Genomic DNA, 57,671 nt, shown 5'->3' on the forward strand with positions numbered 1-57,671 from the left:
CTCAGAGTAATTCTTGATTCATAAGATTATTGATCCACAAGATAGTCACCAACCTGAACATTACCAAGAAACTTACTTCCTACTGTCCGAGCAATTGCGGTGTTTGTGTAGACCTGTTCAATCTCAAATTCTTTATTCGTTGTAATATGTCGTGGCAATTTTTTGCCTTCATGGTCAATAAAGTCGGCATTATGCATCAGGTAGAGTAGCTGACCCTTATTGACGCCATGAATCGATCCTAAATCAATACTGACTCGGTTGTTTGCCAAGACTTTAAGAACGGTTCCGCGAATGGACTGACACATCAAGACATCATCGACACCACGGATCGTGTTTTCGACACTGCGGGTGATCTCGCGGCCATACGCAGAATTCCAAAAAGCACCACTGCGTAAATCGATATTGCTATAGATATCCTGAGTCCAAGGTGCGCGGCCGGAAAATTGTTGATTAAAGATCACTTCTTCGGAATCATGAGGCATCATGGAAACAGTCATCCGGAAAAAACGATCATATTTTTTATCCTGCCATATATACCACTTGTTCGTTTCTTCTTTATCCAGGCTGATGTCATCGATGGTAAACCTCAAGCGATAACTGGCTGCTGGATAATGCTTCGGATTGAGTAGTACGGCATACTTTGCGAATTGGCGAAACTGTTCTGTTATCGCATTGCCTAGATATTTGGGTAGGCTAAACAGGTTGCCTACACGAGCTTGCTCGCGGTTTGCCAGGTGAATGGATTCAATGGAAACCGTTTTTTTAAACTCTTGGGAGCGGCAAAGTCTCTCTTCGGGGAAAATATCCGTCTGGATAGTAATTTGATACAAGTCCTCAGAATAGGTTTCATGTAATACCTGAAAATCCCGCACACTCCCAAAAGAGCGAACTTCCAGCGTATCCTGTGTGAGCAGACCATTCGTCACTTCCTGAAGAGATGTGACAGACGCACCAGCAAGTAATAAAGCTTGCTTAAAGGCATCGCGGATCGCTTTTTCCCGGGCAGTTTCTTTATCACCATCGTAGATGATGGCTTCCCCTGTTGTTTCATACCACTCGGCAGAAGCTGAATAACTCACGAAGCTGAACAACAGAACCAATAGGGCAGGCATAAGCGAACTGCGACAATTCATAATTTTGACTCCTCTCTCATTGGTCTGGTTTATGCATTTCCTATACCAATTTAAAAGTTTTTCATCATTAAACATTTTTCGGCCCGAAATTTGCTTTGAAAATGCCATATGAAGAGTCATTGTTGTGGAGTATACAATGTTAAAAGCGAAGCACCTCAATTTGTGGATAGTATTTTTGTCGATAGTTTTGATGCTGACTCAATTGGTCGGATGTACACAGGTTTTTGATAAGCATGTGGAGTGGGAGCACGAAAAGCCAGATGAATATCCCATCTTACGCGCTGTTGGTTACGCACCAATTCAAGAGCAGCGGGGGAATACGGATACGCAAAAACTGCTTAAAGCTATCCGAGCATCAAAACTGAATGCTTACCGAGAGCTGGCAGAACAGGTTTATGGTCAGAAAATTGACGCAGATACAGAGTTGAGAGAATTGATCGTTCGTGATGAAAAACTCAAGGCTTCTGTTCGAGGTATTGTTCGGGGTGCGAAAGTGGTGAAAAGCTATGCCGTTGAAAATGTGTATACAACGGAGCTGGAACTCGACTTTCAACGTGTTTATGACATTTATGTCTCCACAGCTAGGCCGAAGAAATTTAAGCGTGCGGTTTATTATTAGGGGATCCTGATTCTTTGTGAGGGAAAGCCGCATGATCATTTAGAAATGAGCATGGCAATCTGAGAAAAAGTTCAACGAGAAATCGATCGATTTTAAGCTTTGACACCTTTATTGGAAGGATTGACCCTTGCTTTTCCTGCTTTATCGTAGGTCATGCCGCGTGTTCTGCCTTGTGCTTCGAGGAGCATGCTTTGCAGGCGGTTCATCATTTTTTGGTTTTCTTCTATCATGATGCCATTCACTTCGTTTTCTTCTTGGCAGTGCTGCATCTTGGCTTGTACATCAGAAATTTTGTCTTTGATTTCACCTTCAATGATGATGTCGCTTAAGAGGGGAGCGAGTGCTTGATCTTTGGTTTGAATTTGGTCCAGTAATACGATTTTGTTTTGAATGGCTTCTTCGAGAAGCTCGACTTCACGAGAAATGATTTTTTCCCGTTCTAAAATGAGCAACTCGCCCAATTGTGTCAATTGTGCGAGTTGTTCGTCTAACAATCTGAGAATGGCTGTACTATTCATTGCTTATTCAAAAAGGTCCTTTTCGAACTGAGCGATCTTCGCTGCTAGTCGTTCAGGGTTAATTGAGTAATTACCTTCAGCGATTGCCTTTTTGATATTGGCAACTTTTTCTTGATTCACTGTCGGTGCATCATTTGCTTTTTGCTGTAACTTCGTCAACTGTTGTGCATTTGGCGTCAACGAGACAGAATCCTGGCGCGGAGCGCTTGGCGCCTGCTGTGACTGTTGTTGCACATTTTGTTGTTGAGCCTGTTTTTGCTCAGCCTTATTGTTCGCAACTTGTTGCGAATTTTGGCCTGTATTCAACTGATTGATATTTATAGCCATTGTTACGTACTCCACTACTCAGATCGTATTTACTGTGATTTCTTAACGGCACCAAAACAAAAAACTTTAGTCTTTTTTAAAATTTCTTGTATTAAATTTTCACTTGAACGATCCCAGGGGCTAGAACAATAGCGTTTACTTTACGACCAGAACGTGAGTTCTGGACATAGACGGATTCGCCTTTCGTCCCATCACCAAGAGCTTTACCTGAAACCTTTACACTAAATTTAGCATTTCCAGCAATAATTGTAACGCTTTCTCCCTTACAAACAAGGCAGATATCCTTCATCGTGATTGGCTTGCCATGGGGAAGGCGTCGCTTTGTTTTCGCACCAATGAGTAAATTCGGGTCCGTAATCGGGCTTGCACGCATCGACATTTTATCAATAGGGGTGAGTATTAAATGATTTGAGCTGATTATTTCGCCACGACTCAACATGGTTTTTGTCGTTAATGTGTGAACCATCCAGCGTAGCTTGACGGTAATATACAGATACCATTTTGGTGTTGCTGGGCAAGTTACTTTTAAAGTAATTTTTTGCTGGATTTTCGATGTTTTTCCAGATTGCTGAAACAAAAACTTCTCACAATTGGGGAGTTTTATCCGGCTATCAATTGGGTAAACCTGGGCTTCGACTTTCTGGTCGGGTGAAAGTGTGGATAATAAGTCTTGATAAATAAATTCAGAGGCACTTGAAACAAGGTTTTGTTTTATTTCATTAAAATTTGTAGCTTGGCCAGGAATTGCTATAATGCCACCCCCCAGAATAAGGGTGAGTCGAATCAAAATGAAGAAGTGTTTTTTCAGGTTACCCATTTTTTGCCTGTTTTGACTATGCTTAATCTAATAAACAAGGTTTCATTCACGCGTCAGTTTATCCTTTAAGGACAATACGCGTACTTATTCCATCGTATCAGCCAGTAGGAATTCGGTTGATAAGAAAGACAATAATGTGGCAAGCAAGAAACGTTCCTAAATGACGCCGGAGTGAGAAATGTCGAGTATCTTAGACTCAGTAAATCAGCGAACACAACTGGTTGGGGCCAACCGACTCGAGCTTTTGTTATTTCGCCTGAGTGGAAGACAGCGCTTTGGGATTAACGTCTTTAAGGTGCGTGAGGTTCTACAATGTCCCCAATTGACCATCTTACCGAAGCGTCATCCTTATGTAAGAGGAATTGCCCATATTCGTGGACAAACGATTTCGGTCATTGATTTGAATTTGGCTGTGGGTGGTTCCTGTACTGAAGATTTGACGGATAGCTTTGTCATAATTGCTGAATATAACCGATCAGCCCAAGGCTTCCTTGTTCATTCTGTTGAACGTATTATTAATATGAACTGGGGCGCAATCATGCCGCCACCCCAAGGCTCTGGCCGTTCCAGCTATTTGACAGCTGTCACGGAAGTTGATGAAGAGCTTGTTGAGATCCTGGATGTTGAGAAAATTCTTGAAGAAATTGATCCATCTGATTCCGGCCTTTCTGAAGAAGTCGCCACAGAGCTGAGTGATGAGCCTGTGACCGAAAAACTGATTCTGATTGCGGATGATTCAGCAGTGGCACGTTCGCAAGTGAAAAGAGCTTTAGAACCACTTGGCTTCCATATGGAGCTTGTTAAAAATGGTCGGGAAGCATTGGATTTTCTAAAAGAAATTTCAGGTGACTGTCAAAAATCCGTCACTGAAAAAGTTGGGTTACTGATTTCGGATATTGAAATGCCGGAGATGGATGGTTATACATTAACGGCAGAAGTTAAAGCAGATCCAATTTTGAATCCACTTCATGTCATCCTCCATACTTCTTTAAGTGGTGTTTTTAATCATGCAATGGTAGAAAAAGTAGGAGCGGACGACTTCATCGCGAAGTTCCAGCCTGATGAGTTGGCTGAAGCGGTGAAAAAATGGACGAGTGTCGATGATTAATAATTTTGGAGAATAATCTCTGTGGCAGCAAATAAGCGTCTCGATGAAGCTGAGTATAATCAGTTTCGAGATTTCCTAGAACAACAGTGCGGTATCGTTCTTGGAGATAATAAGTTGTATCTTGTAAAAAGTCGCCTAGCTCCGCTTATGGCACGTTTTGATGTGCCGTCACTCTCTGAGTTAGTCCAAAAAACCTTGAGTCCATCTTCAAGGCAAATACGATCGGCTGTTATTGATGCAATGACAACGAACGAAACCTTATGGTTTCGAGATAACTATCCTTACGACTTACTCAAGAATAAGCTTTTTCCTGAATTGGAAGAAACGAAGCGTGGCAATGTCAAAATTTGGTCGGCAGCAAGCTCTTCGGGACAAGAACCTTATTCTATCTGTATGACGGCGGCAGAATACAAAGCCTCTAAACCAGGTAGTCCACTCAATGTCAGTGTCCTTGGGACAGATATTTCCAATGCGATGCTGGATCATTGTAAAGGGGCTGAATATGATGGGCTAGCACTTGCACGTGGTCTCTCGACAGAACGACGAGATAAATTCTTTGAAGATTCGGAAAATGGAATGATGCGTGTGAAACGCGAAATTCGTACGATGGCAAACTTTCGTCATATGAATCTTCTGGACAGTTACACGTTACTTGGCAAATTTGACATCATCTTTTGCCGAAACGTCCTGATCTACTTTTCTCAGGAAGTGAAAGCGCAAATCCTCAGTCAATTTGCGCAGTCTTTGAATCCCAACGGATACCTTTTCCTTGGTGCCTCAGAATCCATGTCTGGGATCAGCGACGATTACAACATGCTCCGCTGTAATCCAGGGATCGTTTATCAGAAAAAAAGTTAAGCCAGTCGGGGGCATGACGCCCCCATATTCCCTCAATTTTATTATTTTTACTCCGTGATAAAATGAATCGCTTTTGATCCGTATTGAGCTATGGTAGCGTTTCTATGAAAGTCGGTTTATCAGTAAACAGATCAGAATCATGAACTTTTTCTGAAATCAAGTCATTGTGTTTGAATAAGCTTATTTTTCCGTCTTCAATATTGGGCAATTCATTCGTTATGAGGAAATCATATGTCAGGACCATTCCGGGTCGAAATCGTTGAACAAGAAGAAGCAGCGCTGTTAAAGGAAAGTGAAATCGTCAAAATCGATATCGAGAGCATGTCAGCAGAGTTTATAGGCCAAGTCATTAAAGAGAGACTTCAAAAAGCTTCAGACAAACAAATCACTGTTCAACACGTTGAATAGCAATCATTCATTGCATGGACCTATGGATATGAAGCGACTGATGGGACAGCCGCTTCATTCACATATCAATTTAATCTTCCACAATGGCAGAGGGCAGTTCGTACTCTCCTGCTTGCATAATTTTTTCTCCATAATCAAAACCGATTCTGAAGCGGAAAACTGCAACGGGTGAAAGCGTGCTTTTAGCAAGTTTGGACATAGAACGGCTCACTTTAGACTTTAACTGGCTAATTTGCGGGTGCCTTGTGTGGGTCACAAGTCCAGTTGTACTGTCTTCATCAACTGAAATCACAGTATCTGAATCTCTGTGATAAAGAACGCGACCCGATTGGTAACCTGTATGGCCAGGTTGTGAGTTCCCCCATAATTTCTCTCCACTTGTTGCATACTTGTACTCTAAAGAAACTGGCAACGTGACATTACTATCTGCTTCAAAGAGTAAGGTCGGTTTTTTATCCAGTGCTTGAAATGCAGTTTCAACTGCCTCGGCCATCTCAGAAACACCATGGCAGAGTAAAACGGGGTCTTCTTCCGTGACAACACCAATGGCAAAACCCGCAGCACATCCAGCGACATTAGATGTTATATCGGCGGCAAGCCATCCTGCAAAGTCCGCTTTATCACGTGTGGCTATTTCAACAAGGTAACTCCCAGATGCAGGTGTTGCTTTTAAAGCGATTTCTGGTTTATGGATTTTACTTGGGCTTTTCTTGGCAATTGCATGGCTCATTTTCCATAGGTCGAGCTTAGACTCTAGCCCAGCTGTAAACTTCTTGGCATAAATATTAAAATCAGAGTGGTACTTCCATTGTGTACTCTTCACTGATTGGAGTTGGAAAGGTAGCTTTCCTGCATGCTTACGAACAAGACGTGGGGAAAGGTCAAAACCAGTTTTGGAGAATTGGCTATTTTTAACTTGTGGAAGCTTTGCTACTGACATCTTTATCGCATCACGAAAAGCAACCGAAACCCACATGGTTGGCATATTACAGTCTGTTTGTTCATCAGTTTGGCAATAATTATTCTCTGATTGTTTCCATGGATTGCCTTTCATCGCTGGACTAGGCGTTGAGATGGCAATTTCCAGATCGATTTCATCACTAATAAATTGCAATTCTTCGCTGGTAACATCTAAACCAAGGCGCATCAAGAAATTGAATTTTCCGCCTGCGGCAATATGATCATTGATTGTGTAGTAATTGGGCCAACCTTCCAGTTCAGCAAAAGTATTATTTGCGAATTTCACTGCCACACGATCAACAGCTTCATGACTGGGCAGGTGTGTTAAAAGATTTTCAAAAGAAGTCTGATGTAACGACGTTTCAACTAACACGGCATCTCGAAAGCGAGCGCCTGCATCACCTTGGACAGCGCAATGGCTTATATCAACCTCAAAAATTTTACAACGCCACCAATTGACCATATGCCCAAGCTCTTCGTAGTAAAACTTCGCGATATCTTCCTCTTGTGAGTCAACAAGGTCACGATTTAAAACTATCATGGCATGATTGTTATCATACAAAAGCCCAGCAGGTCGTTGGCCGAGGACATCAGAGCTGACCCAGTAAGCAATTCGTTGTGCTTCATAGGCAGGATCTACAATCACTTGATAGATCTCTTGAGTGATCTCAGCCTTTGTCCAATGTTGATAAGTTGGATTTTGCTTTGCTGCATGCGTAAAGTCTTGCCCAAAACTATGCGTAAAAATTGCTTCGAGGGACTGTAAAAAGTGAGAGCTATGGCTTGCTGAGATTAGACTATCCATTGAAGGCAATTCAAAGCTAAGTGGATTGATGGCATCACGAAGATATTGAACATTGGCAGGCTTGAATTTGGACCGGAACCTTTCAGCACTGTCAAAACCTGCGCGCCAAGGATCATAAGGTACAGTATCACTTTGAGCACGGACATCAACGATGCCATCATAAGGGATCTTGAGTACCTCTATTTCTTGATTATTTTCGCGCCATAACCCAGCTTGGCGAATGCTTTCTATCACCTCATCGCCGAGATCATTGATAGCATCGGACACAATATCTTCCAGTGCTTCCCCGACGGTATGGTCTTCATTCAGGTCAGTGAGTACATCGTGCAAAAATTGACGTGTACCGGGGCTAAGGGCTGAATCTTCAGTTGCAAGCTCTATACCACCCTCGACAGCTTCTCCCACAGGGCCTGCAAGCCCAAGTAACATTCTGCGGAGGTTTTTACTATTCGGATGGTTAGCATATTCCGCAATATGTCGAACCTCTGGTCCTATAAGGGGGATGTCTTCAACTGCATGGAGTAGCACATTTTCTGGTGATGTTTCTTCCATATAATCTTGAAGGGCTTTGAGATAGGCTTTGTGGTCTGCTTCAACACTATTCTCGTACCCATTTTTGAGTGATTTAAGCTCAGCAAGTGATTGACTTTCTTCTCTGAGTAAAGCAACAAAATGAGTTTTATCATTGTTGGCCCAAAGTTGATGTAACTGATGCCACTGTGAACCTTTTGCATGGGCAATCATGGCTTTGGTGACTGCAATTCTGTCTTCTCTTTCTTTTTTCAAAGCGTCATAGGTTTCGTATGCTGCATTTTTTTGGCTTTGAAGGATAGGGCAAGCAATTAGACCAGGAAGGTTCCACCAAGGAAGCTCACAAGTGAGATCGGCTTCAGTCTTTTTGATCGTATAAGTTTGGTAAAGCGTATCAATCCGTGAGGGATACTGATTATCTTCATCGACTTTTTGGACTTGCCAGTACTCCATTTGCCTAAACAGACGTTCCATATGCCGCAATTTCGCATCAATCAAGCCTTGTACGATGGCTTGACGATAAGAAAAAGTGTTTTGTGACTCTTCAGTTGGGCGAATGATATTGTAGTCATAGATGTTTGTCTCTAGGTCTGTCACTGACTGACCATCATGAGAGATAAATAGTGGTTTTGTTTCATTTTCCCAGTGATGATTTTCTATTTTGGCTAAACAAACTGGAGAAAAACTAAACCACAAGAGTGTACTGAATATGTAAATCTTATTTCTTATCGACTGAGCTGGCATATCAAATCTCCTTGATAGATTATTGCCAGCTACATTAGTGGAAGTTTATTACAGTTTTTTGAATGAAAAATGACTCAATTAACCCTAAAGTGCTAACTTTTTGGTTTTTTTATACGTTTTATTGATACGTTCCACGAATAGGGTAGTGATTGTCCGGATCTTTGATCCAAGCAAGACCTCTGCATAATGCACTCAACTCAGGTCGAACAAATGGGTTATTCGAAATATCTACGACATGCAATTCTTTCTTTTCATTAATAATAAATACGCCAGGTTCTGCAAAGGGGTGATCTGTTTCCTGAGCTGACCTTGGGTGCGAGATATAAACACCCAAGGCCTGCATTTGAGCTAGGGTTAACCCGTAGGCAATGGGAAAATTAATTTCAAGTTTTTCCAAGTGAGAAGTGAGTTGGGCTTTGGAGTCTGCGGATACCGCAACGACTTTCACTTTTGCTTGTTCAAACTCTGCTATATAGTCGGTGATTTCATTGAGATATTTTGTACATAATGGGCAATGTTGTCCGCGATAGACAAAAATGGCTTGCCAATACCCGTCTTCGGGTTCACCTAACAGGATCGTAGAGCCATCAAGTGTCGACACTTCAATGCTTTCAAATAGACTACCTGCGTGTACTTTATTTGTATTTATCATGACGTGATCCATATTTAAGTTTGAGGGGTAGCATCATTCGTATATAGGATGGGATACCAATGATAATGGTCACCGTCTTGTCTAATTTGTCCAACCCCTGGAAAAGATAAATGTGTTGGTGCAACTTTAAACCCTGTTTTTGCTGCATCAAGAAAAGCCTCTATGCGTTTTGGCGCAGCGGCCTTCGGATTGATATCAAATTTGATGGTGATATCCGGCTTTGAAAACTGTACAGGGGCAACATGCATAATGTCTCCCCAAAACATAAGTTTATCCTGATCGTTTTGTAACTGATAGAAACTGTGGCCTGGTGTATGTCCTCGCATTGGTATCGCAGTTAATCCATCAAACAGCTGCTTTTTACCGTCAAACAATGCGACTTTATTTGCTTCTTTATAAGGCATCAGCACTTGTGTTGCTTTTGTGAAACGTTGTTGAAGTGCTTTTGGTGCTTTTTCTTTTTCGCTCTGAGAAGTCCAAAATTCGAACTCCTGTTTTTCAATATGAATAGTCGCATTGGGGAAGACCCGTTTTTTATCTTTCGTCATTCCACCGATATGATCGAGGTGCATGTGAGTAATACAAATATCTGTAATGTCTTCTGGTTTAAAGCCTGCATTACTTAAGCTGATTGGTAATTTACCCAGTGTCGGCCCGTAATGCGGTCCTGTCCCTGCATCAATGAGTACTCGTTTTTGCCCGAGTAAAATCAAATAGGCATTCACTGATGTATCGATCGGGTTTTTTGCATAAGCATGCTTGAGTAAATGAGCGACTTTATCCTCTGGTGCATTCAATAGGCTCGTATTGAGTTTCATTGTTCCATCGGATAAAGCAATCACAGGTACACTGCCGATTTGAAAGTGATAGTAGCCGGCCTGAAGTTGTTGCTCCGAGTTGTTTTGTGTTGCAAAGACTTGGGTTGGCATCAGCCAAAAACTGAGTAGGGTAATTAATGTTGGAAAGAGGTATCGAGATTTCATTGTTGTTTTGTTCCTTGAGTAGGTTTTCATATTTTGTACGCATCAACCAAGATAGGCAAATCGAGCAGTCTTTCTTTTGTATTCAGCCTGTTAAACTCAAATAAAAAAGGGCGCATTGCGCCCTTTCAAGTCAGTTTATTTTCGTCGCTAATCAAATCGATCCGCATTCATCACCTTGACCCAAGCGGCGATAAAATCATTGACGAATTTATCTTTGGCATCCTCACATGCATAGACCTCAGCAATGGCACGTAATTGCGAATTGGAGCCGAAGATTAAGTCAACCCGGGTTGCAGTCCATTTCACTTGGCCGGATTGACGATCTTTGCCTTCAAAAGTCTCTGCGTCATTGGAAGTTGGAGTCCATTCTGTGCCCATATCAAGCAAATTGGTGAAAAAGTCATTCGTCAATTGCCCTGGGTTTTGGGTAAGAACACCATGCTTTGTTTGAGCATAATTGGCATTGAGAACACGCATTCCACCAATAAGCACAGTCATCTCTTTCGCCGTGAGGGTGAGCAATTGTGCTCGATCGACAAGCAACTCTTCCGTCGTGACACTGTACTTTTGCTTTGCGTAATTCCGAAAACCATCAGCGATCGGTTCTAATACATCGAACGATTCAGCATCTGTTTGCGCTGCGGTTGCATCCATTCGACCTGGACGGAACGGAACCGTGACTGAGCAACCTGCATCTTTTGCTGCTTTTTCAATGCCAGCGCATCCACCAAGGACAATCAGATCTGCAATAGAAATGGTTTTTCCATCAGATTGAGAACCGGCAAACTTTTGCTGAACTCCTTCGTAAGCTGCTAATACCTTTTTCAATTGTGTGGGTTGATTCACTTCCCAATCGATTTGTGGGGATAAACGAATTCTTGACCCATTTGCGCCACCACGATGATCAGAACCACGGTAAGTACCCGCAGATGACCAAGCCGTGTAAACGAGTTCAGAGACAGTCATTCCTGTATTTAGAATCTCTTGTTTGAGATTTGCAATATCACTATCATTGACCAACGGATGATTGACAGCTGGGATTGGATCTTGCCAGATTAAGTCTTCATCCGGGACTTCTGGTCCTAAATAGCGGCATTTTGGCCCCATATCACGATGCGTTAATTTGAACCAAGCTCGCGCAAATGCATCTGCAAACTCACCGGGGTTTTGTCTAAATTGCTCAGAAATTTTCCGATAAGCAGGATCTTCTCGCATCGACATATCCGCAGTTGTCATCATGAGACCAACTTTCTTACTGTCATCACCTGCATCAGGCGCATGATGTTCTGGAGCAAGATTTTTAGGGATCCACTGATTTGCACCTGCCGGACTTTTGCTCAGCTCCCAATCATAACCAAGCAGCATTTCAAAATAGGTGTTATCCCACTGGATTGGTGTGGGTGTCCACGCGCCTTCAATGCCACTTGTGATCGTATCACTGGATTTTCCGCTTTTGTAACTACTTTTCCATCCAAAACCTTGCTCTTCTATCGGTGCTGTTTCTGGGTCGGGACCAACATGTGCAGCATCACCTGCGCCATGCGCTTTGCCAAATGTATGTCCCCCTGCGGTCAAAGCGACGGTCTCGTAGTCATTCATTGCCATGCGGGCGAAAGTCTCTCGAACATCACGGCCAGAAGCAATCGGATCGGGTTGACCATCTGGCCCTTCGGGATTGACATAAATCAGGCCCATTTGCACAGCTGCAAGCGGGGCTTCGAGATCACGGTCACCACTGTAACGTTTGTTGTCGAGCCATTCCTCTTCAGTCCCCCAATAAATATCTTCTTCGGGTTCCCAGATATCTTCTCGACCACCGCCGAATCCAAAGGTTTTGAGGCCCATAGATTCAATAGCGACATTCCCAGCTAGGATGAGTAAGTCTGCCCATGAGAGGCTTTGACCGTATTTCTGTTTGACTGGCCACAGGATACGTCTCGCTTTGTCTAGATTTCCGTTATCTGGCCAACTATTGAGTGGTGGGAAACGTTGGTTACCATTGCAACCACCACCACGACCATCTGCCGTTCTGTATGTGCCAGCAGCATGCCAAGTCATCCTGACCATGAGGGGTCCATAATGACCGTAGTCAGCAGGCCACCAATCTTGTGAGGTTTTGAGAGCGGTTTCAATGTCTCGCTTCAGTGCTTGATAATCGAGTTTATTGAATGCATCCGCATAATTAAAATCCTGTTCGTAAGGGTTTGACTTTGTGTCATTTTGATGCAGGATTTTTAGATTGAGTTGGCTCGGCCACCAATCTTTATTTTGAGTACCACGTCCGCCAACACGTGTGTTTCCACCATGCATTACGGGACATCCAGAGAGTTTTTTATCTTCGCCCATCATATATTGCCTTCATCGGGATATGATGTATGTAGTTTAGTTTTTAGATTGAAACGATCCATCTTGAATTGATGAATATTAGCGATTGAATCGAATGTTGATTTGACTTGATTGATTTTAAATCAATATTTTTCTAATAAAATAGGGCTAATATATAGGGGAAGCTGGCATGGTGATATAAGTCCGATGAAAACAAAAGATTCATTATACGTTTCAAAACAACAAACTTATGAGCATTCAAGTGGTGCGGTGAGTTTGCTATGTGCTGCAAAAGAACTCGGCGTAGAAAAGCTACCACTATTGAAAGGCTCGCAACTGGAAGTGATCGGTGAAGAAGAGCTGACGCTGAATCAGCATTGCGAAAGCATAATTTACCGGATCACGAGTGGCTTGAACTGGGAAGAACAATCTTCGGAAAAGTTGAAATTAGCAGGTTATTCCATGCCCCATCATATTGTCACTGCGGCAACTTTACTGGCACTTGAATCAGAGGTTTACCTTGCATCGGAGTTTTATGACAATTCAATTAGTTATTTTTACCCTGATGCAGCTGGGCGACTTCCTAAGTATGAAAAATCAGTGCATCAATATGGACCAAAAGAACTGGAAAATGACGAGCGGCAAATGAGTGTTTTAGCCGTGAAGTTATTTGGAGCACCTGCTGGGCTACATTGGGTGATGAAACGGCCAGATGGGAGTCTGATGGATCCTGGCACGGGGAAAAACACACCGGATTTTCTGACATTAAATCAAACAATGCAATCTGGCTCAAATCGGTTAGTCTCGTATGAAGAAACTGGGATTTCAATTGTGCTAAAAGTAAAAGAAACGCAACATGAAGACTCGACGCTCAGTGAGGGGATAAGAGCGTAAAGCGTTATCGGACGCGCTTCAGTTAATTTTCCAACATTTGGATTTCTGTTGGTGTCATATTCGAGATAGCAAAGAATACGATTATCGTCCCAACAACGATCATGATAAAGGGCTCTTTTGCGCGATTCCAATTTAATATTCCATAAAGGATCCCAACAATTCCAAAGAATAGAATACCAACTCCCCATAGGATCTGATCATTTTTAAAAGCAATAATCAGCATCCAAACCCAGCCTGCAACAGCGATAAGCAAACCGATATAGTAAAATGCCACCTTGAATACCTCCAATACGATGACGAATATTTAAAGGTTAGTTGATAACATTTATTCAGTAAAAAGTATGGAAAAAGTACTCAATTGTATTACTTGAGAAGAATTGAGATGCTCATTCATTAAAATGATGAGCTTCATCTTCAACATGGACTCAGAGTCTAAATAGGTTGGTTGCATGGATGCACCATAATCTCCATGATACTTTCTATCAAAGCACCTGGATGAAAGGAGTTTAATGGATGGCCTATACTTGACTCTAATGACACTTAATCTTTTCGCAGCAACCCATGCTTTTCAGATCGCTATTACTACTTTTTCTTCTTCATATTTCATCTAGTAATAGCAAAGAAAGAACTGTCGATATCTGGGTGAATGACTCTCACCCTCCGTACACTTATGAAGTGAATGGTGTCGCTCAAGGTGTGTATGTTGAAGTGCTCCGTCGTATTTCAAGTAAGATGCGCGGTTATAAGATGAAGATTATTCCCGCTCCTTGGCAACGTGTGAAAGCGAAAGTAAAGTCAGGAGAAGCATTCGGGTTTGCACCCCCGTATTATCATGGTTATGACTGGGATTATGTTTGGCCATATTCGATTCCGATGATGGAAGAGTTTGTGATCTTGATGTGTCGAAACAAGGTCATGGAAAGTTCACGCAAGATATGGCCGGATGACTTTCATGGGTTAGTGATTGGCAATAACACAGGGTATGATGGATTTGGTGGTCCGAAATTTCGATACCTTGTTGAAAAGGGGAAGATTAAATTACAAGAAGCCAAAACAACAGAGCAAAATATAGTGATGTTGATCTACGGACGTTCCGATTGTTATATGGTGAATCGTTTGTCATTTGCTTGGGAATTACAACGAATGTTGAAGAGCAAAAAAATAAAGCAAGGACAGCAATACACAATTCAAGAGGTTCTCGTTCTTTCATCTGATCCCGTATATTTAGCGCTGACCGATGCCGATAATGGGCAGTATCATTTTAAGCGAGACTTTCTACAAGAATTTAATAATCAACTCTATCGAATGCAGAAAAGTAAGGAGTTGGATGAAATCGTGAAGATGTTCATTGGCTACCTTCCGGTAAAGCATTAGGGCAAGCAGAAATTGCTGCTGAGAAGGCATTCTCTTTTGACTTCTTAGCAGCAACAATGTGGATTTCAAAGGTCAATCAGTACCGGTTGCTTTTGCAAAAGCAGCAAAATCGGAATGCTCAAATATCAGGCTTGGTTTTAGTGTCAGTCCAAACTCAGACTCAATATCCGTAAATAACCTGATCGCGAGCATTGAGTTGCCACCGAGCAAAAAGAAATCACTGTCTGATTGGATAGGCTGCTTGAGAAGGCGTTGCCAGATATTCGCCATTCTTAATTCTTCCGCAGACCAGCTATTTTTCAGAGAACAACTATTGATTGTTGATGAATCAGTTTGCTTTGTGCTTTTACTATGCTTTATCGATAATGCTTTGCGATCGACCTTACCACTACTATTCAGTGGCATTTGATTGAGTCGAACAAAAGCCGCAGGGATCATATACGGTGGTAAATCATTCGCGAATAAAGACCGAAGAGATCCTTCTTGCTCAGTGCAAACATCTTTAGTCGTTGTAAAATAGGCGTGTAGTACTTGCTGGCCATGACTGGGTTTTGCGATGACCACAGCTTGTTTGATCCATGGGACTTGCTCAAGCTGATGTTCGATTTCTCCAAGCTCAATGCGCACACCTCTTATTTTCACTTGTCCATCCTGACGACCGATAAACAGGAAGTTTCCACATGGCAGTTGTTTTACGCAATCCCCAGTTCGATAAGCTTTCCATGGGCTGTTTGGGTGAAATGGGTGGGCTATGAATTTCTCTGCACTCAGAGCTGACTGACGCCAATAGCCTGCACTAACCCCCACACCAGCAATAATCAACTCCCCAACCTCACCTGGTGGGAGAGGTTGTAGCTGATGATCGACAACAAATGCTTCCATATTTGCGATAGGTCGGCCAATGGGGACATCATAGGTATCGAATGGGTAGGAGCAATGAAACACGAACGAATCAATCGCAGCTTCCGCAGGGCCGTAAAAGTTGTAGATTTCTGCATGCGGGAATTGCTTTTGTATTTTACGATACAAAGTTGTGCTGAATGCTTCACCGCCCACTAAAAACTGATTCAGTGGTGGTAATCTTTCTTCTTCAAGTACATCCAGCAAACTATCTAAAATTGAAGGGACGATACTGAGAAATGTCACCTGATGTTTCACCATCAAATCACAAAGATGGTAGGGATCATTTTGTTTTTCTTCATGGGAAATGACCACACGAGCACCACACTGCAAAGGAAGGAAAATTTCCAAGAGTGAGGCATCAAAGCTCATCGGCGTTTTTTGTAAAGTTGCATCATCGGGGCCTAAGTTGAGTTGCTGTTTCATCCACAAGAAGTGATTTACGACACCTGAATGGGTATTAAGGACACCTTTTGGAGCACCTGTAGATCCAGATGTGTAAAGGAGGTAACACGGTTGATCGCTATGCCACTTTGTTTCAATATTTTCAATGGGTAGCTGCTGCGTTGCTTGCTTGATTTCATTAATAAAGATTGGGTGTTTAAGGCTGAGATTTGTTGATAATGTGTGCTGTGTTGTAAATACCCATTCAACTTGACTGTTTTCTAACAAGTAATTGAGTCTAGCTTCAGGGAGGTTTGGATCCAACGGTAAATAAATCCCGCCAGCCTTTAAGGTCGCCAGAATAGCAATGACTTGTTCAAAAGAGCGTGGTAAATTTACGCCAACAATCGTTCCTGTTTCAAGCCCTTCTAGACGGAGCCAATGTGCAAGCTGGTTCGCCCTTTGATTCACCGTAGCATAGTCCAAAGTTGCTTCTTGCCAAGTCAGACACGGCTGCGAAGGGGTTTGCAATACTTGGGATTCGAACAATTGATGAAGTGTCTTTACTTCACCGAGGCGCTTCTCAGACACTTTAGAACTAGGCGCAGAATAAACGCGAGGGAGTTCGAATCCCGAGCTTTGCAGTATACGATCCAGTAACGCTTGCGGATCAGCATAGATTGCTGACTGCGTAATCAAACATAACTGTGTTGTGACGGTATCATCTCGATGCACATTTTCGACAAGGACAATAGAAAATGGTGCAATTGGAATTTCACAAGGGACAGAAAGAACGCGTGTGGCTTGAAATTGAGATGTATCAAACTGGCTTAAATAAATTCGACCAATATGAGAGACGACCGACGACACCATATATTTGCCAGACTTCATTTGTTTGAGCCAACGCTTTTTCAGCACCCAACTCAAGAGTCGATGAGGCAGGGTGTGGCACCAATGATCCGATTCTCCATACGCAATATAGGATTTTGACTGGATTTGTTTGAGCAAGGTGTCTGAGCGCGATTGCCAACTTTGACCTTTGGAGAGGGGTAAGAAAGCAGGCAGGCTCAAGTTCGCCATAGACTGTTGATGATGTTTGGGGAGAACAGAACGAAAATCGACAGGAACCATTAAGCATCCAAGATCAGCGTCCTTTTGCATGATTTCGGCTTCTATACCGAGGCTCAGTTTTGCAATCATAGCAGGGTGCGATAGGTTGAGTTGTCGCATTGCAAAATGGAATTGACCATCAACAGATTGACTTCTTGGACCTGAATGAACAGCTTTGAGAGTCGTTTTGTTTTTGGTACTCGTATTTAGCAATTTTCGCCCCGAATCATCGGTGATCAGACTGAATGATTCTGAGCAAGGCTCTCCGCGTAATGCTTCAAAAACGGCTTTAGCGAATTGGAGTAAACCTTGGCCATCCATGACAGCATGCAGTGCACGGAAAATCACCCAGGTTCTCGGAGCATGTCGCACAATTCTTACTTCGCAAGTAGGGCCTGTTGTTGGATCGAGTTCGTGGGGCAGTTGAAGCAATGGATTGAATTCCGGTTGTGTTCCTTGTTGTCCTTCTTCTGTGATAACTTGTGGGAGGGGACCGTCGGAGACCCAGTATTTTCCCGCACGTCTTAGGCGGATCCCTGGATTTCGCTCTGCCGCCAGATTGACAGCCTGTTTCATCGACTTCTCATCAATGTTACCAACCCCCTCGATCATGAGTTGTATGACAAATCCTGAGAAAGCCTGTCCTGAAGCCAGATAGAGATGTTCATTTACACTGATCGGCCGTGAATATTGTGCAATTGGGCTACGCATTCACTACTCCTTACTTCACTTGCATTAGGTAAGTGTCGAGACCACCCATATCAGAGACCCATTGATGAAAATCTTCAAGGCCCTGATTTGTGGATATAGTGGGGAAGTAACCTAAATCCTGCTTCGCACGATCAATATTATACGTCGCACTATATTGAACAAGGCCGACAGCATATCTGCTGGCTGGTGGCGAGTAACGCCGCTTCAAATATGGGATCTGCCAAATTGTTTCTATCGTTGGGATCAGTGCTTTTAATACAGGCTGGGGGACATGCCCTTTCACACCTGGGATTTGGAATTGCGCAGCGAGTTGATCAGCAAAAGGCCAGACTTCAATGGGCGTTTCATCGGTGATGAAATAAGCTTTCCCGCCAATGTGCGATGCAGTAGTCGCGAGTAAACAAGCTGAAGCCGCATTTTTGGCATGACACATCGATGAGAAAACCGACTTATTTCCGGCGACGTTTTTGAGTTTACCTTGGTGCATTTTTTTGAGAAATTTAGCAAAAGGTCCAGAAAAATCACGAGGTCCCCAAATCCCGCGCGGCCGCAGTGCACATGTGGTGAATTGACAAGTATTTGCACGAAGCACGCGTTGTTCAGCAATCGCTTTGGTTTCGCAATATTCATTGAGTGCTTTTCGTGGGTAAGGGTAGGTCTCATCAATATTGAACTGATCTTTTAATTCTGCGACAACACTTGGGCTACTGACGAAGACGAACCGAGAAACGGCTTGACGTTTTGCACAGAGAAGAAGTTTCTCTGTCATTGAAACATTATCAACATAAAATAGCGAGTATTGCCCAATATCAGAGACTCTAGCTGCTGAATGTATCACCACATCAATATCTTGCATCGCTTGTTCAAGAAAATCTTCATCCTGAAAGTCACCAATGTGTATTTCAATGTTGGACCCAAAACTTTCAAGATATGCCAGTTGGCTGGATGGTCGTGCAATGACACGAACAGGATATGCTTGTTCCAAGGCTAAATCAACAATATGACTGCCTAGAAATCCAGAAGCGCCTGTAATCAGAAGGCGAGGCCGATTCATATTGTTTTCCACCAGGTCGCTCCGAAAATAAAGGTATAAATACAGGTCTGTGAATGACGAAAACCAAGGGGTGATGCACGGCGCAACGCCAGAGGGATCTGCCCAAGGTGGACGACAACACTGAGGAAAAGATCAACCCACCAAAGTGCAATCAGCATGGGGTGGGTAAACGGACTGATACTCCCGATGAGCAAGTAAATCCAGCCGAATAAGGGGACAAACATGCTCCAATGCCATTGAAACTTAGCCATTGAGGCCTCCCCGTTGCTTCAGGTGTTTTGTGGCCCAAATCCCCAATGCACCTCGGTCGATTTTGGCATTGTGTCGAATATCGACAGGAAATTTTGGGGGAAATAAAAGGGTATCAATCGTACGTGTCATCCTATGTTGAGAAAGTTTATGTCGGATCTCTCTTTCGACTCTCATCCGTGTGTGTTTTGTCATGCGTTGATTCAATTCAATACAGATGACAGCTATCTTTTCTTGTCCCATGGTTGCGGATGTGAGTGCACTGCGATAGACAAACGGGTGCGAGTTAACAATCCCTTCAATTTGTACTGAATTGATCACTTTTCCTTGAATGCTGACTTGGTGACTTTTGCGACCACAGAACCAGATACGGCCTTTTGCATCGATCCAGCCAAGATCGCCTGTCCGATGCCAAATCTGGGCCCCATCTTTAATCTTGTGTACAGCATCGAACTCGGGTTGATCATGATAATGAGCACTGATATTCGGTCCCTGTACAATTAATTCTCCAACTTCCCCAGGCGCACAAATTTGAGCCTTTTCGATTGTTGGAATTGGCTGTTCACTGAGCTGGACAGCATGTACCTGCACAGGAGAAACTGGCTGACCAATACAAGTACCTAAGCCATTTTGCATATCGAATGAGGTTTCATTCAATAAGGTTTCAATCTGAATGGAAGTTAATGGCAACCCTTCTGTTGTCCCCCAAGTCGTATCGAATTTTGCCTTTTGTGTCAGCACCTTGCGAAAACGCTGCATGGTATCTCTTGTCATGGGTGCGCCTCCAGAGCTGACAACCAGCAAAGACGGTAAAGAGATACTGTGCTTTTCTGCATAGTGTCCAAGCGTATTCAAGAGCGCTGGGGATGCAAACATTGCTGTTGCCTGATAGCGCCGGATCGTGTCCACCAGAATCTTTGGTGATGCGCTGGCGGGTTTGGCAGGGTTCATATCCGGGAGAATACAGGTTTTTCCCATCATGAAACCAAGAACACCAAAAAACGGTGATGTTAGGAATTGCACATCGTTTGAGGTGAATGCGTAATGAGACTGGATCATCTGTTTCATGGCATGGACCATACCATATGAGTACTCGACGCCCTTTGCAGGCCCGGTACTGCCAGTTGTAAAACTAATCAGAGCCAGATCATTTTGTGTTTTGGGGGTGAGGGGAAACACAAACTTCTTCGGCGCTTTTAAGTTGAGTCGACTGAGTTTATCCCATGCAATAGGCTTTACCGTGACGGAAGCATGAATGGAACGAAAAAATCGAGGCAGTAATCGCCGAATATGGTTTGCAATCGGAATACCAACAAATGCGCTGGCCCCAACAGAGCGATAACAGTGTAGCATTCTCTTCAACCCCATACCTGGGTCAACAAGTATCGGGATCGCACCGATTTTGAGTAGTGCAAAGAAATAAACAAACAATTCATGACTGGCTTTGAGCATAAATATCGTTTTATCACCTTGCTTGATGCCAGAGGCTAAAAGCTGGCTGGCAACATGGTCAGAGGCTTTCTCCAGATCAGAATATGTGATGGCATGATCATGGTAGTTTCTGGTCATCAAAGAGCACTTAGAAACAATCAATGCCTTTTTGTCCGGTTGTTGCTGCGCGATTTCGCGCAGCAATGATGCCGGGTGGAACTTCTCTTGAGATAAGTTTGTATGAGGTTTAGCCTGGGTCATCAGCAGTTACTCACGCACATTGATACAAAGCACAACTGGTACTTAATCCTGCACCTGCACCGATGAACAGCACCTGTCGACAGTCTTTATGTTTTTGGCTTTCTTGTAACAAGTGATAGCCAATCCCGAAAGTCGATGTATGTGGATTACCGCACTTTTCCCAAACATCAACTATTTTGTCTTGTGTTGCACCGACTTCTCTTGCGACATCATTTGCAAATTCTGCATCAAAAGCAGGTGCTACAATCGCAGTTTGATTGAGATCAACGTGATTCTCATGAATAAATTGACGGGCTTTATCTACTGCAAACTGCTTGAGATCTCGGTAGAAGTTTTCGTCAGTATCAATCGTGATTGTATGACTTGCTTCTGTCCCATGTTTTTTAAAGTCGACATAGCTGGACTGGCCGATATAGGCGTCCTGTGTGTCATGAAACTGGAAGTGTTGGAATCCGCCTTTTTCTTCTGACGGCGCAAGTAAAAATGCAGCACCCGCAGGCTGAACAGGAAAACCATCTGCGGGTTCCCCCGATGGGTGGGCATCACTGGAAACAACGAGTACATAGCCTTTTAACCCTGTTTTGAACAAAGCATCCGCAACTTGCATGGCATTGAGTGCACCCGATGCGCCGTTCATCAAATCGGTTGAAAATGCGGTGCTATCCACAGGAAACCGCAAAAAGTCAGGGTTTAACCCAATCCCTTTTTGAATGAGCGCACCAATCGAAGGCTCGACGATATTCTGATCGCGATAAATGCCAACATTGAGCAGGTAGCTAATGTCTTGAACGTCAATTCCAGCATTCTCAATACAGTGTTTTGCGGCGCGAACCGCATGTTCAATTGCACTATGAATCGAGGGATCAACACTTATACCAGTTGCTTTAATGATCGTATTCATGCTGCGGCCCCCAAATGAGAAATGGTTGCAGACAGACAACCTGTAACTAGACCAGATGCCGCTGGGACCAATAAGAACTTTGTTCTTGGCTTGAGATTGTTGTTTTGGATATGAGAGTGCAGCGCAATAAAGTGGGATGTGGTTGCTGTATTGCCCATTTCCTCCAAGCAATTAATATTCTGTGGCATGCTTGCTTCAAATGCTTTTTCACCCAGTGCGTTGATTCGGTCAACAAATTTGGCACCGACTTGGTGTTGGATGATGTAATCGTAGTCTTCGCCTTGGAACGTTCGGCCTTGTTTGTGGAGTAGTTCTTTTTGGAACATAGGCCACATCATCAGGCGGCTTTTCTTATGCATTTCTGAATTATGGGTGTATAAAGCGTAGCCCGGTGTTTTTTGACTGGGTTTACCGATGCATAATTCTGAATATTCTGCACAAGTCGTGAGTTCGATGTAATCGATTTTATTATCAGCATCTCCTTTGCCATCTAGGATCACAGCGGCACCAGAATCTCCAACCGTCAAGGAACCAAATTGCGGATCTTGCGGGTTTTCGATTTCTCTCGCTGCTGTTTCAGAAATTGTACTAATTTGTTCACCGCTGACGACAATGCCATTTTTAACGACACCCGCTTGGATCATTTTGCTAAGAAAGTGGACACCAGTCATCATCCCAGAGCAGGCATTCGATACATCAAAATGAATGGCATTTTTGAGTCCAACTTCTTTTTTGATAAACAGACTCAGCGCAGGGTCGAAATGTTGTTGACTGCCTGCAACGCGTGTGCGAGAGATGGAACCGGAGATCACGATATCAATATCTTCTGGTTGATAACTAGAATTTTTCAGGCAATTATTGACTGCTTCTACAGCAGCAGAAAGGGAGTTTTCGTGGGGTTGGAGGATACGCCTATTCTTGATCCCAGTGATTTCCTCAACGTTGATTGGTTGTGGATTAACCATGGAGTTCATGAGTTCATTGGTAGACATTATTCTTTCAGGGAAAAAAGCCCCTAGGCTTTCAAATCGTACAATTGACATTATTTCTATTCCTTTCTTAGGGTACACCAAGTATCAAAAAGGAAAGGTGCAAAACCTTAACTTATTTTGTAAAAAAACAGACGGATTAATGCCTATCAAGTCACCAATTCACTGAGGCTTTACAGATTGATGGCAAGACACAAACGTTAGTTTTTTATCGCTGATTTAGAGCTATCACTGGGCTGACAAATCTAAGCAACACATTGAGCCAGGTTTTTGACGGGAGTATTTTTATTAAAATCTTATTTTTAGACCATTTTTCATGAAATGGTTCGATATACATAATAATGATGTATTTTGTGGTGAGAAATGTACCAATATTCGGTTTGGATTGTCAATCCTTGGGAAGTGATCTACATCAAAATACAAGAATAAACCGACATACTGGCACATTTAACTTATTCTTTTTAAATGCTTTAAATCTATGGGTTACTTCGAGCGGCCCAAAATGTGATCCATCATTTTTGTTGGCAAAATCCGCTTTAGGTAGCCCATTAAATAAGTGGGGACTGTCACATAATATCGTGCCTTGGGGTGTTCACTCTCCAGCGCGTGCTTCAATTTGCTCAGCACCGCCTCTGGGCCAAGCGTAAATGCCATTGACGGGCCTTCTTTTTCTAGTCTGGCGATGGCTTGGCGATAGCCTTCTTCATGTCGGCTGTTGCCGATATCAATGTTTTCTTTGAGCGCAATGAGCGCGTTTTTACGAAATTTGGACAAAATCGGGCCAGGCTCAATCAAACAGACTTTCACACCTGTATCTTTGAGTTCCAATCTTAATGTATCAGTAAGGCCCTCGATAGCGAATTTACTGGCATTGTAAGCACCTCGAAAAGGCATCGCGACAAAGCCAAGTACTGAACTGTTTTGGATAATTCGAGCACTCTCGTGTCCCATCAAATGCGGGATAAGTAAGCATGTAAGCTCATGCCAGCCAAAGAAGTTTGCTTCGAATTGCGCTCGGAGCGCATCTGTTGGGATGTCTTCCACAGCACCAGGTTGGCCATAAGCGCCGTTGTTAAAAAGTGCATAGAGGTTATGATTCGTCTCTTGCAAGGCCCACTCTACAGCACGATGAATGGACTGGGTATCACATAAATCAAGCTGAAAACTTGTTAAACCTTCTGACTTGAGTCGCTCAACATCTTCTTTTTTTCTTGCAGTTGCAAGGACATGATAGCCTTCATCTGCAAGTGCCTTGGCACAGTAGTAACCGATGCCGCTTGAGCAGCCAGTGATGAGAATCGATTTTTGCATAGTATTGTCTTTCAGTCTTTTTCTTTTATCTTACTTTTCTTAAATCTTTATGTCTGGTTGAATCGTTGACTGCTGTCGGAACAGTTCCCAGATTTCCTGGGCAACAGGACCAAGTGGGACATCTCGATTGCGGACAATGTGGATCTCTCCATGAATTTTTACAACGGCTTCTGGGATGGATATTTCCACGAGCTCACCAGTTTCCAGCTCGTGCTTTGCCATAAATTCAGGCAGCAGCCCCCAACCTAGACCAGCCATCAGCAGATTTTTTTGCGTTAAACTATCATTCACTTTGACTCTTTGTCTGCCTGTAATCGAAAAAAATTGCTCAGGACGAATATTAAATGCAAGTTTTTCTGGCACGAGCATGGGGATTTTTTCCAAATCAGTTTTTGTTTTCGGTGGGTATCCGAGGTCTTCAATCAAGCGTCTGCTAACCATAGGGACCAGCTTAAAATTCGAATAAGCGAATGTTTCGAAGTTACCATAACTCATAAACATTGGACTCCAGGGCGCAATCGCTAAATCAATTTTTCCTTCACGAAGTCTATCAAATACATGTAAGCGATATTCACCAAAAATCTGCATTTGTGTTTGTGGGTACTTTTGTTGGATTTGTCGAAGCGCTGTAAAGAAAGGCAAGGTATAACATGCTGCATCATAAGCAATTTTTATCACGGCTTCATTGCCGATAGCTAAGTGTTCGCTAAGCTTATACATATATTTATGCGCATTTAATACGTCTTTTGCAGCTTGATAAAGTTCTTCGCCACGTTCAGTCAATGTGACACGATATTGGTCTCTTTGTAAGATTTCAAAGCCAACTTCGGTCTCGAGTTTTTTGATTGCAATACTGATAGCTGGTTGAGTTTTATGTAGACTTTGCGCGGCGAGTTGCATACTTTGACGTTCAACAACAGCATGAAGGGCATTTAACTGATCCAATGTCATAAATAAAATTTATAGAGTTGCTAAAAAAATATAAATTTGATTGTAATCAAACTTTCGATATATTGCATTCGTTTTACTAGCCAACCTATTTTCGGAGGAAAAATGCGTTTGACGCCAGCTGCTTATCATTTAACCGGATTGGCCTGCCTAATATTGCTTCTCACAGGATGTGGAGAGAAAGAACAAGTGGTTCAAAAAGATAAAATTCGTCCCGCAAAACTTTATGAGGTTGTGGATACAGCCGGGGAGCGTATTCGTTACTTTCCTGCGGTGGTACAAGCAACAGAAGATGCCGCGTTAACGTTTCGGGTCAATGGGCAGTTGATTGATCTACCCGCAAAACCAGGGATGGATATCCAAAAAGATGACTTGCTTGCGAAACTTGATCCGAAGGATTTTGAACTTCGACTTGCGCAGGCACAGGCCAAATATAATCTGGCGCATTCCCAATTTGAGCGCTCGAAGCAACTGATTAAGAAAAAGCTAATCTCTCCTTCTGACTATGATCAGGCAAAAGCAAACCTTCAAGTGGCTGAAGCTGAGCTGAAAACCCATAAGACCAATTTAGAATATACCGAGCTTCATGCGCCGTTTGATGGTGTCGTTGCACGTCTTTATGTTGAAAATCATGAAAATGTCGCTGCGAAACAAGTGATCTTGGATTTACAACAGCGTGATCAACTGGATATTGCCATCCAAGTACCAGAAGATATTGTCGCCCGCGTGAAGAAAGATACTGATTACCAGCCAACCGTGACATTCGATGCTTATAAAGACTTCAGTTATAAGGTATCAGTGAAGGAATATGATACCAAGGCTGATCCGGCAACGAATACATTTAAAGTGGTCTTTACGATGCCGACACCAAAGGACTTTACAGCATTGCCAGGAATGACAGCCAATCTGATGCTGGAAGTTGATAAGGTGACCTATATTTCGTTCGACCATTTTGTGATCCCGAATGAAGCCGTATTCTCTCCATCAGATAAGCCACTCAATGAAGATGAACGCTATGTCTGGAAAGTCGATATGAATACCATGCAGGTTCATCTACAAAAAGTTCAGGTTGGGCGCATTACTTCCAACGGGTTAGAAATCAAATCTGGCCTGAAGATTGGCGATAAAGTTGTTTCTGCTGGCGTGCACCGAATGTCTGATGGCATGAAAATTCGAGAATGGAAGCGAGAAAGAGGGCTGTAATTGATGGATGTTGCACGTTATTTTATCAAAAGTAAAACGTCTAGCTGGATGTTGGCAGTTTTGCTGTTGGTGGGCGGTATTCTTTCCTACATGGATTTAGGTCGATTAGAAGATCCGCAATTCACCATCAAGCAAGCGATGGTGATCACAAATTACCCAGGTGCTTCTCCAGAGCAAGTGGAAGAAGAAGTGACTTATCCGATCGAGAATGCGATTCAGCAACTCTCTTCGGTCGATAATGTACAGTCGATTTCCTCCAATGGCATGTCGCAGATCATTGTAGAGATGAAAAGTACCAACCGCCGGGAGCAGCTCCGTCAGATTTGGGATGAACTGCGCAGAAAAGTAAATGACTTGTCTGGTCGTTTACCACCAGGTGTTTCAGCCCCATACGTGAATGACGATTTTGGTGATGTGTACGGTGTATTGATGGCTGTGACGGGCGATGGTTATCAATATGACGAAATCGCGGATTATGTGGATTATTTGCGCCGTGAGCTGGTTCTTGTTGACGGTGTGGGCAAGGTTCATGTTGGTGGAAAGCAGCAAGAGCAGGTTGTGGTCGAAGTTTCTCGTGCGAAGTTGAGTAACTTTGGTATTCCGCCACAACAGATTTACCAAATGTTATCTGCCCAAAATGTAGTCTCTAATGCAGGTAATGTAAAAGTAGGGGATGAGAATATACGTTTTCATCCAACAGGTGAGTTTCATTCTGTCAATGAGTTAAAAGACTTAATCATCAGCAATCCAGGCGCAAAAGAACTGATCCGTTTGGGGGATGTGGCGCAAATCAACCGAGCATATCAGGAAATCCCAACTCATATTATGCGCTATCACGGCAAGCAAGCACTCACACTTGGCGTGTCATTTGCGGAATCGGTCAATGTTGTTGATGTGGGCAAAGCAATTAATCAACGACTTGCAGAACTGGAGTTCGCCAGGCCTTATGGCATGAATGTCGACATCATCTATAACCAGCCACTAGAAGTTGAAAACTCAGTATCAGGTTTTATTCTCAACCTTGTAGAAGCAGTTGTCATCGTTATCGTTGTTCTCCTGCTGTTTATGGGGCTTCGCACTGGTTTCTTAATTGGCCTTATCTTGTTTATTACAGTGATGGGTACCTTCATCTTTATGCGCCAAATGGGGATCGAATTACAGCGAGTTTCGCTTGGTGCATTGATTATTGCGCTCGGGATGCTGGTGGATAATGCGATTGTGATTGCCGAAGGGATTTTGATTGGTATCAAGCGAGGTTTATCGAAAGTTGAAGCGGCTTCATTGATTGTTCGACAAACTAAATGGCCATTACTTGGTGCAACATTTATTGCCGTCACTGCATTTGCACCGATCGGTTTATCCAGTGATGCAACCGGTGAATTTGCAGGAAGTCTATTTTGGGTACTCCTTGCGTCACTATTATTGAGCTGGGTCACTGCGGTGACTTTAACGCCTTTCTTTGGTGATCTGCTTTTAAAATCCAACACAGTAGAAGGGTCATCGGTGGATAAGAATAACGACCCTTATCAAGGTGTCATTTTCGATGTTTATCGTGGCATTCTAACCAAGGCGCTAAAGTATCGGGCAGTCACAGTCATGATTATGTTTGCACTACTCATGAGTGCGATTGTGGCGTTTGGCCAAGTCAAACAGGCGTTTTTCCCAGCATCGAATACGCCAATGTTCCTTGTGGACGTTTGGTTGAAGCAGGGCACAGATATTCGGTCAACAACCAAGCTTATTCAAGAGTTGGAAAGACGTGTGCTTGAGTTTGAACAAGTTGAGGAAGTCACTTCGACAATTGGCCGTGGTGCTGAGCGCTTCATGCTAACGTATCAGCCTGAAAAGTCTTACCCTGCGTATGCACAACTCATTGTTCGAACCGTGGATAAAGACCAGCTCGTCCCAATGTTGCACAACGTCAGGGAATTGATGGAAGAAGAATACCCACAAGTACAGCATAAATTACGTCGTTTAGAAATTGGTCCTGCAACGGCTGCCAAAATTGAAGCAAGATTTAGCGGTCCAGAGCCGCTTGTATTGCGCCAATTGGCAGAAGAAGCAAAAGCGATTCTATATGCTGATGGGAAAGCAAAGAACATTCGTGATGATTGGCGTGAGCGAAGCAAAGTGATCCAGCCCGTAATTAATGAGGCAGCTGCACGTCGCGTTGGAGTGAGTAAGCAAGATTTGGATACGCTGCTTCTCACGAGTTTCTCGGGGAAAACAGTTGGCTTGTACCGTGACGGAACGAAGTTGTTACCCATCGTTTCTCGGCCACCAGAAGTTGAACGGGTCACGGTGGATAGCTTAAAAGACTTGCAAATCTTCAGCCCTGTTTTAAAGCGCTATGTGCCAGTTACTCAGTTTGTGGATCGCTTTGATATTCAGTATGAAGATCCGTTGATTATGCGACGTGACCGAAAACGGACGATTACAGTGCTTGCGGATCACGACACCCTTGGTGACGAAACAGCAGCGAAACTTTTCTCCAGAGTTCGCGGCAATATTGAAGCCATCGCATTACCAGAAGGCTATGAATTGAGCTGGGGCGGAGAGTTTGAAGCATCAAATAAAGCGCAAAAAGCGATCTTCGGTGCGTTACCGCTAGGATTCTTGGTGATGTTTGTCATTACTGTTTTATTGTTCGACTCAGTACGCAGCGCCAGTGTAATTTGGTCATGTGTCCCGTTGGCCATTGTTGGGGTATCCTTTGGTCTGTTGATTATGAACGCGCCGTTTGGCTTCATGGCATTACTTGGTTTCTTAAGTCTCTCTGGTATGTTGATCAAAAACGGTATTGTTTTGGTTGAACAAATCAAACTGGAAATGGAAGAAGGGAAGTCTCCTTACGAGGCGATATTCCATAGTGCGGTGAGTCGTGTTCGTCCAGTATCCATGGCGGCTATCACTACAATTCTTGGGATGATCCCGCTGCTGTTTGATGCTTTCTTCTCATCCATGGCGGTCGTGATCATGTTTGGTCTTGGCTTTGGTACGGTGCTGACGCTTCTATTTGTCCCAGTGATGTACAGCCTGATTTTCAAAATCAAACAAGTCTAAATCAGTATGTAAGGCGTGGGAACACGCCTTACATACCTTTTGAAGTTGTACTCATTCAGGACAAGTACTCGATTGATAAGTGCATAAATCAAAAGATGCATCATACTCAAGTCCTTCCGGGCATTGGTGTTCGTAGATTTGACCCGAAATACAAGTCGCAAAGTTTTGACAACTTTGGCAGGATTGATAATTCCCATCAGGGAGCCCTTTGCATTGTTCAATACAATAGCTGGACTGTTCCAATCCCTGGCAAGTACTTGAAGTCGCATGACAAAGTTTCAGATTATCATCCCAAGAGAGGCCCGGAGGGCATGTTTGTAGGTAGAGTCGTCCCTGAGCACACAACACAAATTCTTCACAGCTTTCGCAGGATTGATAATGTCCAGCTGGTAGTGAGGAACAATCCATCACGCAGTTCGCTGAGTCATCAGCAGTTGCATTGAACAAAAAGATACTGACCCATAGAAGACAAAATTTAAAAAATACAACACCATCATGGTGTGCTGCACGTTCCATGGTTGCTCTCCTGTTGTTTGAATTTGATGCGATTTATATCGTGTTAGTATGGCAGGTAGGAATCGAAGTGCGATGTTGCTGCTGGAACGGTGCAGAGGATTGAGTTGGGCTTTTAACACACAAACGTCATACTGCCCAGTGGTATAAATATCAATGTAATGGTGTCTATCAAAAGAGAACTCAGTACACCAAGCGCAATCCAGAGCTGAGTTCCACGTCCATAGCAAGTGCGTTTGTATTTTTGAGAGATGATGACGACGATGAGTAGCCATTCCAGGTATCGAAGCAGACCAAAAGTAAGGATGAATGCAAAAATAGAACTTCCAATCATTGACTCAAATAGCGCATAGAAATTGAGCATAAAAAACCCTGCGACAAGCTCCAAAGAAAGCCGTATTGCTCCCCATATTGCTGCAAATCTGTAAATAGAATCGACTTTGATTTTAAGGAAATGCGGGGCAGTCGTACAGACGACGGTATACAAACAATATTTGATGATGAAGTAGAAGATCATAATCTTTTCCAAGCGAAGTGATAAATCAGGAACATTTATAACTTTTTTCGTAACAATATGTCATGATAACGGGTTCGTATAGGCAGGGTTATCAAATGCTCATCAATCTCATCAACTGAGTCCTCAATAGGTGATCGGGGAAGTTCCATTGGATCACATGATGATATCGGTGAAGATAAAAACTCATTTTAGTGCATTATGAAGGTCGTATCGTTGTATGTCGTTCAAGCTGATTTTGAAACCGATTGTAAATCTACTCCTTAAAAAGAGGTATTATTACCAAAAGGTTTCGAATCGTAGCCAATCCATATTTGATGTGATGTCGGTCCATTCTTCTCGCAAAGCCGCTGAAGATTACCATGCTTTTTTTGAAACATTAGCCAATCAATTCAATAAAAAACAATTTGCATATTTTTATTCGGTCCTGGATGAAGGGCAGCTACTTCAGACGATTACTGGAGGGCTGGACTTCTCAAAGAAGAAAGAAAAGAAATTTCATAAAGATTTTCGATATTGTGTCATTCATAAACTCCATGACATGTTTCACGTGAAAGGAGAAGTTCAACTGATTTCTGTGCATGTCGATCCTTCAGGATACAGTGCAAGTGCAGTGATCAGGTGTGATAATTTTGGTGAAACTTATCGCTATTTTGTCTTGTTTGCGAATAAAAATAACCGGATCCGCCTCGTGGATTGGCATATCATGTGGTACGGGTTTCGAATGAGTGAAAAGTGTCGACTGTTTTATCAAGAGGAAAATATTTTACCTGGCACTGGTGGCGTTGGATTGAAAGCATTGGCTGAATTCATTGAGAAAGAAGACTTTCCAAGAATAGAAGAAAGCTACGGGTATTTGCCAAAAGAAGTGTTTCAGTATCGTTCTATCATGTGTGATTTGTTGGTGCTTGCGGCTAAGTATTCAAGGCATACTTTTGTCGAACGTCTCTTGAATGATCTTGAAGAAATTTACCCAAACGAACCCTATTATAGATTGAGTATTCTTTGGTATTTTCTGGAACATGAAGGGATCGAATCTGTCCTTCAAATTATTGATGATTTTGCAGGTTGGTATCAACTCAAGGACGCTGGCATTTGGCATATGAAAGCACTCCAATGTAAGGAAGCTGGCTATATGGAACAAGCATTATATTATGCGAAAGAAGCCTTGAAGGTTGATGCGAGCTTTAAGTCCGCTTTATTTATGCAAGCGGATCTCTGTAATCAGCTTGAAAAATATCAAGATTTGGTGCGGATCATCGAACAACTCCGTGATGACTTTGGTGTTCGTATTTCAACAGAACGTTTCCCGGAGTATCAGGCATTTCATCAATCACGAGAATATCAAGAATGGAAAGCAAAACAGAAATAAATACCACTTTGAAGTGAATGCGTTAGTATATGAACACGCGTAAATTCCTTTTTAAAATGATGTGATGAAAATTTCAGCTTTTATTTTTACTGTGGTCTTGCTTTCTTTTCAAGTCAATGCCAAATCAGCATATCCATTAAATATCCTAGAAGGGCAAAATAAGCCTGTTTGTCAGGCTGTTCTATCTGGTTATCAGACGCAGTTGAAATCATCCCAAATGGGCTCGCATCATTCAACTGTTACGCTAGAGCCATTTTCAATTCAGAATAACTTTATTATTCCAGGTGGACAGTGGCTAGAATGGAAGCCCGTTCAGGAAGGGAAGTTGCGACGTGGTATTTTGGTGCAATCATCGCTTTCTGAGCCGTTATCAAAAAACCTCTATGCGTATATTCGTCCCCATTCTTGGCGTGGTGATATCTACTCGATATATCAGGCAGAAAAGGGTAAAACACAGGCGCTTGTTGATTTGATCAATCAACGTGAAAAGAATGAGGATCCGCAACCTGCATTGCCACTCGTGTATCCGATTACCAATGAGCCCATGCGCGATCTCTGGAGTTGGTCATGGAACAATTTATTCCGCTACCAAGACCGTACTTACCTCATTGATGAGCCAGGGAGTTATCACGACAATCATGGTGAAAGACATGTTTACGAAGTCCTGGGTAGTGGGGAAGTGAAGCAAGCGTGTCGGCTCAAGGTGTTTCCGACGGAGCAAGAAGCGGTCAATCATTTCAGACTTCCAGCGGTGAGTCGATTTGCGAGCCAGCTTCATGCCCTCATTGGGAATGGTGTAGAAATTTGTGGCACGCTCAACGCCCATATTAGAGCAAAAAGCGAAGCGCAGGAGTTTTATCTCAATTTACTGGTCCGTCCGACGTTCATTGAAAACCGAGGACTAGTTTGGAAAGAAAAAGACAAGATAGGTAAAGCTTCGCAACTGATCGAAAACTGGCGATTGACAGATATCTGGAGCCTTCGTGAGTCAGACACGCGTATGCATCATCAAGAAGCTGCATTACAACAATTAACGCTGCATTACTCGCGACTTGGGGAAAAAAATCCCCATCAAAAAGCACAGCAGTTTATTGAGTCGCTTTATATGGCTTTTCTCAGTAGTTGGGGTGGGCACTCGCTTCCCATAGAGGATGAAATGAACCTCAGGAAAGATCTCTCGAAAGGTCAACCTGCACTCGCAACCCTCGAAAAGGATGGTTGGCCACTTGCAGAAAGCTTTGGGCAGTTTGCTAACTTGATGTTAGAAAACCCGGAAAACATCGCCAATGTTGATCAGAAATACGATTTAAATCAGCTCAACAACCACTATGGTAAAACGCTCCTGATGTACGCCGCTCACCTCAATCTTTATGATGCAGTCGAAGCTCTTTTAAAACGAGGCGCGAAGGTGAATCAAAAAACATTTATGGCAGAACAAAGTGGTGAATGGGGATGTTTTGGTGTGCCCTTGATTAGCCAGCGAACCGCGCTCATGTACGCCGCAGAAAATGCTTCTATAGAACTGATCCAGCGTCTGATTGTATCAGGCGCGGATAAACAAGCGAAAGATAGTAAAGGAAGAGGGATTGCGGATTACTTGAAGTTGAACCCGAGGTTATCAGAAGATGAACGCAGCGCGATAATCAATGCAAAAACGCCGAAGGAGCTTGATCAATTCGCGAACTTCAATCCCAGTTTTTCATGTGAAAAAGCGCAAAGCTGGTCAGAAAAAACAATCTGTGATGATCCAACCCTAGCGATTTATGATCGAGAGCTTGGCAAGGCTTACAGTGCTGCGCGTAAAGTGAGTCTCGATCCGCAGGCTTTGAAACGGCAGCAACTTCAGTGGACGAAAAAACGGGATAAAAACTGCGAAACAGCGGAGCAACCTTACCATATCTGTCTACGTCAACAGACACGCGCACGGACACGGTTTTTGCATACTTTTCAGAGCATGATTCCTTAGAAAAAGCCCCAAGATGTTGGGGCTTCAAAGTCAGTGTAGAATGAGAAAATCACTTCATCATTAGTAATGATTTAAACCAATGATCATTTGCATCAGCTCCGCTTTATCTTGGTCATCACCAATATTATCCAAGCTGATCACGCCGCGGGTCATGGCTGCGGTTTGTTCCAAAATCGATGGAATATCGAGTTCCTCGGAAAAATCTTCTAGCTTGCTGATGTTAGAAAGGAGCTGAGCATACGCAAGGAAGTGCTCAATTGGCTCTGCTAGGCGTGCTGCATCCAGCGCTTCATGGGATTGATGAATAAATGAGTTGACGGCCATTCTGCTGGAAGTTTTCCTATCATGTTCAATGACAGAGTCAAACCGATCCGTTTCCAGTGTTTCTAAAAAACGCGTGCCACTTGTCCCTACCAATGCTGGCTGATTGGTTTGGATCACCTTGAGCTTTGAGGCAACTTTGGGGTCGATATTCGAGCGAACACGATTCATCTCTTCAGCAAGTTGGTCTGGATCTCGGGTTTTTGCCCACTTGCCAAGCGTATGTTGTTTGTACTTCATTTCATACTGGTTGGGTTTTTCGCCCCCTTTCGTGAGCAAAATGATTTTTTTATTGTTTTCAAGTAACTCTCGAATAGTGAGGTTTTCAACGTCATCTGGCTTAGCGATGGCTGCGCGGATCTCATCATTGAGTACTTTTGACTTAAATAATTGATGAGAACGGTTTCCGCCAAAATCTAATTTGAGGATCACAAGCTCATTTCTTGCAAGAACCGCTTCAAAGAACCTGGCCATTTCTGGGCCAACAACATGTTTGTCACTTTGCATTTGGCCATGAAAAAACCTTAAATTTTGGCTGAATGGCTTCACATTGAGTCGAATATCAAAGTAGCGCGCACCTGCATCAAGTTGTTCAGTTAAATCTTTAGTTTGCGTGACTGCATATCGTTTTCCTTGCGGCATACAACCATCTTTCATTGTATACGTTGCAGCATCATGACTCCCGGGAAAAGAAATTTCATGCACCTTTCTTTCGCCAAACTTACGCTTGGGATCAAGTAGGAGCGCTTCCATCCAGTTTGTCATTGGTAGCCCACTTTTTGAGGCTTCTTTGCCAAGTTTGGACAGTGACTCAGTACTGACGCTGAGGAGAGCGATATTTTTTTCACGCAGGTGTGTGTGGATTTCCTCTTGATGAAGAGGTTGTTTTACAACGAAATCTTCAGCGCTTTTTTGCAAGGTGCTTTGGGGAGAAAGGTGCTGTATGTTAACTTTTGCTTTGGTATGTCCCGAAATCTCTTGTGTGCTTGTTTCATCCTGAAGGCTGTTGAACGGGTTCGTACCACTCAACTGAGATGTGCTACCCAATGAGGTCGCTGGGGGAACTGTCATAGTGAATACCTCTGTCACTGTATCAATGCTGGGAGAGATATAGAAAGCTAAACGATTTGGTGTAGGAAGAAACAACTCGTTTATATTTCTAATTAATTATTCGTGTCAAAACGACACTTAAAAATGAGATGTAAATCATTATTTTTACTGATTAAAGAATGATTCATTGGATTGGTTATGATTTCAATAATACAAAAGAATGATTATTATCAATAAAATCAACAGATAGCGTGAAATGGGTGAGTTTCGTGATATCAATCACAAAAATAAAGGGCTGTTCACAGCCCTTTGAGGTTGATGTTGAAGTTGGAATTTAATTCACTTGGTACTTTGCAATCAAGTCAGCCATTCTGGCGGCTGTTTTTCCAGACTTCTTCAATGCCATTTCCTCATTTAGAGCAACCAGGAGTGTGCTGATTTCTTGGGATGTTCCTGCTTGGGCAATTTTTTCCTGGTATTTTGTGATACTGGAAATATTGTCCATAGCTCTTGGGTGCATAAAGTCAGTTATCGAACCAACGTGCTTTAAGCGCTTTTGGACTATAGCATCAAGCTCATTTAAAAGTTCACTTTTTGTTGGCACAAGTTGTTTTTCAAGATCGACTGCGTGAAGTAGCGCTATCATCTTGTCACTGTCAGCTTTTTCTTCAGCAAGATCGAGTACTTCGTGTGCTGCCTCGGATAATTGGATCCGATATTTATCTCCATCTTGAGCAATCTCTAGGGCATTGTGTTGTTGACAAGCTTCAACTAACGCCATGACAGCAAAGTGATCATTGGAGTGAACTTGTATCAGCAGGTCCAGCTGTTGTTGTATTTTTTCCACTAAACTGCTGACAGAGAGTTTCTGATGTAGCGGTGTCAAAGTAACCTGTAAGCTGTCTTTCTCATCTAGTGTCGCGTGAATAAATGCACCCATATCTCTGTTTAATTCACCCACGATATCCTGTGGGGTTTTAAAAGGCTGCTTGGGTACAAATGGAAGAGCGCTATGCAAGACTTTGCAGACTTTATTTGCAAACCGTTTCAATGGTGTATTGACGTAGTCAATTTCTGTTTGGCCGTAGCCCATACACGCTGCGCCAATCGTACAGCAAACATCTGAATTGACTTGACGCTGGTTATTCCACCGCTCGTTTTGCGACTCGATGATCTGATTATATTGATTGCTCATTTCATCATGTCTTTTTCCAAGATACGGTTGTAAAAAATTACGAACTGGGCCAGATTGGTTTTTATCCATAGCCGCCGTTGCAATCGGTTTAAACATGGCCTTCCCAACATCCCTAAACATTTCATTCCTAGCAGCGGTTAACTTAGCATCATCAAAAGCAGGAATATTGAGCACAGGGCTTTGCTGATTATTTTCATGAATAAACGCATGAAAAGCGGCGAAGTTTGGCATAAGGACTTCACGTCCAAAGTTGGCTTTGCAACGCGCCAGATCTGATAAATATTTAACAATGAACTGCTCTTTACCAAGGGCTCCTTCACCAATGTCTGGGTTAGAGAGCTTTGCTTCTAGTTGTTTTAACTCATTATCGAGGTTAGCCATATACGCTTGTTGCGCATTGGAAAGCTGGATCAGACCATCAGCTTGCATTGTGCGGACATGCTGATATGACTCTTGAATGATATTCAGCTTATATTTCAATGTGATCACATGATCTTCTGACAACTTCCTTTGCGGGGCTGACTGTGTTTCCTGAGATTGCGTTGTTTCGTTTTGATTTAGTGTGGAAGCAACGACCTGTTGCGCTCTTTCCTGAATACGAGGATCTTGGACCATCTGAATTTGAGACCCGTTATTTTTCGCGTCAACTGTTGCTTGACCGCTTTCCGTGGCGATTGAAGTTTTTGGAACAACATTGTTAGCAATTGAGGTCGGCATTTTTCTTCTCCCGATCTAACTTGGATTGAAGAGATAGATTGAGAATGACTTTCTATCTGGCTTATTCATTGTGTAACAAACGCGCTATTTTTGTTTTAAAAATATTCATACTTTTTTACTTTGTTTTTGAATAAAAATTTTTAAACAAATGAGAGTGAACGGTTACCTATCTAGAGTAAATAATGATAAAGTGTGTATTGTAGTATTTTTGAGGTAAATTATGCCGTCTATAGGTAATCATCCAGTCTCCCCTGTGCAAAATACCATGCATACATCTGATGTTGCAGAAGTCTCATCTTCGAAAGGTGGTCCAAAGCAAGTGAAATCAGGTATGTCTGTTGTGAACACAAATTTATCCCTAAAAAAGGCACGTCAACCAGAAAAGCTGAGCCAACGGTCAATCAGTAATGCCCTACTGGAAAAAACAGGAACACTTCCGACGGATCCGGCTCAAAAGAAAGCAATCCATCAAAGTGCAGCATTAGCGAATTTTCCTTATCATCGCGATCTCAGCGTTCTGAATGAAGCAACAGATGGTCAGTGGACTATTGAAAAAACGATGGTGTCTGCTTTAGGCCAAAAGTTTGGATTAAAGTCATTACCACAGGAAGGCTTGCTCCTTGACCCTAAAAGTGGCTTGGTTGCTTTTGTATTTCATAATAAGGAAGCGAATGAAGTTCGATTGGTATTTGGCGGCACAACCAGTGGGGAAAATACAGGTGATCTGATGCAGCGTTCACAATCGAACTTCGCAAGTACGATGCGCCAATGGGGTGCAAATATTAAAAATGCACTATTGGGAAAAACACCAACAAGTTACCAGCAAGCGAAAGAGATTGCGAAGGCGCTCGATCAAATGATGAAGCAAGATCGCCTTCTTCAAGGCAATAGTTTGTCTATTTCTGGGCACTCGAAAGGTGGTGGTGAAGCAGCATACGCGGCTGCCATGCTGTCAACTCCGGAAAACCCGATTAAGGCAGAATGTTTTTGTAGTGCTGAGCTTGGTCATTCGATGCTCAAAGAAGTCAAAGCACATCTTGGTGCTGATGGTTCGGAAGAAAAAATGCGCGAAGCGAAGCAGGCTCTTTCAGGTATTCAACACTATAAAGTGAGAGGTGATGCGATCCCAAACATGCACAGAGCACTGTTCTGTCATGATCTGACACATATCGGGAATAGTATGACGATACCGCACTCGCACTTTCCAGATAAACCAGATGCGAATGGCACGCTTGGATATCATGATCGATTCTATGATCATATTACCGCTTGGGCGAAGTAATGACGAATGCTATTATTCAATAAGCCGCTTTGATGCGGCTTTTTTACGACCAAAGTTTACGAATATATTTGTTTGGGCTGTTAAGATTGCCTCTATGGTCGACCGAAAAATTCCCGTTAAGGTAGGAGATCATGCTCACTGACAATCTGAAGGTGTTGTTTGATTGCTTCAGTGAACAAATCTTGTTGTGTTTTGATACCCCCTTAGGTCAATGCTTCCCTTTCTTTCCAATACATTCAGCCATATTGTTTTTAGAATAATTTAGTAAGAAATGTCGAAAACCAATGCCTCTTAGGTCATCGATAAAAATACTTTTTTATATGCTGAACAGGCTGAAATTTATCATAGATATCCAAGCTTGATGAACTTGCTCTGTCAGGCCAGACGGTATTCGCTCAATCATTTTGGTTCGTAATTTGGTCAGCTTTTTTGATTCTCAGTCTTACTACTTCAAATCAAGTATGAAGCGTCGTTCATATCAAAGCATGGCTTAAAGAATCAGTATGTATGAGTTTTTAAGCCCAATCTTATGGTGGGTTTGGTGATGAGCTTTGTTTGAAATCAACTTTGACATTTTGAGTAACACTATTACGAGCGCTCAGAGGGAAGGCTAGAATCTCTTTATCTTTCATCAATCACAGCGTGGATTTCCAAAAGACCAACAGATCCGAGTATGTAATTTCTGTGATAGGATCAAAAAATGCCCTTACAAGAAGGGCATTTTGAGAGATGAAAAGTGCTGAATACTTACTTGTAAGTATTCTTTGGCTTATATACATCCCATTCTGGACGGTTGAATACATCTTCGTGACTTACTTCTCTATAAGCACTTACAAATTTGAGATTCTCTTGTACTTCTGGCATCTCTTTGTGACGATATAACCAGCGAAGTTCACTACTTGTAATTGATGTACCAGCCCCTTTTTTCTCTGCAACTTCTTTTAAATTATCGATGATATCATCCACAACAAAGTAGACGGGTTTTTTCATGTGAATAAGCTGAAACTCAAGCCCACCTTTGCTTGTTTTTCTCCAAGCGACAGATTGATTGTCTTTTCTTAAATTACTGATTTCTAATGTCAGCTCTTCTGCATCAGGTACTTGAGAGCCAGGCATTTTCGCTACATTATAAGTTTCATGCTGGGCTAAGAATTGTTTAAAACCAATGGCTCTGCCACTATCGTGCATTTTCTCTTTTATTGCACTATCACTTGCGTACTTGCTTGGTGTTAATATACCGTCCCAGACAGCATCTGTGATGTTGTTTTGGATAAGTACACTCGTCTTTTCAGGCTTCCCTTTGATCCTATCCATCAGGCTTTGCTCACTTGAGCGACCTAAATCCGTACTGGATTTTTTAAGTAAGTTGACATGCGGGCTTAAACCGTAAATGATCGGCTTGTTTGAGTTTTTAAAGTCTTTGTTAAACTCTTTGGCAGCTTTTTGTCTAAAATCCACGTCTTTACTATTAGAAACAGCACTTTCAGCTTTGATACCATTTTTTGTATGTTTCACATCTTTCTGATTGAGCTGGGCTTTAGATTCCGTTGATGTCTGGGGATCATTCGTAACACGGCGCGTAGAAATAGGTGTAAATTGGGAAATGTTCGTTGGCATTGCAAACTCCTCATCAATTGAAACGCCATGAAATCTGCCACGTGTGACTTCATTCAATATATGGGTAACAAATTGCCTTTAAAATATTGGTTAAAATTAAATACTACTAATGTAGTAACCTTGGTTTGAGAAAAGTTGCAATAATCGACAGAAAAAATTTCTACTTATCATATGACGCTATGATTGAGTGCGGGTAGAAAGCTGCGAGTACAGCTTTCTGATAGCCTTACATCCGTATACCCAACCCTAGGGGTGGTGAGCTGATATCATTATCGGCTAAATACAGCTTCACATCCTCAACCAATTGGGAGAACCCACGCCATTTTGCTTCAAACTTTTCATATACTAATGCAGATGGTTCAAGTGCCTGGATCAGATAGACACCTTCATCATTATCGCCAAGTGCAATCAAACCTTTCCCAATGACATCAGGGTGGCTATTCAGAGCAAGATATTGGATCAATCTCGTTTGTGCTTCACTGTCTTCTGAGGAAAAAGTATCAAGTGGAGCAGCAATCAGGAAGAGTTGCTGAATGGGTAGCCATTCCATATTGATATAAGGTTCGCCGCTTTCTGTTGTCAGGCGACATTGATTATCATCTAATTGCCACTGTTGACCAAATGTGCCGGATAATTTTTCCAGCCATTCATTAAGCGTTTTTTCAATCATAAAAACCTTTTATTCATTTGAGTAAATTAAATATAGATGAACTGCATTGCACTGATCATAGTGACTTGTATCAAGCAATTCTGTTGTGTTAAGTTGATAGAAGTGATCTATCAGTACGCTTTGGGCGATAGACATCTCACCTAGTATGGTTGAATACATCCGCCAGATTGAGGGGACCATAGCGAGAAATAAACTTCAGCTACGTCTTTGCGCCAGTATTTTGTGCATTTGGTATCGCCACCGTATCTTTTTGGGATTTTTTGTAATGCTGCTTCTTGATGGACTCGACGTGTGGATATCGGCGTCAATTGGAAGATACAAGGCACTTGATAGCTCCTGCCAAAAAATAAATAAGATTGGATGTATTGAGTAACTGATTTGGTACTAAAGTTGTAAATTCTAACTGATATCAGATAATTTTCAAAACAGACCAGCCAATAGAAACAAAACGGTGGCTAAATCTCATCAATCTTATCTTTTAAAACTTTCCAACGGTCATCCTGCTCCCCTGTGAGATCTGCTGTTTCTACGATATTTCGGCAACGCTCAATCAATGCTATATCGTTATCATCAATCATGTGTTGGAATCGGTTATCAAACATGGTTTGCAAGAGATTGAGGGCGATACTGGCATTCTTCGGCATAAAATGAAATGCTTGCTTGAAGTGAGTGTAAGCTTCATCGACACGGCCTTGACTGAAGCATTTCACAGCGTCATTATTCAACTCTCGTGGGCCTTTGGTGATTTCTGTTCGTTCCTTCACTTCTTGTCGGATGAGTGTGTTGAGAACTTGATTTTCTTCTTGATTTCCGTAATGTTCAGAAATTTCTTGGTAAAGGTTTCTGGACTCGTTAATAAATCCCAACTCATGAAACGCCTTTGCCTTATCCAAATCATCATTTACATTTTCACCAGTAAACTCTTCTTCTCGAATATCTTTCAACAGTCGAGTGCCTAAATCATTCTCGTTCTTTAAATAACAGATCCTTGCCTCAATGACTTTCACTTGGGAATGCTTATCTTCTTGTGGAAATTGTGTGTTGACTTGCTGAAGGTACTCATTGGATTGCTTAATGATCCGATGGAATTCTTCTTCATCTGGTGCATCCATCAGACAAAAATCAATGGCCGCACGTGCTGCATTTAAGTAAACCTCTGGCGTATGGTGTGTTGAGTGACGGGTTAAATTTAAAATATCCTTGCTGGTTTTATATTGGATTGCATAATCATGATTAATGCGTGAGAGATTCATTAACTGTGTTTGACGGCCGATATTGCGTGGGGCGAGGGTGACTGCCTTTTCGAGGTGTTCTTGTGCAGATTCAAATTCATGGCAACCGTAGTAGGCTTCTGAGAGTAGCTCGGTTGCTTTGAGTTTTGTTTCTGGCCGCTCGATGAGTTCTTCTAAATGATCTGCCGATTCTTCATATTGACCAAGTTCGATGAGTGCTTTCGCAAGGCCTAGTTGTGCCCAAGGAAGAGGTTGAACTTTAATGAGAGCACGAAAATATCCCTGCGCTCTCTCATAGTCCTTTATCATCAGTAAAATTTCACCTTTTTTTCTTAACAGCAGGTGAGAGTAGCGGGTTTTATCCGGTTCTTTGAGAAAACGTTCAATATGTTTGAGTGCTTCTTCGAATTTTCCTGCATCCATCATTTCATAGAGTGCTTTGATTTCCATTTTTTGAAGCAGTACACGGGTAATTCGAATTTCGAGATCGCGTGGGGTGAAGGGCTTGACTAAAAAATCATCCGGTTGTAGTTCGACGACACTATGAACAAGCGGTGCTTCTGTTTCTGCACTGATAAAAATAAACCCTGTGCTGGATTGGACGATGCCTGAGACTTTCATTTCTTCATAGAGTTGATAACCATCTTTTCCTTGCCGAAGGTTAAAAGAACATAAGATCAATTCGAAGTGAAACTCTTTGCACAGATTCATCGCAGCTTGGGCGTGCTCTGCAAAGTAAAGATTACGAAAGCCCAATTTTTCTAAGGAGGACTTCAGAAAGTTTTGTGCCAGGGTTTGATGATCGATAATCAGAATCTTGACCTGATTACCGAGCGTCGCCAAATCTATCACCTTATTATACGGTATCTAGTTGATAACGAATCACTAAGTTAACTATGGACCGATATAGAAGGATGTGCGAGGAAAATTAGGTCTGAAATAGGATTATCGAAGTGGTGGGTGGTACTGGGCTCGAACCAGTGACCCTCGCCTTGTAAGGGCGATGCTCTCCCAACTGAGCTAACCACCCACGTCGATATAGAGAATTGGTGGATGCTACTGGGCTCGAACCAGTGACCCTCGCCTTGTAAGGGCGATGCTCTCCCAACTGAGCTAAGCATCCACGGGGTTCATATCATGGTGGGTGGTACTGGGCTCGAACCAGTGACCCTCGCCTTGTAAGGGCGATGCTCTCCCAACTGAGCTAACCACCCACGATATGAGGATAAAAAATTGGTGGATGCTACTGGGCTCGAACCAGTGACCCTCGCCTTGTAAGGGCGATGCTCTCCCAACTGAGCTAAGCATCCCGTCTTTGTGGAGCGCTATTATAGGGTGGTCTTCAAATCTGTCAATAACTATTTCAAGAAAAAACGTTTAACTGATTAATTTATCTGCATAATGCATGGATCCCGGTTGACGCTAACCACCCCGTATCTGTGTTTATTCTACAGGACTTTGAAATCCGTTAGGTTTCATTGCCAAAACTGAAGTTGTCAGTTTTTGTAACAGTTGCTCTGAGGTGGCTCCGATAAATAGCCCAGGAATATCCGAGCGACTCACAGTACTCATGACGACGAGATTGATCGGGTGGTTTTGAATAAACTGAGGGATCACCTCCGTTGGATCGCCTTTGAGTAAATGCAACTGGATTGAAGTATCTGGAAACTCATCAACAAGCGCTTCTTGAATGTCTGCATTTTTCTGGCATTCTTCAAGCATCATGTCATGGAGTTTGTCTTTTGAGACTCGCATAAAACCACTATTTCGAAGTGCATCTTCACCATACAATGTCCAACAAGATAAAAGATGAAGTTTTTGATTGTGCGTTTGTACGATTTCCTGAGCCATTCGAACTAAATGTCGGTTGAGTAAACGTCCCTCTGGCTGACTTTCTTGCGCGAGATCAACCGTGACAAGTACTTCATTTGCATCCGAGTTTTCTCTTAAAAGCCAAAGGGGGTGGGCTGACTTTCGCAGAAGATGAAAGTCTTGGCTATCAAAACCTTGTTCACATAAGGCTGCATCTTTTATGAATAAATCATGCCCGGCCCCTTGCATTTGGCGGATGATCTCGATAAATGGGCGGCCAATGGTAACTCGGGAACTTGTTTGAATGCCTTCATCATTAAGTTGAGCTGCAAGTGTTGATAAGTCATCCTTCCTGCATCGAACAAACATGTTAAAGAGATCAGTTGTTGAAAAAATACCTTGATATGCTTGAGACACATCCTGGGGTGGTTGTATCACATCCATGAGCGTCATTTGACCTTGATTTTTCATGACAAGTTCACGCCCTTTTTGTATTGCAGGGCTGTTGATTAAGTTACTTTGACCATCGAGATATACCAGAATATTTTTGAAGTTCTTCATTTGGAAGTCTCCTCGGTTACTATTGATGATGGTTAGGTTGAAAACATGAATGGCACCCCAATCAAAGTCGTGACCAAGAATAGGATGAATACGAAAATTATCCCCGGGTGGCTCAATTCTAAGTGACTACTCACCAATGGCTTCAGTGTTACAAAATCAACATATTGGTCGTTTTGCACTTGTATACTTTTTATTTTATGGATGAGCCTTTTCACAAGCTCGACCCAATAAACGATGAAAACACGGGAAGCATGGACAATACGCTGATAGATATAAATCAAGTCCCCAGCGCAGACGGGTTGCATCGTAGAAAATAATTTTTGAGAAATGAAAAAGACGGTGCCACCTATGAGCATTGGCCAACATGCTTGCCATATCTGAGATAAGCTCGTCAATTCTAAATGCAACATGTGAGCTTGCGGAACGGTATAGATGAGTATCATTGAGACAGCAACGATCCCAAAGTAGGCGATAAGAGAAAGTAAATGTGGCTGTGACGTTTCATGCTGACGGGCTTGATGAAGCAAATATAAGAACCTCATCATCAACCAACTTGTTCCAATAGCAGAAATAGTAATCAGCATTGCAATCCATTCATGGTCAACGAGTGCTGCTTTCAGGGCCAATTTTGCATAAGCACCACTTGTCAATGGAAGGCCTGCCAAACTAACCGCAGGAATTGCGATCCCAATCCATAAAATGATGTTTAGTTTTGTATTGGAGAGCAAGTTTGAGAAAGATACGCTTAAAAATAAAGCAGCTTTTGCGAGGCCATGATGAACAGCGTAAAGAATAATTGCAGGTCCGATGAGCGGCCATAGTTCAGGGGTGTAGATGCTGGTACCAATTGCAACGGAGATCACGCCCATTTGACTGACGGTTGAATAGGCAAGCAGTGTCTTCGGATTTTTTTGTGTACAACCAATTAGGACCCCTGCAAATGTGCCAAGAAAACCAAGAAAGATCATCATTAGCCCAAGTGTGGGTGATGTTGTCTCCCCAAATGGAATAAATTTCATCCACCCTAACAAACCTGCTTTGACCATGATCCCACTTAATAAGGCACTGGCGGGAATAGGTGCAACCGGGTGGGCAATGGGCAGCCATACATGGAGTGAGAATACACCAGCTTTAATCCCAAAGCCGACGAATAAGAGAAATGTCACCCAGCTCGGTTGGGAAGGTGTTCCAAGTATTTCTCCTGTACTACTGTGATAAAGGCCTGCAAGTGCAGTAAATAGAAGCAGCTCACCGAATATGGCCCATTGCATGTACGACTTTCCTGCGTCATGAGCATGTTGGGTGTTTGGATGTAATATCAATCCATATGATGCAAGACTCATAAGCGTAAAAAAGGAGATAAATCCGGCGATGTCGTTTGCTAATATCAGGCCAAAATTACCACTCATAGCGAGAAGTAAATAGAAGAAAAAAGACACTTTACGTGGATCAGTTTTTAAATATTGAATGCTAAAAATACCAACAAATGTCCATAACGTTGCAGCAAGTAAAAAGAAAGTGGCGCTGGTACTTTCAAATGCCATGACGCTCCCAAAAAATAGCCACGGTGTCACACTCACGCCATATGGTGTGATAGCCCATGAGATAAACGCAACGATACCGGCGATTGGAATGAAATAGGCGGCATATTTTTGGCTCTGATGAAAAACGAGAGAAAAAGCGAATATCAAAGGCAAAACAATGGATAACCACAAGAGCGGTATGTCTTGAATACTGGTTTGAAAGACATGAATAAATGTCTCACCATATTCATTTGCAGCAATCAGTTTGACCCAATGAATAGGGCTAAAGTTTGCATCTGCAAATAAGCCCGCGGCAAGCGCAAGTGAAGCGGTGATCACAGGCGGGAGCAATAACATCCAGTGCGTTTCGTATCTGGATGGTGAACGTTCTTTTGGCCAAGGTTCTTTTTGCGGTTTAAACCATGCTGCATAAAGGATAGGTAAGAAGTACATCGCATTGAGTAAACTACTCACGACAAGTACCCCAAGCACCCAGTAGAGTTCAACCTCTAAAGCACCTGTCCCCAGATACCATTTCGAAACGAAGCCGGCAGCGGGTGGGATGCCAATCATCCCTAAAACAGCGAGACTAAAAGCACCCATGGTTAAAGGCATTCTTCTTCCACAGCCATCTAATTGACTGATTTTATGCACGCCAAGGGTTTCAGCGAGGTTGCCTGCACAAAAAAACATGGTAATTTTCATCAGGCCTTGATGAAAAAGGTGAGCAACACCGCCTATTGTGGCGATTGGGCCCGCGATTGCTGTCCCTAGAGCAATATATGACACTTGACTGACCGTAGAAAACGCTAGCCTTTTCTTAAGGTCAGTTTGAAATAATGCGCGAACTGAGCCATAGATGATCGTAAAAGAAGCGAGGATAGCCAGCAAGACGGTCACCCCCAGTTGCTGTGCAAACTCAACCCCATAGACATCATAAACAACACGAACGATGCCAAATGCACCTGCCTTGACGACTGCTACAGCATGTAACAAAGAGCTAACAGGTGCTGGCGCTGCCATTGCCGCAGGTAACCAACCATGGAGAGGCACTAAAGCTGCTTTGACCCCCAACCCAATGATCAGTAAGGCAAAGATAATTTTGAGATGAGTTGGGTCAAGTCCTGGGAGATTCGCTAATACGCCCGTTGAGGTAAAGTCGAGAGGACCTGCGATAGATTTAAGCCAGACGACGCCCCCTAATAATAAAGCGCCACCAATCATGGTATACACAAGATATTTACGACCAGCTTCGAGCGATGCTTGATTGCCTTTATGGACGACAAGCGGGTAGGTTGTCAGGGTGAGCAGTTCATAGAAAATTAAAAATGTAATGAGATTGCCCGCAAGTGCTAAACCAATGGTTGCACTGACACATAAACTAAAGAAGCCAAAAAACCTGCTTTGATTTGGCGTATTTTCGAAATAACCAGTGGCATATATGGTGGTCAGTAACCATAAAACACCAGATAAAGTGACGAACAAGAGCGACAGTGCATCAGCATGAAAGACCAAATCAATATTTGGGAGTAAAGGTAATCGAGTCTCAAACACTTGTCCTTGATAGACGTTATAAATCAGAATCAGGATCAAGGATAGACAACACAGAGATCCAAAGAAGTTCAGTGCTCTTCTTAGCGGATCTTGGTGATCCTTTAAAAAAAATACAGCAATCCCGGGTAACATCGCACTGAGTATAATCAGCAAAGGGAGAGTATTGTGCCAGATCATCTTACGACTCCTATTGCGACTAAATCAATGAATGGCTGTGCATTGAATCCCATCAACATCGTGAAAATAGCTAAGCATAAACCGCATAACGACATCACTTTTGGTAACCGTTTGGTCGGCAATGAATGTTGTAGCCCCGGTTGTTCTTTTTGGGGCTGCATAAAGGCTATATCGAGGACTCGAAATATCGCAATAGCCGCAAGCAAACCACCGAGTAATACAATGATTGCCCACCACCATTGTGCGGTATCAATGGCTGCATTGAGCAGCAGCCATTTTGCAATAAAGCCGGCACTTGGAGGCAGACCAATTAAGCTAATACCAGCGATCGCAAAGGTAAATAAACTAAGAGGGATCTCTTTGACTTTGCCATTCAAGTGTTCGATATCATCATGGCCAATCACTTTGATCATATTTCCAGCAGCCATGAACATGGCGGCTTTTGCACACGCATGTGCCACAATAAAAAATGAAATTGCAGTGAGTGCAGCAATCGGCGTACTTTGTGATGAAGTATCACCAGACATTAATAAAGGGAATAGTAAAAATAAATAACCAATTTGAGCGACCGTTGAATAGGCGACCATGAGTTTTAATCGTTGTGCTTTGATGGCCTGATAGACACCCCAAAGAATGGCTATGGCACCTAGAACTCCTAGCAGGAATAATCCTGTTTCAGTGACCGCTGGTTGCAGGATATCCATCCAAAAGCGAGCTAAAAGATAAAATGACGCTTTGACGACGAGTGCGGATAAAACAGCGCTGACAGGTGCGGGCGCACTTCCATGTGCGAGAGGGAGCCAAAAGTGGAGGGGAACCAAGGCAGTTTTGAGTGCTAGCCCTGCGGTGATGAGGGACAAGGCTGTCCAAGTCAGTACATCCGATTGAGCATTTGCAGCCAGCATTGAAAAATCCAATGTGCCATATGCTCGATATAATAATGCGACAGCCATTAGATAACATAGGGAGCCAAGTAAGCCGACTAATAAATATCGCAATGCAGCCACTAGGCTGTCTCTTTGGTGACCAAGCGCAACCAAAGCGACAGACGCAAGTCCGATAATTTCCAGCGTGACATAAATATTGAAAATATCCGCTGAGAGGAATAGACCATTCAGCCCTGCATTTAACAACCACCATAAAGGCCAAAATTGACGCTGCTGTGCTTGGTTAGAGAAATAGCATGTTGAATAGAGCATTAAGACAAGATTCAATAAGCAAGTTAACGCAATTAATAGGGCAGAGAACCCGTCAATGGCCAGATCAATACCCAGAGGCGATCCCCAGCCGGCAAGTTGGTACTCGATATTGCCACTTGGTAGTGCATATAAAGCGTTAACAAGTAAGAAAACGACATACCCTTGTATGGCGCCTATGATGAGACTGAGACCCGATTGTTGTTTATTGGATGGATACAAAACAGTCAAAATCGCAGCAATGAGTGGGAGAACAATCAAATAAGGAAGCAAAGCTGCTGGACCGATACTACTCATGATGATTCCTCCTCGACTTGTTTATCCTCATCAAGGTTGATCTGACACGAGAGATATAGTGCTAAAGCAGTTCCAGCAATGGCGACAACAATGCCAGTGAGGACCATTGCATGGGGGATCGGGTCGGTCGTACCATCTGGGCCAACTGCATTGGCTACTAAAATCATAAAGACACCAATCCCTGAAATATTCATAGCGAGTATTTTTCTAAGAATGTGTGCTGCTGCTATCAAACCAAAAAGTCCGATACCAAAGAGGAGCACGCCTAAAATGCTGTAGATGATCACTTGACTCATAAGTAGTCCTCTTCAGATGATTGAGGTGTGTGAGGTCGACTAAGGCTGTGATAGAGGAGTAATAAGATGGTTGCGATGGATAAAGTTGCAGCACTTTCGATAGCGAGGATGAGGATACCGGCCCACTCAGAGGGGTATTGTAAAAAAAATCCCGTTTCTATAGAGACAAGAATGCCTACCAATAGAAAGACTGTTAATCCTATGGTGAGTAGCCACCTACCTGCGACTGATTCAAAGTGAACCTGGTGATAGCCAGCACTTAGAAATAAAATTCCTGCTCCAGCAAGTAAGGCGCCTGCCTGAAATGCCCCCCCAGGTAAATAAGATCCAGTCCAGAGTAGATACCCTGACATCATCACAATACTTGGGATTAACCAGCGTAGGAAAGCTTCTAGAACTGGGTTTCGATGCGCTGGTATGCATGACGCAAATAATGAAGCTTGCCTGATTTTGGCTTTATTTTGAGGCATCATCGCAATAGCGACGATTAAAATAACGGCTATCTCTAGCAGCGTATCGAAGCTACGAAAGTTCAGTAAGACCGCGGTGACAGGGTTTTCAACACCACTTTGGGGTATCGCTTGTTGAACGAGCGAGTGGAGTGGTTCCAGCTTTTGTTCCGAGGCCAAGATTGACGTGATCAATAGTCCGCAGATTGACGCGACTAAAGCGCCTGTCAAGACTTTCGCGGTATTGGATAAGCGAGAGTCTTGGTTTTGTTCGTTCAGCTCAGGGTGATGAAACATCTTAATGCTCCTGATTTTGGTCAGATTTTTTGACTGAACTCGACTTGAGTTGTCGCCAAGTTGCAAGCAGTAATGCACCGGTGAGACCTGAACCAATCGCAGCCTCAGCAATAGCGACATCCCATGCGCCAAGCCTTGCCCAAGCTAATGTGACGATCAATCCTAAGCTGATAAACAAGACGATCCCTTTAAATAGATCTCGCGTGATTAAACAAAGAATGGCGATCATGATCGAGCCAATAAAAAGGACGAGGTCAAACAGCATCTCGGCATTCATCATGCTTTCTCCTTTGAGATCGGATGTTGCGGTTTATGCTGCCATTGCATTTGTGTATTTCTCGCAAGTAAATAACTAGAAACGGCACCAGATAACATCGCGACAACCCAAATAAGAATCAATTGAATCGCATCAATGACATGGCTGGTCTGTGGGAACAATCCAATCACAATAAAACCCAGGCCAAGATTATCTGCTTTCGTTAAAGCATGGAGCCTGGAGAAGGTATCAGGAAAACGCCACAGACCAACACTACCAGCAAAGAAGAAAATCAAGCCAATACTCACCATAAGGATGGTAAAGCAGTCAAGGAAGCTGTTCATAAATGTCTCCTCAATTTGACGAGGATGATCATAGTGATTGAGGAAAGTAACGCGAGCACCAGTGCGACGTTAAAAAGTGAAGAATGCCCCATGATCACAGCAAGAAGGACAAGAATGGCGACACCAGCCGTGCCAAACAATTGAAGGGATAAAATCCGGTCTATTTTTGAGGGACCAAACCATTGACGGATAAGCCCTAAAAATAAAATAGCTACTAATGCGCCTGTCATCATATACAAGAAGGTGTTCATAAAACCCTCCACAAGCCATGCTCATCTGACGAATTTAGGTTGGGTAAATCAAATAATTCAGCAATGTATACTTCACATGTTTGGATATCCTGAAAGTTGTCATGATTGACGGATAGCATATGGACTAATAAGCATTCTTTTTGAAGTTGAACACTTAAAGTTCCGGGCAGTAAACTGATCATGTGTAAAAACCACAAGCGAGGCCGTCCCTCTGGTAAACGCAAATGATATTGCGCAAAACCAGGAGACAAATCATCGGGCAGAAAAATTGCGAGCCTTGCTGTATTGATTCCGCCTTTAATGGAATTCGCAATAAAAAATGGGATGAGCCTGAACAGCTTGAAATGATCCAATGAAAATTCTCTTTGCTGCGGCATTGCTGTGATGTGGGTTGAGCCTCTGAATAACCAGAGGCTCAACCACGCTGCGCACGGGACAACGAATATTCCGATGATCCAAGAAGAAACAGCAAACTTGGTTAATAGCACCCAAACCACCGTAAAAATGAGCAAGTGTTTTACGTATGCTTTTGCTGGAAATGGGTGCACAGTATTGCTCATAGGGATTCTCCCATTGGACGGCATTGCGCAACTCGACTTCTGGTATCTTTATGACGCAGGTATTTCTCAAAGCCGACAATGGCAGAGATTAAAGCGCCACAAGCAATCACCCGAACCCATGCTTCGAGAGAAATCGGTGCGGATTGGAACCAGGTATTCATAATGGGAAGATAAGTAAACATCAGTTGCAGGACCATCATGCAGCCAATGCCAACCCAAATCCATCGGTTGCTAAAGAGGCCAATTGACAGTGCAGAACGCTCTAACGATCGACAGTTGAATAGATAGAAGGCCTCACCGACGACGAACATGGCGACTGCTACGGTTCTTGCTTCTGCTTCGGTTGCTCCCCATAGAAGTTCTAATTCATAAAGACCAAATGCAGTGACACATAAAAGGGAAGAGACCAGTAAGATACGCCATAAGAGGATACTATCAAGAATAGGCGCGTCAGGATTATAGGGGGGGCGTTGCATAATGCCGGGTTCTTTTGGCTCAAATGCCAGCATCAACCCAAGCAGGATGGCGGTTGTCATATTTACCCATAGAATATGTACTGGTAGCAGTGGCAAAGAAATGCCCAATAGTACGGCAAGTAAGATGACTAATCCTTCTCCACCATTGGTTGGAAGTGTCCATACAATGAATTTCTTTAAGTTATCGAACACACCACGACCTTCTTCAACGGCAGCTTGAACCGTCGCAAAGTTATCATCGGTCAGCATCATGTCGGATGCATCACGCGCAACTTCTGTTCCATTCATAGCCATTGCAACACCAATATCTGCACGGCGAAGGGCAGGGGCATCATTTACGCCATCCCCAGTCATTGCCACAATATGGCCTTGTGATTGAAGTGACTTAACCAGTTGTAACTTGTTTTCTGGTGTGACTCTGGCGAAAACATGGTGATTGCTGGCAATCTCATCAAAACACTGACCCTCTTTATCACTGAGTTCATATCCTGTGATGGTTGCATCTTTTTGTCCTGGCTCAATGATACCGAGCTGCTGAGCAATACTGGTTGCTGTGAGCGCATGATCGCCTGTGATCATTTTTACGTCGATGCCAGCCTTATGGCAGGCCGCGACTGCTTCAACTGCTTCTGGTCTTGGAGGGTCGATCATGGCTTGTAACCCAAGGAAAGTGAGGCCTTGGGCGACATCATCGTGACTAATTCCTTCTTTTGTACTTTCTACAGGGCGTGTCGCAAATGCAAGCACACGTAAGCCCCGGGCAGCAAGCATATAAACTTGCGCTTTAATGCCATCTTCATTGACTGCGACCACATCGCCACTTCGGCCAATCATCTTTGTGCATTTTGGAAGAATGCTCTCAATAGAGCCTTTCATATAAATATGTCGTTGCTCGTTTAATTCGTTGAGCGTTGCCATATATTGGTATTCCGATTGGAAAGGGATAGCATCATGGCGGATTGCACCGATTGTCTCAGGGTCAAGCGTTGATTTTTTTGCGCTGACTAACAGTGCAGCTTCTGTTGGATCACCGGTGACACGCCAATGGGGGGACTGTTCATCTGGGGATAGTAGCTCTGAATCATTACAAAGCATACCAGCGGTCAAGGTCTCTTTTAATGCCGGATGGTCGAAAGGCTCGATTGTTTCTAAGCCAAGTTTGCGCTGGAATAACCCCTCTGGTGTATAGCCATTTCCTGTGATGGAAAAAAGCTGTTCGCCGCAGTATATGTGTTCAACTGTCATCTCGTTTTTGGTCAGTGTGCCAGTTTTATCTGAACAGATAACGGTTGTACTGCCTAATGTTTCAACAGCCGGTAGGTTGCGGATCACGGCTTTTCGTTTTGCCATTCGAGAGACGCCAATCGCCAACATGATCGTCACCGCGGCTGGTAGACCTTCTGGTATTGCGCCAACAGCCAGAGCAACAGCAGCCATAAACGAGTCTAAAATTGGTTTTCCATGAAGATAACCAATGATTAAAGTAATACTTGCAAGCGCAATAATTGCATAGAGGAGTACATGGCTGAATTGCTTAATACGCTTCGTCAGTGGTGTATCCAGCGAGGGTGTTGTGGCAATGAGATTAGAAATTTTCCCAATTTCTGTTTCGTCGCCTGTTGAAGTGACAATGCCGACCCCTGTGCCGTACACGACAAGTGTTGACGAAAAGGCCATGTTTTGCTGATCACCAATCAGCGCTTCTTTTGCAACTTCCGTCATCGTTTTTTCAACGGGAACCGACTCTCCAGTTAATGCGGACTCATCAATTTGTAAGTCCCGAACTGAATACAACCGCATATCTGCGGTCACTTTATCTCCCGCTTGAAGCAAAACAATATCACCGGGCACAAGCTGTTCTGCCGGGATGGAACATTTCTTACCATGTCTCAGGACTGTTGAGGAGGATTGCATGGTGTTTGATAATGCATTAATGGCACGGATGGCTTTGGATTCTTGCACAAAACCAATGATGGCGTTGAGTAGTACCACACCAAAAATAACTGCGGAGTCAACCCATTCATTAAGAAGTAGTGTGACAACAACGGCAGATAAAAGGATATAAACGAGTGGCTGATGGAATTGAAGCGCAAACCTTTTGAGCGGACCATCACTATCGTGCTTTGTCAGCTCATTCAGCCCATATTGGATTTGTCTGTGTTGGACTTCGTTATCAGAAAGCCCTTTTTCAATATCACTGTCAAGATGCGCAATCACTTCTTCTTTGCGTTTGCAGTGCCAATCAAATTGATTTTGCATAAACACCTCGTGACTATTTGTCTATAGTCAGCATAAGATGCTTTGAATATAAAATAAAATCGAATTATTCAGGATAAAACATCGAAAAAATCGAAGTTATTTGTTTTCTACCTTTTATTTTGATTTGAACAAAGATGCTCTTGCTGTATGGCAAATTGCAGCAACCGCCGGGTGCCTCACACGTCTTTCTGCGGAAATTGCATAGTATTTTTGCTTGATATGATGCAGTGAACCAATGGATCGAACATTAAAAGTTTCACAAATTTCATCTTCGATAGCAGAGGACATAAAAAAGATGCCTAAACCAGATTGGCCAAATGACTTTAAGAGCGCGCTATCGTCAAACTGCCCAACGATGACTGGATGAATATTTTGTTCATTGAGCCAATAGTCGATCTCTTTACGGATTTCATTTTGCTTCGTGGGTACCAGCAGTGGCGCATTATTTAACGACCAAGGAAAGTTCTTTTTATAGCGTTTAGCCATCATTGGAGATGCAAAGAAAGTGATCCCGCTTTCGCCGAGTAAATGATTGTATGCCTTTACACTAAATGCACCAGTGACTGGAGTATCACTTAGGACTAAATCAACTTTGTGCACGGCGAGATCCGCTAAAATCGTATCTACAGGCCCTTGCAAGCAGGTGATGCTGACTTCCTGATCAAGATGAAGTGCCGGTTCTATAATTTTGTGAACAATGGTTTTCGGCAAGCCACTTGATGCACTCACGATAAATTCCGCAGGTCCAACTGTTGGGACACCTCGAAGGACATCATTCAGTTCATTTCCCAACTCGAATATTTCATCTGCGTACCGTAATACAAGGCGTCCGGTGTCTGTGAGACGAAGACCCCTTCCTTCTTTTTGGAAGAGAGGATTGCCAATTTTTTCTTCTAAAAGAGAGAGTTGACCGCTGATGGTTTGTGGCGTGATATGCAGTTTTTCACTTGCTTTCGCAATACTGCCCTCATGTGCAACGGACCAGAAATATCTTAAATGCTTGTAGTTGAATGACTCTTGCATCTTTTGACACCCTTGAATGAAATTAAACACATCGTAAAAATCGAAATAAAAATATGGAATAAACGATTTTTTCTTATTTTAGATTGATGTTAGGCTTTGTACATCAATATTTCATACTCAACCCACATAGGGTGGTTCATCGAGATGAAATATAGTGGTGTTATCGGTTCCATTGGAGTGACGAATGCTGAGGCGCTATGAAGTTAAGAGTTTTTACGAACGAGTATGAAGTCTCCGAAGAACTTTACTCATATATCGAGTCTAAAACTCGCCTCATGCTAGGGCGTTATGAAAGTCGTATTGATAAAATAGAACTCCATTTGATGCCACCTCAATTGAACCAAGATGCAACAAATCAATATGTATGTAAGATACATACGTTATTGGCTGGCATGGCTTCTGTTGAAGTGCAAGAAATGGAAAGCAACTTACTGACCGCAATCGATAATGGTATTCATCGTACAAAGCGCGGTGTAGAACGTTTATTTCGGTTATCCTCTTAAATAATGAATAGAAAATTTTTCAGTTCTGATTGGTGTCTTCGTGTAATTGTCATGCAAAAAATATTCAATTCTTTTTCTTTCCATCACCTGCGCGGTGATCTTTGGGGTGGAGCCACTGCTGCAATCATTTCTTTACCGATGGCGCTAACATTTGGTGTTGCATCAGGTGCTGGTGCTGAAGCGGGCCTTTATGGTGCAATTCTGGTTGGGTTATTTGCGTCATTATTTGGCGGAACTCCCACGCTGATATCTGAGCCAACCGGACCCATGACGGTGATGATGACGGCTGTCATAGCCAGTTTAATTGCGACAAACCCTGAGTCTGGGATGGCAATGGCATTTACGGTCGTGATCCTCGCTGGCTTTTTCCAAATGCTGTTTGGTTTTTTGAAACTTGGGCGATACATCACCTTGATCCCACAAAGTGTCATTTCCGGTTTTATGTCAGGAATAGGCATCATCTTGGTCATATTACAGATTGGTCCAATTCTGGGGCAGCCTCCTCAACCAGGTGGCGTTATGGGGACGCTGAACGCACTGCCTGACTTTGTTTCGAATATTAACTTCTATGAATGCGGGATCGCCCTTGCAGCATTAAGCATTCTGTTTTTCTATCCAAATCGATGGAAGCGATTTCTTCCACCACAGCTTGTTGCCTTACTTCTCATCACTGTATTGGTCAGTTTGTTCTTAGGCGATGTTGATATTCGTCGAGTTGGCATGATTGATGTGTCTTTTCCTGTACCCAGCTTCCCTATCTTTACGCAAGAACAAATGGTGCTCATGCTTGTGGATGGCATGGTGCTGGGTATGTTGGGTTGTATCGATTCAATGCTCACTTCTGTCATTGCCGATAACTTAACCAAAACAGAACATCAATCAGACAAAGAATTAGTGGGGCAGGGGATTGGGAATATGGTTTCTGGGCTATTCGGTGGCTTACCCGGTGCCGGAGCAACGATGGGCACTGTTGTCAATATTCAGGCAGGTGGTCGAACTCACCTCTCCGGTGTGATCCGAGCAGTTGTATTGATAATCGCTGTATTTGGATTTGCTGGTTTATTGCAATATATTCCTTTAGCATTACTCGCCGCGATTGCCGTCAAAGTGGGTCTTGATATTCTAGATTGGAGTTTTATAAAGCGGGCGCACAAAGTCTCATGGCAATCTGCATTAGTGATGTACAGTGTCATCGGACTTACCGTTTTTATTGATTTGATTGTCGCCGTTGGTGTGGGGGTTTTCGTTGCAAATATCATGATCATCGAAAAGCTCAGCATGGCACAGCAGGAAGAAATCAAAGCCATTAATGCGCTTGATGAATCAGCACCGCTGACTGATAAAGAGCGGGATTGCTTGTCTCTTTTTTCTGGTAAACCTTTGTTAATTGATTTAAATGGTCCCATGATTTTTGGTGTGGCAAAGGCACTTGCCCGACACTTAAAGCAAATTTCAAATTATGACCTGATCATTTTTGACTTAGAAGGTGTCTCCATGTTGGATGATACGATGAGTTTGACGATTGAAAATGCAATTCAGCAGGTACAACAAGCCAATAAGCATGTTGTTGTTGTTATTCAAAATGAGCATCTTCTCCAAAAGTTTCAACGTATGGGGAGTTTTGAACAATTTCAAAAGCAAGTGATTTTCTCTTCGAGAGAGGATGCCTTGAACTATGTCGCATCGATTTGTCAAAAACAGTGAATTTTATCATTCATGAAAGAAATATTTTTCATCCCGAGCGTTCAATTTTGCCCAATAATGGAAGACAATGGCGGATTGATTTCGATGTTCAGGTGATACCCGTTGACAAAAAA

General features: G+C 42.9%; 50 protein-coding genes and 4 tRNA genes (1 of these 54 only partly in view). 14 read left to right on the forward strand and 40 right to left on the reverse strand.

Annotated features, from left to right (window positions below; all coding sequences use genetic code 11):
* Window positions 1–26 precede the first annotated feature (26 nt).
* Window positions 27–1,133 (reverse strand): flagellar assembly protein T N-terminal domain-containing protein, encoded by a 1,107-nt coding sequence (locus C505_RS0110555; RefSeq protein WP_169337034.1) that lies wholly within the window; start codon window positions 1,131–1,133, stop codon window positions 27–29.
* Window positions 1,134–1,269: 136 nt separating this feature from the next.
* Between C505_RS0110555 and C505_RS0110560 the strand changes: the two genes are divergently transcribed.
* Window positions 1,270–1,752: an LPP20 family lipoprotein gene (locus C505_RS0110560; RefSeq protein WP_018692588.1), complete on the forward strand. Its 483-nt coding sequence runs from the start codon at window positions 1,270–1,272 to the stop codon at window positions 1,750–1,752.
* Between the two features lie 92 nt (window positions 1,753–1,844).
* On the opposite strand, the gene C505_RS0110565 is transcribed toward C505_RS0110560, so the two are convergent.
* From C505_RS0110565 to flgA, 3 genes are all read right to left on the reverse strand, one after another.
* Window positions 1,845–2,270 (reverse strand): flagella synthesis protein FlgN, encoded by a 426-nt coding sequence (locus C505_RS0110565; protein WP_018692589.1) that lies wholly within the window; start codon window positions 2,268–2,270, stop codon window positions 1,845–1,847.
* Window positions 2,271–2,273: 3 nt separating this feature from the next.
* The gene (flgM, locus tag C505_RS0110570) at window positions 2,274–2,597 is read right to left on the reverse strand and encodes a flagellar biosynthesis anti-sigma factor FlgM (protein WP_018692590.1); all 324 of its coding nucleotides are present in this window, start codon (window positions 2,595–2,597) and stop codon (window positions 2,274–2,276) included.
* A 91-nt stretch (window positions 2,598–2,688) separates the two neighbouring features.
* Entirely contained in the window at window positions 2,689–3,414 is a 726-nt protein-coding gene (gene flgA / locus C505_RS0110575; protein WP_018692591.1) for a flagellar basal body P-ring formation chaperone FlgA, read from the reverse strand.
* A gap of 178 nt (window positions 3,415–3,592) precedes the next feature.
* On the opposite strand from flgA, the gene C505_RS0110580 reads away from it, so the two are divergent.
* The 3 genes from C505_RS0110580 (at window position 3,593) to C505_RS24325 (ending at window position 5,788) form a co-directional block, all read left to right on the forward strand.
* The gene (locus C505_RS0110580) at window positions 3,593–4,522 is read left to right on the forward strand and encodes a chemotaxis protein (RefSeq protein ID WP_018692592.1); all 930 of its coding nucleotides are present in this window, start codon (window positions 3,593–3,595) and stop codon (window positions 4,520–4,522) included.
* Window positions 4,523–4,543: 21 nt separating this feature from the next.
* Window positions 4,544–5,380, forward strand: coding sequence for a CheR family methyltransferase (locus tag C505_RS0110585; RefSeq protein ID WP_018692593.1), 837 nt, complete (start codon window positions 4,544–4,546; stop codon window positions 5,378–5,380).
* A 231-nt stretch (window positions 5,381–5,611) separates the two neighbouring features.
* Entirely contained in the window at window positions 5,612–5,788 is a 177-nt protein-coding gene (locus C505_RS24325; RefSeq protein ID WP_018692594.1) for a hypothetical protein, read from the forward strand.
* Window positions 5,789–5,858: 70 nt separating this feature from the next.
* Here C505_RS24325 and C505_RS0110595 read toward each other — a convergent pair whose 3' ends face one another.
* The 4 genes from C505_RS0110595 to katG form a co-directional block, all read right to left on the reverse strand.
* The gene (locus C505_RS0110595) at window positions 5,859–8,828 is read right to left on the reverse strand and encodes a hypothetical protein (RefSeq protein ID WP_018692595.1); all 2,970 of its coding nucleotides are present in this window, start codon (window positions 8,826–8,828) and stop codon (window positions 5,859–5,861) included.
* A 118-nt stretch (window positions 8,829–8,946) separates the two neighbouring features.
* On the reverse strand, window positions 8,947–9,480 hold the full coding sequence (locus tag C505_RS0110600) for a redoxin domain-containing protein (RefSeq protein WP_026317886.1): 534 nt from the start codon (window positions 9,478–9,480) through the stop codon (window positions 8,947–8,949).
* 14 nt (window positions 9,481–9,494) lie between these two features.
* Complete coding sequence (locus C505_RS0110605; protein WP_018692597.1) at window positions 9,495–10,463, reverse strand: MBL fold metallo-hydrolase; 969 nt, start codon at window positions 10,461–10,463, stop codon at window positions 9,495–9,497.
* A gap of 147 nt (window positions 10,464–10,610) precedes the next feature.
* Window positions 10,611–12,809, reverse strand: coding sequence for a catalase/peroxidase HPI (gene katG / locus C505_RS0110610; protein ID WP_026317887.1), 2,199 nt, complete (start codon window positions 12,807–12,809; stop codon window positions 10,611–10,613).
* Between the two features lie 186 nt (window positions 12,810–12,995).
* Between katG and C505_RS22075 the strand changes: the two genes are divergently transcribed.
* Entirely contained in the window at window positions 12,996–13,682 is a 687-nt protein-coding gene (locus tag C505_RS22075; protein WP_018692599.1) for a hypothetical protein, read from the forward strand.
* 22 nt (window positions 13,683–13,704) lie between these two features.
* On the opposite strand, the gene C505_RS22080 is transcribed toward C505_RS22075, so the two are convergent.
* Window positions 13,705–13,956, reverse strand: coding sequence for a hypothetical protein (locus C505_RS22080; RefSeq protein WP_018692600.1), 252 nt, complete (start codon window positions 13,954–13,956; stop codon window positions 13,705–13,707).
* Window positions 13,957–14,243: 287 nt separating this feature from the next.
* On the opposite strand from C505_RS22080, the gene C505_RS0110625 reads away from it, so the two are divergent.
* A complete protein-coding gene (locus C505_RS0110625; protein WP_026317888.1) occupies window positions 14,244–15,056 on the forward strand; it encodes a substrate-binding periplasmic protein in 813 nt (270 codons plus the stop codon).
* Between the two features lie 72 nt (window positions 15,057–15,128).
* Here the strand turns inward: C505_RS0110625 and C505_RS23635 are convergent, their stop codons facing one another.
* The 8 genes from C505_RS23635 to C505_RS0110665 form a co-directional block, all read right to left on the reverse strand.
* A complete protein-coding gene (locus C505_RS23635; RefSeq protein WP_018692602.1) occupies window positions 15,129–18,161 on the reverse strand; it encodes a non-ribosomal peptide synthetase in 3,033 nt (1,010 codons plus the stop codon).
* Window positions 18,162–18,171: 10 nt separating this feature from the next.
* Complete coding sequence (locus tag C505_RS0110635; RefSeq protein WP_018692603.1) at window positions 18,172–19,215, reverse strand: NAD-dependent epimerase/dehydratase family protein; 1,044 nt, start codon at window positions 19,213–19,215, stop codon at window positions 18,172–18,174.
* Window positions 19,212–19,466, reverse strand: a complete 255-nt coding sequence (locus C505_RS0110640; protein WP_018692604.1) for a hypothetical protein — start codon at window positions 19,464–19,466, stop codon at window positions 19,212–19,214. The genes C505_RS0110635 and C505_RS0110640 overlap by 4 nt, the downstream gene beginning before the upstream one ends.
* Window positions 19,459–21,156, reverse strand: coding sequence for a fatty acid CoA ligase family protein (locus C505_RS22090; protein ID WP_018692605.1), 1,698 nt, complete (start codon window positions 21,154–21,156; stop codon window positions 19,459–19,461). The genes C505_RS0110640 and C505_RS22090 overlap by 8 nt, the downstream gene beginning before the upstream one ends.
* Before the next feature lie 10 nt (window positions 21,157–21,166).
* A complete protein-coding gene (locus C505_RS23640; RefSeq protein ID WP_018692606.1) occupies window positions 21,167–22,057 on the reverse strand; it encodes a 3-oxoacyl-[acyl-carrier-protein] synthase III C-terminal domain-containing protein in 891 nt (296 codons plus the stop codon).
* The gene (locus C505_RS0110655; RefSeq protein ID WP_018692607.1) at window positions 22,054–23,049 is read right to left on the reverse strand and encodes a 3-oxoacyl-ACP synthase III family protein; all 996 of its coding nucleotides are present in this window, start codon (window positions 23,047–23,049) and stop codon (window positions 22,054–22,056) included. The genes C505_RS23640 and C505_RS0110655 overlap by 4 nt, the downstream gene beginning before the upstream one ends.
* A gap of 480 nt (window positions 23,050–23,529) precedes the next feature.
* Window positions 23,530–24,357, reverse strand: coding sequence for an SDR family oxidoreductase (locus C505_RS0110660; RefSeq protein ID WP_018692608.1), 828 nt, complete (start codon window positions 24,355–24,357; stop codon window positions 23,530–23,532).
* 39 nt (window positions 24,358–24,396) lie between these two features.
* Complete coding sequence (locus C505_RS0110665; RefSeq protein WP_018692609.1) at window positions 24,397–25,308, reverse strand: LysR family transcriptional regulator; 912 nt, start codon at window positions 25,306–25,308, stop codon at window positions 24,397–24,399.
* A 102-nt stretch (window positions 25,309–25,410) separates the two neighbouring features.
* Here C505_RS0110665 and C505_RS0110670 point away from each other — a divergent pair, with 102 nt between their 5' ends.
* Window positions 25,411–26,508 (forward strand): efflux RND transporter periplasmic adaptor subunit, encoded by a 1,098-nt coding sequence (locus tag C505_RS0110670; protein ID WP_018692610.1) that lies wholly within the window; start codon window positions 25,411–25,413, stop codon window positions 26,506–26,508.
* A gap of 3 nt (window positions 26,509–26,511) precedes the next feature.
* Window positions 26,512–29,571 (forward strand): efflux RND transporter permease subunit, encoded by a 3,060-nt coding sequence (locus C505_RS0110675; RefSeq protein ID WP_018692611.1) that lies wholly within the window; start codon window positions 26,512–26,514, stop codon window positions 29,569–29,571.
* 51 nt (window positions 29,572–29,622) lie between these two features.
* Here C505_RS0110675 and C505_RS0110680 read toward each other — a convergent pair whose 3' ends face one another.
* Together C505_RS0110680 and C505_RS0110685 are read right to left on the reverse strand one after the other, a co-directional pair.
* Window positions 29,623–30,087: a chitin binding peritrophin-A domain-containing protein gene (locus C505_RS0110680; RefSeq protein WP_018692612.1), complete on the reverse strand. Its 465-nt coding sequence runs from the start codon at window positions 30,085–30,087 to the stop codon at window positions 29,623–29,625.
* Between the two features lie 112 nt (window positions 30,088–30,199).
* Window positions 30,200–30,601: a hypothetical protein gene (locus C505_RS0110685; RefSeq protein ID WP_018692613.1), complete on the reverse strand. Its 402-nt coding sequence runs from the start codon at window positions 30,599–30,601 to the stop codon at window positions 30,200–30,202.
* Window positions 30,602–30,818: 217 nt separating this feature from the next.
* Between C505_RS0110685 and C505_RS0110690 the strand changes: the two genes are divergently transcribed.
* Window positions 30,819–31,970 carry a hypothetical protein gene (locus C505_RS0110690; protein WP_018692614.1) on the forward strand — a complete coding sequence of 384 codons (1,152 nt, stop codon included), beginning with the start codon at window positions 30,819–30,821 and terminating at the stop codon, window positions 31,968–31,970.
* A 64-nt stretch (window positions 31,971–32,034) separates the two neighbouring features.
* On the forward strand, window positions 32,035–33,936 hold the full coding sequence (locus tag C505_RS0110695; RefSeq protein WP_018692615.1) for a lysozyme inhibitor LprI family protein: 1,902 nt from the start codon (window positions 32,035–32,037) through the stop codon (window positions 33,934–33,936).
* Between the two features lie 60 nt (window positions 33,937–33,996).
* Here the strand turns inward: C505_RS0110695 and C505_RS0110700 are convergent, their stop codons facing one another.
* Both C505_RS0110700 and C505_RS0110705 read right to left on the reverse strand, forming a co-directional pair.
* The gene (locus C505_RS0110700) at window positions 33,997–35,328 is read right to left on the reverse strand and encodes a PI-PLC domain-containing protein (protein WP_018692616.1); all 1,332 of its coding nucleotides are present in this window, start codon (window positions 35,326–35,328) and stop codon (window positions 33,997–33,999) included.
* A gap of 313 nt (window positions 35,329–35,641) precedes the next feature.
* Window positions 35,642–37,219, reverse strand: coding sequence for a hypothetical protein (locus C505_RS0110705; protein ID WP_018692617.1), 1,578 nt, complete (start codon window positions 37,217–37,219; stop codon window positions 35,642–35,644).
* Window positions 37,220–37,439: 220 nt separating this feature from the next.
* On the opposite strand from C505_RS0110705, the gene C505_RS22100 reads away from it, so the two are divergent.
* On the forward strand, window positions 37,440–38,501 hold the full coding sequence (locus C505_RS22100) for a hypothetical protein (protein WP_018692618.1): 1,062 nt from the start codon (window positions 37,440–37,442) through the stop codon (window positions 38,499–38,501).
* A gap of 747 nt (window positions 38,502–39,248) precedes the next feature.
* Here C505_RS22100 and C505_RS0110715 read toward each other — a convergent pair.
* From C505_RS0110715 to nhaR, 19 genes are all read right to left on the reverse strand, one after another.
* Window positions 39,249–40,118, reverse strand: coding sequence for a hypothetical protein (locus C505_RS0110715; protein ID WP_157368965.1), 870 nt, complete (start codon window positions 40,116–40,118; stop codon window positions 39,249–39,251).
* A 226-nt stretch (window positions 40,119–40,344) separates the two neighbouring features.
* Window positions 40,345–40,788, reverse strand: coding sequence for a type III secretion system chaperone family protein (locus C505_RS0110720; RefSeq protein ID WP_018692620.1), 444 nt, complete (start codon window positions 40,786–40,788; stop codon window positions 40,345–40,347).
* 140 nt (window positions 40,789–40,928) lie between these two features.
* Window positions 40,929–41,114 carry a hypothetical protein gene (locus tag C505_RS24330; RefSeq protein ID WP_157368967.1) on the reverse strand — a complete coding sequence of 62 codons (186 nt, stop codon included), beginning with the start codon at window positions 41,112–41,114 and terminating at the stop codon, window positions 40,929–40,931.
* 129 nt (window positions 41,115–41,243) lie between these two features.
* A complete protein-coding gene (locus C505_RS0110725) occupies window positions 41,244–42,863 on the reverse strand; it encodes a response regulator (RefSeq protein ID WP_018692621.1) in 1,620 nt (539 codons plus the stop codon).
* 111 nt (window positions 42,864–42,974) lie between these two features.
* Window positions 42,975–43,050: transfer RNA gene (locus C505_RS0110730), tRNA-Val, on the reverse strand.
* A gap of 17 nt (window positions 43,051–43,067) precedes the next feature.
* Window positions 43,068–43,143, reverse strand: a tRNA-Val gene (locus C505_RS0110735).
* Between the two features lie 15 nt (window positions 43,144–43,158).
* A tRNA-Val gene (locus C505_RS0110740) sits at window positions 43,159–43,234 on the reverse strand.
* Window positions 43,235–43,254: 20 nt separating this feature from the next.
* Window positions 43,255–43,330 (reverse strand) — tRNA-Val (locus tag C505_RS0110745).
* Between the two features lie 133 nt (window positions 43,331–43,463).
* Entirely contained in the window at window positions 43,464–44,393 is a 930-nt protein-coding gene (locus C505_RS0110750) for a universal stress protein (protein WP_018692622.1), read from the reverse strand.
* Between the two features lie 32 nt (window positions 44,394–44,425).
* A complete protein-coding gene (locus C505_RS24060; protein ID WP_018692623.1) occupies window positions 44,426–47,647 on the reverse strand; it encodes a complex I subunit 5 family protein in 3,222 nt (1,073 codons plus the stop codon).
* Window positions 47,644–49,140: a complex I subunit 5 family protein gene (locus C505_RS0110760; RefSeq protein WP_018692624.1), complete on the reverse strand. Its 1,497-nt coding sequence runs from the start codon at window positions 49,138–49,140 to the stop codon at window positions 47,644–47,646. The genes C505_RS24060 and C505_RS0110760 overlap by 4 nt, the downstream gene beginning before the upstream one ends.
* Window positions 49,137–49,436 (reverse strand): Na+/H+ antiporter subunit C, encoded by a 300-nt coding sequence (locus tag C505_RS0110765; RefSeq protein ID WP_018692625.1) that lies wholly within the window; start codon window positions 49,434–49,436, stop codon window positions 49,137–49,139. Before C505_RS0110765 ends, C505_RS0110760 begins: the two co-directional genes overlap by 4 nt.
* The gene (gene mbhE, locus C505_RS0110770; protein ID WP_018692626.1) at window positions 49,433–50,182 is read right to left on the reverse strand and encodes a hydrogen gas-evolving membrane-bound hydrogenase subunit E; all 750 of its coding nucleotides are present in this window, start codon (window positions 50,180–50,182) and stop codon (window positions 49,433–49,435) included. The genes C505_RS0110765 and mbhE overlap by 4 nt, the downstream gene beginning before the upstream one ends.
* A gap of 1 nt (window position 50,183) precedes the next feature.
* Window positions 50,184–50,462, reverse strand: a complete 279-nt coding sequence (locus C505_RS0110775) for a Na(+)/H(+) antiporter subunit B (protein ID WP_157368970.1) — start codon at window positions 50,460–50,462, stop codon at window positions 50,184–50,186.
* Entirely contained in the window at window positions 50,459–50,782 is a 324-nt protein-coding gene (locus C505_RS0110780; protein WP_018692628.1) for a monovalent cation/H(+) antiporter subunit G, read from the reverse strand. Before C505_RS0110780 ends, C505_RS0110775 begins: the two co-directional genes overlap by 4 nt.
* The gene (locus C505_RS0110785; RefSeq protein WP_018692629.1) at window positions 50,779–51,033 is read right to left on the reverse strand and encodes a monovalent cation/H+ antiporter complex subunit F; all 255 of its coding nucleotides are present in this window, start codon (window positions 51,031–51,033) and stop codon (window positions 50,779–50,781) included. The genes C505_RS0110780 and C505_RS0110785 overlap by 4 nt, the downstream gene beginning before the upstream one ends.
* On the reverse strand, window positions 51,030–51,593 hold the full coding sequence (locus C505_RS23645) for a Na+/H+ antiporter subunit E (protein ID WP_018692630.1): 564 nt from the start codon (window positions 51,591–51,593) through the stop codon (window positions 51,030–51,032). Before C505_RS23645 ends, C505_RS0110785 begins: the two co-directional genes overlap by 4 nt.
* The gene (locus tag C505_RS0110795) at window positions 51,590–54,328 is read right to left on the reverse strand and encodes a cation-transporting P-type ATPase (protein WP_018692631.1); all 2,739 of its coding nucleotides are present in this window, start codon (window positions 54,326–54,328) and stop codon (window positions 51,590–51,592) included. Before C505_RS0110795 ends, C505_RS23645 begins: the two co-directional genes overlap by 4 nt.
* A gap of 114 nt (window positions 54,329–54,442) precedes the next feature.
* Window positions 54,443–55,351, reverse strand: a complete 909-nt coding sequence (gene nhaR, locus C505_RS0110800) for a transcriptional activator NhaR (protein ID WP_018692632.1) — start codon at window positions 55,349–55,351, stop codon at window positions 54,443–54,445.
* Between the two features lie 197 nt (window positions 55,352–55,548).
* On the opposite strand from nhaR, the gene C505_RS0110805 reads away from it, so the two are divergent.
* The 3 genes from C505_RS0110805 to C505_RS0110815 form a co-directional block, all read left to right on the forward strand.
* On the forward strand, window positions 55,549–55,854 hold the full coding sequence (locus C505_RS0110805) for a hypothetical protein (protein ID WP_018692633.1): 306 nt from the start codon (window positions 55,549–55,551) through the stop codon (window positions 55,852–55,854).
* A gap of 51 nt (window positions 55,855–55,905) precedes the next feature.
* Complete coding sequence (locus tag C505_RS0110810; RefSeq protein ID WP_040439757.1) at window positions 55,906–57,558, forward strand: SulP family inorganic anion transporter; 1,653 nt, start codon at window positions 55,906–55,908, stop codon at window positions 57,556–57,558.
* 102 nt (window positions 57,559–57,660) lie between these two features.
* On the forward strand, window positions 57,661–57,671 hold the 5' end (the start) of the coding sequence (locus tag C505_RS0110815; RefSeq protein ID WP_018692635.1) for an ATP-dependent DNA helicase. Its footprint extends 1,906 nt past the window's final position; only the first 11 of its 1,917 coding nucleotides appear in the window; the start codon lies at window positions 57,661–57,663; its stop codon lies off the right edge, out of view.

Origin of the sequence: Algicola sagamiensis DSM 14643 (genome assembly GCF_000374485.1) — a bacterium.
Taxonomy (GTDB): Bacteria; Pseudomonadota; Gammaproteobacteria; order Enterobacterales; family Alteromonadaceae; genus Algicola; species Algicola sagamiensis.

Excerpts from the sequence above, each read along its gene's own strand:
- C505_RS0110555 (WP_169337034.1), bottom strand. The coding sequence starts at position 1,133 with ATGAATTGTCGCAGTTCGCTTATGCCTGCCCTATTGGTTCTGTTGTTC.
- C505_RS0110560 (WP_018692588.1), top strand. The coding sequence starts at position 1,270 with ATGTTAAAAGCGAAGCACCTCAATTTGTGGATAGTATTTTTGTCGATA.
- C505_RS0110565 (WP_018692589.1), bottom strand. The coding sequence starts at position 2,270 with ATGAATAGTACAGCCATTCTCAGATTGTTAGACGAACAACTCGCACAA.
- flgM (WP_018692590.1), bottom strand. The coding sequence starts at position 2,597 with ATGGCTATAAATATCAATCAGTTGAATACAGGCCAAAATTCGCAACAA.
- flgA (WP_018692591.1), bottom strand. The coding sequence starts at position 3,414 with ATGGGTAACCTGAAAAAACACTTCTTCATTTTGATTCGACTCACCCTT.
- C505_RS0110580 (WP_018692592.1), top strand. The coding sequence starts at position 3,593 with ATGTCGAGTATCTTAGACTCAGTAAATCAGCGAACACAACTGGTTGGG.
- C505_RS24325 (WP_018692594.1), top strand. The coding sequence starts at position 5,612 with ATGTCAGGACCATTCCGGGTCGAAATCGTTGAACAAGAAGAAGCAGCG.
- C505_RS0110595 (WP_018692595.1), bottom strand. The coding sequence starts at position 8,828 with ATGCCAGCTCAGTCGATAAGAAATAAGATTTACATATTCAGTACACTC.
- C505_RS0110600 (WP_026317886.1), bottom strand. The coding sequence starts at position 9,480 with ATGATAAATACAAATAAAGTACACGCAGGTAGTCTATTTGAAAGCATT.
- C505_RS0110605 (WP_018692597.1), bottom strand. The coding sequence starts at position 10,463 with ATGAAATCTCGATACCTCTTTCCAACATTAATTACCCTACTCAGTTTT.
- katG (WP_026317887.1), bottom strand. The coding sequence starts at position 12,809 with ATGGGCGAAGATAAAAAACTCTCTGGATGTCCCGTAATGCATGGTGGA.
- C505_RS22075 (WP_018692599.1), top strand. The coding sequence starts at position 12,996 with ATGAAAACAAAAGATTCATTATACGTTTCAAAACAACAAACTTATGAG.
- C505_RS0110625 (WP_026317888.1), top strand. The coding sequence starts at position 14,244 with ATGCTTTTCAGATCGCTATTACTACTTTTTCTTCTTCATATTTCATCT.
- C505_RS23635 (WP_018692602.1), bottom strand. The coding sequence starts at position 18,161 with ATGCGTAGCCCAATTGCACAATATTCACGGCCGATCAGTGTAAATGAA.
- C505_RS0110635 (WP_018692603.1), bottom strand. The coding sequence starts at position 19,215 with ATGAATCGGCCTCGCCTTCTGATTACAGGCGCTTCTGGATTTCTAGGC.
- C505_RS0110640 (WP_018692604.1), bottom strand. The coding sequence starts at position 19,466 with ATGGCTAAGTTTCAATGGCATTGGAGCATGTTTGTCCCCTTATTCGGC.
- C505_RS22090 (WP_018692605.1), bottom strand. The coding sequence starts at position 21,156 with ATGACCCAGGCTAAACCTCATACAAACTTATCTCAAGAGAAGTTCCAC.
- C505_RS23640 (WP_018692606.1), bottom strand. The coding sequence starts at position 22,057 with ATGAATACGATCATTAAAGCAACTGGTATAAGTGTTGATCCCTCGATT.
- C505_RS0110655 (WP_018692607.1), bottom strand. The coding sequence starts at position 23,049 with ATGTCTACCAATGAACTCATGAACTCCATGGTTAATCCACAACCAATC.
- C505_RS0110660 (WP_018692608.1), bottom strand. The coding sequence starts at position 24,357 with ATGCAAAAATCGATTCTCATCACTGGCTGCTCAAGCGGCATCGGTTAC.
- C505_RS0110665 (WP_018692609.1), bottom strand. The coding sequence starts at position 25,308 with ATGACATTGGATCAGTTAAATGCCCTTCATGCTGTTGTTGAACGTCAA.
- C505_RS0110670 (WP_018692610.1), top strand. The coding sequence starts at position 25,411 with ATGCGTTTGACGCCAGCTGCTTATCATTTAACCGGATTGGCCTGCCTA.
- C505_RS0110675 (WP_018692611.1), top strand. The coding sequence starts at position 26,512 with ATGGATGTTGCACGTTATTTTATCAAAAGTAAAACGTCTAGCTGGATG.
- C505_RS0110680 (WP_018692612.1), bottom strand. The coding sequence starts at position 30,087 with ATGGAACGTGCAGCACACCATGATGGTGTTGTATTTTTTAAATTTTGT.
- C505_RS0110685 (WP_018692613.1), bottom strand. The coding sequence starts at position 30,601 with ATGATCTTCTACTTCATCATCAAATATTGTTTGTATACCGTCGTCTGT.
- C505_RS0110690 (WP_018692614.1), top strand. The coding sequence starts at position 30,819 with ATGTCGTTCAAGCTGATTTTGAAACCGATTGTAAATCTACTCCTTAAA.
- C505_RS0110695 (WP_018692615.1), top strand. The coding sequence starts at position 32,035 with ATGAAAATTTCAGCTTTTATTTTTACTGTGGTCTTGCTTTCTTTTCAA.
- C505_RS0110700 (WP_018692616.1), bottom strand. The coding sequence starts at position 35,328 with ATGACAGTTCCCCCAGCGACCTCATTGGGTAGCACATCTCAGTTGAGT.
- C505_RS0110705 (WP_018692617.1), bottom strand. The coding sequence starts at position 37,219 with ATGCCGACCTCAATTGCTAACAATGTTGTTCCAAAAACTTCAATCGCC.
- C505_RS22100 (WP_018692618.1), top strand. The coding sequence starts at position 37,440 with ATGCCGTCTATAGGTAATCATCCAGTCTCCCCTGTGCAAAATACCATG.
- C505_RS0110715 (WP_157368965.1), bottom strand. The coding sequence starts at position 40,118 with ATGCCAACGAACATTTCCCAATTTACACCTATTTCTACGCGCCGTGTT.
- C505_RS0110720 (WP_018692620.1), bottom strand. The coding sequence starts at position 40,788 with ATGATTGAAAAAACGCTTAATGAATGGCTGGAAAAATTATCCGGCACA.
- C505_RS0110750 (WP_018692622.1), bottom strand. The coding sequence starts at position 44,393 with ATGAAGAACTTCAAAAATATTCTGGTATATCTCGATGGTCAAAGTAAC.
- C505_RS24060 (WP_018692623.1), bottom strand. The coding sequence starts at position 47,647 with ATGATCTGGCACAATACTCTCCCTTTGCTGATTATACTCAGTGCGATG.
- C505_RS0110760 (WP_018692624.1), bottom strand. The coding sequence starts at position 49,140 with ATGAGTAGTATCGGTCCAGCAGCTTTGCTTCCTTATTTGATTGTTCTC.
- C505_RS0110765 (WP_018692625.1), bottom strand. The coding sequence starts at position 49,436 with ATGAGTCAAGTGATCATCTACAGCATTTTAGGCGTGCTCCTCTTTGGT.
- mbhE (WP_018692626.1), bottom strand. The coding sequence starts at position 50,182 with ATGTTTCATCACCCTGAGCTGAACGAACAAAACCAAGACTCTCGCTTA.
- C505_RS0110775 (WP_157368970.1), bottom strand. The coding sequence starts at position 50,462 with ATGATGAATGCCGAGATGCTGTTTGACCTCGTCCTTTTTATTGGCTCG.
- C505_RS0110780 (WP_018692628.1), bottom strand. The coding sequence starts at position 50,782 with ATGAACAGCTTCCTTGACTGCTTTACCATCCTTATGGTGAGTATTGGC.
- C505_RS0110785 (WP_018692629.1), bottom strand. The coding sequence starts at position 51,033 with ATGAACACCTTCTTGTATATGATGACAGGCGCATTAGTAGCTATTTTA.
- C505_RS23645 (WP_018692630.1), bottom strand. The coding sequence starts at position 51,593 with ATGAGCAATACTGTGCACCCATTTCCAGCAAAAGCATACGTAAAACAC.
- C505_RS0110795 (WP_018692631.1), bottom strand. The coding sequence starts at position 54,328 with ATGCAAAATCAATTTGATTGGCACTGCAAACGCAAAGAAGAAGTGATT.
- nhaR (WP_018692632.1), bottom strand. The coding sequence starts at position 55,351 with ATGCAAGAGTCATTCAACTACAAGCATTTAAGATATTTCTGGTCCGTT.
- C505_RS0110805 (WP_018692633.1), top strand. The coding sequence starts at position 55,549 with ATGAAGTTAAGAGTTTTTACGAACGAGTATGAAGTCTCCGAAGAACTT.
- C505_RS0110810 (WP_040439757.1), top strand. The coding sequence starts at position 55,906 with ATGCAAAAAATATTCAATTCTTTTTCTTTCCATCACCTGCGCGGTGAT.